Source organism: Flavobacterium fontis (genome assembly GCF_900129405.1).
In the GTDB taxonomy this organism is placed as follows: Bacteria; Bacteroidota; Bacteroidia; order Flavobacteriales; family Flavobacteriaceae; genus Flavobacterium; species Flavobacterium fontis.
Map to the genome: position 1 here is coordinate 1 of NZ_FQVQ01000018.1, position 53,732 is coordinate 53,732.

Annotated in this window: 47 protein-coding genes and 1 tRNA gene; 19 read left to right on the plus strand and 29 right to left on the minus strand. The window is 39.6% G+C overall.

Annotated elements, in window-relative coordinates; all coding sequences use genetic code 11:
* A partial coding sequence (locus BUC17_RS12550) for a T9SS type B sorting domain-containing protein (RefSeq protein WP_143161723.1) occupies positions 1–363 on the plus strand: 363 nt, incomplete at its 5' end.
* A 596-nt stretch (positions 364–959) separates the two neighbouring features.
* On the opposite strand, the gene BUC17_RS12555 is transcribed toward BUC17_RS12550, so the two are convergent.
* The 8 genes from BUC17_RS12555 to BUC17_RS12590 form a co-directional block, all read right to left on the minus strand.
* Complete coding sequence (locus BUC17_RS12555; protein ID WP_073365056.1) at positions 960–1,166, minus strand: hypothetical protein; 207 nt, start codon at positions 1,164–1,166, stop codon at positions 960–962.
* A gap of 137 nt (positions 1,167–1,303) precedes the next feature.
* Positions 1,304–1,609: a thioredoxin gene (trxA, locus tag BUC17_RS12560; RefSeq protein WP_073365058.1), complete on the minus strand. Its 306-nt coding sequence runs from the start codon at positions 1,607–1,609 to the stop codon at positions 1,304–1,306.
* Positions 1,602–1,808, minus strand: coding sequence for a hypothetical protein (locus BUC17_RS12565; RefSeq protein ID WP_073365060.1), 207 nt, complete (start codon positions 1,806–1,808; stop codon positions 1,602–1,604). The genes trxA and BUC17_RS12565 overlap by 8 nt, the downstream gene beginning before the upstream one ends.
* The gene (locus BUC17_RS12570; protein WP_073365062.1) at positions 1,808–3,214 is read right to left on the minus strand and encodes an MBL fold metallo-hydrolase; all 1,407 of its coding nucleotides are present in this window, start codon (positions 3,212–3,214) and stop codon (positions 1,808–1,810) included. Before BUC17_RS12570 ends, BUC17_RS12565 begins: the two co-directional genes overlap by 1 nt.
* 134 nt (positions 3,215–3,348) lie before the next feature.
* Positions 3,349–4,767, minus strand: coding sequence for an MBL fold metallo-hydrolase (locus BUC17_RS12575; protein WP_073365064.1), 1,419 nt, complete (start codon positions 4,765–4,767; stop codon positions 3,349–3,351).
* 65 nt (positions 4,768–4,832) lie between these two features.
* Entirely contained in the window at positions 4,833–5,630 is a 798-nt protein-coding gene (locus BUC17_RS12580) for a sulfite exporter TauE/SafE family protein (protein WP_073365066.1), read from the minus strand.
* Positions 5,631–5,678: 48 nt separating this feature from the next.
* Positions 5,679–6,305: a Crp/Fnr family transcriptional regulator gene (locus tag BUC17_RS12585; protein ID WP_073365068.1), complete on the minus strand. Its 627-nt coding sequence runs from the start codon at positions 6,303–6,305 to the stop codon at positions 5,679–5,681.
* The gene (locus tag BUC17_RS12590; RefSeq protein ID WP_073365134.1) at positions 6,302–6,757 is read right to left on the minus strand and encodes a DUF1801 domain-containing protein; all 456 of its coding nucleotides are present in this window, start codon (positions 6,755–6,757) and stop codon (positions 6,302–6,304) included. Before BUC17_RS12590 ends, BUC17_RS12585 begins: the two co-directional genes overlap by 4 nt.
* A 74-nt stretch (positions 6,758–6,831) precedes the next feature.
* On the opposite strand from BUC17_RS12590, the gene BUC17_RS12595 reads away from it, so the two are divergent.
* Positions 6,832–7,890 (plus strand): DUF3667 domain-containing protein, encoded by a 1,059-nt coding sequence (locus tag BUC17_RS12595; RefSeq protein WP_073365070.1) that lies wholly within the window; start codon positions 6,832–6,834, stop codon positions 7,888–7,890.
* A 1-nt stretch (position 7,891) separates the two neighbouring features.
* Positions 7,892–8,941, plus strand: a complete 1,050-nt coding sequence (locus BUC17_RS12600) for a M28 family metallopeptidase (RefSeq protein ID WP_073365072.1) — start codon at positions 7,892–7,894, stop codon at positions 8,939–8,941.
* Positions 8,942–8,972: 31 nt separating this feature from the next.
* Here the strand turns inward: BUC17_RS12600 and BUC17_RS12605 are convergent, their stop codons facing one another.
* The 5 genes from BUC17_RS12605 to BUC17_RS12625 all read right to left on the minus strand — a co-directional run bounded on the left by BUC17_RS12605 (position 8,973) and on the right by BUC17_RS12625 (position 12,105).
* Positions 8,973–9,527: a hypothetical protein gene (locus BUC17_RS12605; protein ID WP_073365074.1), complete on the minus strand. Its 555-nt coding sequence runs from the start codon at positions 9,525–9,527 to the stop codon at positions 8,973–8,975.
* Positions 9,528–9,595: 68 nt separating this feature from the next.
* Positions 9,596–9,671, minus strand: a tRNA-His gene (locus BUC17_RS12610).
* A 215-nt stretch (positions 9,672–9,886) separates the two neighbouring features.
* Complete coding sequence (bshB1, locus tag BUC17_RS12615; protein WP_073365076.1) at positions 9,887–10,603, minus strand: bacillithiol biosynthesis deacetylase BshB1; 717 nt, start codon at positions 10,601–10,603, stop codon at positions 9,887–9,889.
* A 30-nt stretch (positions 10,604–10,633) separates the two neighbouring features.
* Complete coding sequence (locus BUC17_RS12620; RefSeq protein ID WP_073365078.1) at positions 10,634–11,683, minus strand: isochorismate synthase; 1,050 nt, start codon at positions 11,681–11,683, stop codon at positions 10,634–10,636.
* Positions 11,683–12,105 carry a PaaI family thioesterase gene (locus BUC17_RS12625; protein ID WP_073365080.1) on the minus strand — a complete coding sequence of 141 codons (423 nt, stop codon included), beginning with the start codon at positions 12,103–12,105 and terminating at the stop codon, positions 11,683–11,685. Before BUC17_RS12625 ends, BUC17_RS12620 begins: the two co-directional genes overlap by 1 nt.
* 153 nt (positions 12,106–12,258) lie before the next feature.
* On the opposite strand from BUC17_RS12625, the gene BUC17_RS12630 reads away from it, so the two are divergent.
* The 3 genes from BUC17_RS12630 to BUC17_RS12640 all read left to right on the plus strand — a co-directional run bounded on the left by BUC17_RS12630 (position 12,259) and on the right by BUC17_RS12640 (position 18,174).
* On the plus strand, positions 12,259–13,881 hold the full coding sequence (locus tag BUC17_RS12630; RefSeq protein ID WP_073365082.1) for a hypothetical protein: 1,623 nt from the start codon (positions 12,259–12,261) through the stop codon (positions 13,879–13,881).
* 119 nt (positions 13,882–14,000) lie between these two features.
* Positions 14,001–17,654 (plus strand): phosphoribosylformylglycinamidine synthase, encoded by a 3,654-nt coding sequence (gene purL, locus BUC17_RS12635; RefSeq protein ID WP_073365084.1) that lies wholly within the window; start codon positions 14,001–14,003, stop codon positions 17,652–17,654.
* 70 nt (positions 17,655–17,724) lie between these two features.
* The gene (locus BUC17_RS12640; protein WP_143161812.1) at positions 17,725–18,174 is read left to right on the plus strand and encodes a hypothetical protein; all 450 of its coding nucleotides are present in this window, start codon (positions 17,725–17,727) and stop codon (positions 18,172–18,174) included.
* 368 nt (positions 18,175–18,542) lie between these two features.
* Here the strand turns inward: BUC17_RS12640 and BUC17_RS12645 are convergent, their stop codons facing one another.
* Both BUC17_RS12645 and BUC17_RS12650 read right to left on the minus strand, forming a co-directional pair.
* Positions 18,543–19,124 carry a dual specificity protein phosphatase family protein gene (locus tag BUC17_RS12645; protein ID WP_073365088.1) on the minus strand — a complete coding sequence of 194 codons (582 nt, stop codon included), beginning with the start codon at positions 19,122–19,124 and terminating at the stop codon, positions 18,543–18,545.
* A gap of 3 nt (positions 19,125–19,127) precedes the next feature.
* On the minus strand, positions 19,128–21,056 hold the full coding sequence (locus BUC17_RS12650) for an LTA synthase family protein (protein ID WP_073365091.1): 1,929 nt from the start codon (positions 21,054–21,056) through the stop codon (positions 19,128–19,130).
* 115 nt (positions 21,057–21,171) lie between these two features.
* On the opposite strand from BUC17_RS12650, the gene BUC17_RS12655 reads away from it, so the two are divergent.
* Positions 21,172–22,950, plus strand: coding sequence for an AMP-dependent synthetase/ligase (locus BUC17_RS12655; protein ID WP_073365093.1), 1,779 nt, complete (start codon positions 21,172–21,174; stop codon positions 22,948–22,950).
* A gap of 126 nt (positions 22,951–23,076) precedes the next feature.
* Here the strand turns inward: BUC17_RS12655 and BUC17_RS12660 are convergent, their stop codons facing one another.
* Positions 23,077–23,904 (minus strand): phytanoyl-CoA dioxygenase family protein, encoded by an 828-nt coding sequence (locus BUC17_RS12660; protein ID WP_073365095.1) that lies wholly within the window; start codon positions 23,902–23,904, stop codon positions 23,077–23,079.
* Between the two features lie 157 nt (positions 23,905–24,061).
* Between BUC17_RS12660 and BUC17_RS12665 the strand changes: the two genes are divergently transcribed.
* Positions 24,062–24,904 (plus strand): AraC family transcriptional regulator, encoded by an 843-nt coding sequence (locus tag BUC17_RS12665; protein ID WP_073365096.1) that lies wholly within the window; start codon positions 24,062–24,064, stop codon positions 24,902–24,904.
* 9 nt (positions 24,905–24,913) lie between these two features.
* Here the strand turns inward: BUC17_RS12665 and BUC17_RS12670 are convergent, their stop codons facing one another.
* The 8 genes from BUC17_RS12670 to BUC17_RS12705 all read right to left on the minus strand — a co-directional run bounded on the left by BUC17_RS12670 (position 24,914) and on the right by BUC17_RS12705 (position 30,397).
* Complete coding sequence (locus BUC17_RS12670; protein ID WP_073365098.1) at positions 24,914–25,291, minus strand: hypothetical protein; 378 nt, start codon at positions 25,289–25,291, stop codon at positions 24,914–24,916.
* Positions 25,292–25,305: 14 nt separating this feature from the next.
* A complete protein-coding gene (locus BUC17_RS12675; protein ID WP_073365099.1) occupies positions 25,306–25,731 on the minus strand; it encodes a hypothetical protein in 426 nt (141 codons plus the stop codon).
* A gap of 137 nt (positions 25,732–25,868) precedes the next feature.
* A complete protein-coding gene (locus tag BUC17_RS12680) occupies positions 25,869–26,708 on the minus strand; it encodes a site-2 protease family protein (protein ID WP_073365100.1) in 840 nt (279 codons plus the stop codon).
* 114 nt (positions 26,709–26,822) lie between these two features.
* Complete coding sequence (locus BUC17_RS12685) at positions 26,823–27,884, minus strand: WD40/YVTN/BNR-like repeat-containing protein (RefSeq protein WP_073365101.1); 1,062 nt, start codon at positions 27,882–27,884, stop codon at positions 26,823–26,825.
* Between the two features lie 19 nt (positions 27,885–27,903).
* Complete coding sequence (locus tag BUC17_RS12690) at positions 27,904–29,238, minus strand: alpha/beta fold hydrolase (protein WP_073365102.1); 1,335 nt, start codon at positions 29,236–29,238, stop codon at positions 27,904–27,906.
* A gap of 14 nt (positions 29,239–29,252) precedes the next feature.
* Complete coding sequence (locus BUC17_RS12695) at positions 29,253–29,495, minus strand: hypothetical protein (protein ID WP_073365103.1); 243 nt, start codon at positions 29,493–29,495, stop codon at positions 29,253–29,255.
* 57 nt (positions 29,496–29,552) lie between these two features.
* Positions 29,553–29,702, minus strand: coding sequence for a helix-turn-helix domain-containing protein (locus BUC17_RS12700; RefSeq protein ID WP_073365104.1), 150 nt, complete (start codon positions 29,700–29,702; stop codon positions 29,553–29,555).
* Positions 29,669–30,397 (minus strand): AraC family transcriptional regulator, encoded by a 729-nt coding sequence (locus tag BUC17_RS12705; RefSeq protein ID WP_073365105.1) that lies wholly within the window; start codon positions 30,395–30,397, stop codon positions 29,669–29,671. Before BUC17_RS12705 ends, BUC17_RS12700 begins: the two co-directional genes overlap by 34 nt.
* Positions 30,398–30,633: 236 nt before the next feature.
* On the opposite strand from BUC17_RS12705, the gene BUC17_RS12710 reads away from it, so the two are divergent.
* Positions 30,634–31,731: a glycosyltransferase family 9 protein gene (locus BUC17_RS12710; RefSeq protein WP_073365136.1), complete on the plus strand. Its 1,098-nt coding sequence runs from the start codon at positions 30,634–30,636 to the stop codon at positions 31,729–31,731.
* A 3-nt stretch (positions 31,732–31,734) separates the two neighbouring features.
* On the opposite strand, the gene BUC17_RS12715 is transcribed toward BUC17_RS12710, so the two are convergent.
* Positions 31,735–32,244, minus strand: coding sequence for an NUDIX hydrolase (locus BUC17_RS12715; protein ID WP_073365107.1), 510 nt, complete (start codon positions 32,242–32,244; stop codon positions 31,735–31,737).
* A 67-nt stretch (positions 32,245–32,311) separates the two neighbouring features.
* Here BUC17_RS12715 and BUC17_RS12720 point away from each other — a divergent pair, with 67 nt between their 5' ends.
* On the plus strand, positions 32,312–32,887 hold the full coding sequence (locus tag BUC17_RS12720) for a pentapeptide repeat-containing protein (RefSeq protein ID WP_073365109.1): 576 nt from the start codon (positions 32,312–32,314) through the stop codon (positions 32,885–32,887).
* Between the two features lie 9 nt (positions 32,888–32,896).
* Here BUC17_RS12720 and BUC17_RS12725 read toward each other — a convergent pair whose 3' ends face one another.
* Together BUC17_RS12725 and BUC17_RS12730 are read right to left on the minus strand one after the other, a co-directional pair.
* Positions 32,897–33,472, minus strand: a complete 576-nt coding sequence (locus tag BUC17_RS12725) for a hypothetical protein (RefSeq protein ID WP_073365111.1) — start codon at positions 33,470–33,472, stop codon at positions 32,897–32,899.
* A 105-nt stretch (positions 33,473–33,577) separates the two neighbouring features.
* Positions 33,578–34,303: a bacteriorhodopsin-like gene (locus tag BUC17_RS12730; RefSeq protein ID WP_073365113.1), complete on the minus strand. Its 726-nt coding sequence runs from the start codon at positions 34,301–34,303 to the stop codon at positions 33,578–33,580.
* A gap of 124 nt (positions 34,304–34,427) precedes the next feature.
* On the opposite strand from BUC17_RS12730, the gene BUC17_RS12735 reads away from it, so the two are divergent.
* Entirely contained in the window at positions 34,428–35,330 is a 903-nt protein-coding gene (locus BUC17_RS12735) for a Brp/Blh family beta-carotene 15,15'-dioxygenase (RefSeq protein WP_159433956.1), read from the plus strand.
* A gap of 34 nt (positions 35,331–35,364) precedes the next feature.
* On the opposite strand, the gene dnaK is transcribed toward BUC17_RS12735, so the two are convergent.
* Positions 35,365–37,251: a molecular chaperone DnaK gene (dnaK, locus tag BUC17_RS12740; protein ID WP_073365117.1), complete on the minus strand. Its 1,887-nt coding sequence runs from the start codon at positions 37,249–37,251 to the stop codon at positions 35,365–35,367.
* Positions 37,252–38,402: 1,151 nt separating this feature from the next.
* Here dnaK and BUC17_RS12745 point away from each other — a divergent pair.
* The 8 genes from BUC17_RS12745 (at position 38,403) to BUC17_RS14275 (ending at position 50,936) form a co-directional block, all read left to right on the plus strand.
* Positions 38,403–41,570 (plus strand): helicase-related protein, encoded by a 3,168-nt coding sequence (locus BUC17_RS12745; protein ID WP_073365119.1) that lies wholly within the window; start codon positions 38,403–38,405, stop codon positions 41,568–41,570.
* A 2-nt stretch (positions 41,571–41,572) separates the two neighbouring features.
* Entirely contained in the window at positions 41,573–42,349 is a 777-nt protein-coding gene (locus BUC17_RS12750) for a DUF4391 domain-containing protein (RefSeq protein ID WP_073365121.1), read from the plus strand.
* Between the two features lie 3 nt (positions 42,350–42,352).
* Positions 42,353–44,092 carry a DUF262 domain-containing protein gene (locus BUC17_RS12755; protein ID WP_073365123.1) on the plus strand — a complete coding sequence of 580 codons (1,740 nt, stop codon included), beginning with the start codon at positions 42,353–42,355 and terminating at the stop codon, positions 44,090–44,092.
* A 107-nt stretch (positions 44,093–44,199) separates the two neighbouring features.
* Positions 44,200–45,900 (plus strand): site-specific DNA-methyltransferase, encoded by a 1,701-nt coding sequence (locus BUC17_RS12760; protein WP_234977716.1) that lies wholly within the window; start codon positions 44,200–44,202, stop codon positions 45,898–45,900.
* Between the two features lie 37 nt (positions 45,901–45,937).
* Positions 45,938–47,218, plus strand: coding sequence for an AAA family ATPase (locus tag BUC17_RS12765; RefSeq protein WP_073365127.1), 1,281 nt, complete (start codon positions 45,938–45,940; stop codon positions 47,216–47,218).
* On the plus strand, positions 47,219–47,875 hold the full coding sequence (locus tag BUC17_RS12770) for an HNH endonuclease (RefSeq protein WP_073365128.1): 657 nt from the start codon (positions 47,219–47,221) through the stop codon (positions 47,873–47,875).
* Positions 47,876–47,885: 10 nt separating this feature from the next.
* Positions 47,886–50,402 carry a DEAD/DEAH box helicase family protein gene (locus BUC17_RS12775; RefSeq protein WP_234977717.1) on the plus strand — a complete coding sequence of 839 codons (2,517 nt, stop codon included), beginning with the start codon at positions 47,886–47,888 and terminating at the stop codon, positions 50,400–50,402.
* Positions 50,403–50,441: 39 nt separating this feature from the next.
* Positions 50,442–50,936, plus strand: coding sequence for a restriction endonuclease (locus tag BUC17_RS14275; RefSeq protein ID WP_234977718.1), 495 nt, complete (start codon positions 50,442–50,444; stop codon positions 50,934–50,936).
* A 143-nt stretch (positions 50,937–51,079) separates the two neighbouring features.
* Here the strand turns inward: BUC17_RS14275 and BUC17_RS12780 are convergent, their stop codons facing one another.
* Positions 51,080–51,979 (minus strand): toll/interleukin-1 receptor domain-containing protein, encoded by a 900-nt coding sequence (locus BUC17_RS12780; RefSeq protein WP_073365130.1) that lies wholly within the window; start codon positions 51,977–51,979, stop codon positions 51,080–51,082.
* Positions 51,980–53,732 lie beyond the last annotated feature (1,753 nt).

Consider the following 53,732-nt stretch of genomic DNA (forward strand, 5'->3'; position numbering starts at 1 on the left):
GATGTTCCGATGGGTGAGCATACCATCACCGTATGGGATACCGAGGGGGGGCTGGCCAACAGTTGTGACCCGCTGATTTTAAGTGGGGTGTCTATTATTGACTATCCGCATTATTTCACGCCCAACGGCGATGGCATCAACGAAACGTGGAATATTGTCGGCTTGCAAAATCAACCTGCGGCGAAGATTTACATTTTTGACCGTTATGGAAAACTCTTAAAGCAGATCAGTCCCACGGCAGCAGGATGGGATGGTACCTACAACGGTGCCTTGATGCCTGCCACCGATTACTGGTTCTTGGTAGAGTACTTTGAGGGGAATGTTGCGAAGGAATTTAGAGCGCATTTTTCGTTGAAAAGGTAGTGGCTAGTGACTAGTGACTAGTGATTAGTGACTAGTGACTAGTGACTAGTGATTAGTGACTAGTGACTAGTGATTAGTGACTAGACTTTAAATATAGAAGCTGCTCGTACAACCGAGCAGCTTTTTTGTTATTTTAAATTTTAAATTATGTATTTTATATGTTTTGGAGCACAATGTAACACTAGGTTTTCACGATGTTTCACAAGGTGTAGCCATAAACTGGCACCCCCTCTTTCTTCTTGTTTCTTTCTTCTAAAAAATTCATAATTCATAACTCATAATTTCTAAACGCGCGAGGGGTGGCAGTGGAAATCCTTGACGCAGCGCAGCGGAGGCAAGATTGCAACGAACGACCCGACCCCGAGGCGGATGATTTCATTCGGAAGAGGGAGGAGAATCCGAGGGGGCGCGCCCAATTAATGTGTCAATGTGCCAATGTGTCAATGTGTCAATGAGACGATGTGGCGATGTGGCAATGGGTCAACCTGCCTAACGGCAGACAGGTGTGGTGATGTGGCGATGGGGCTAGTGGCGGGAGGATGGGGTAATAAAAAAAGCGTCTCGGTGAGGAAACGCTTTTGGATTTGAAAACAAAATTAAGCTTTTGTTTCTGCTTTTTTATCGGCTTTTTTGCTAGCGCAACACCCGCCTTTTTTCTCTGTTCCACAGGCTTTCTTTTCTTCTGTCGAACAAGATTTTTCGGTTTTCGCTTTTTTCTTTTCTTTCTTTTCTTGCTCTTGGGCTTGGCCACTTACCGCAACAAGGAAAGCTGCAGCGGCAAATAGGGTGATCATTTTCTTCATACTTTATTTATTTTAATTCGTTTCTAACTCAAAGATAGTAAATAATGCGTGGAAAGGGTTAGTCGCCCCTCTTAATTCTTACTTAATTTTTTTTTGGGGATAGACTTGTGAACAACAGCCTTTTAAACGCAATTCGCTTAGGGTAAGCGTTTGGCTTCAATCGTTTGAACGAGTTGCTCTTTGGAAACCAACCCTGACTGCCGCCATAAAAGTTGTCCCTTTTGATACAGCATCAAAGTGGGGACGCCCCGAACCTGTTGCATGGCCGCTAAATCTTGGTTTTTATCAACATCGACTTTTACAATAGAAACGGAATCCCCAAGCGCATCTTTAACTTCTTTTAAAATGGGAGCCAGCATTTGACAGGGACCGCACCAGGTAGCATAAAAGTCAATTAACACCGGTTTATCAGCGTTAATGAGTTCGCCAAAACTACTATTCATGATGTTCTTTTTTTAAATTCACCGTACAATTTCCTTGCAACCCGCATCCCCAATTGAATACGGCTTGGAGCAGGAAAAATAATCCCATGGGCACAAAAATCCATTGGCGCGTTTCATACGCATTGGCGAATAAAAATCCGGCAAAAGCCAATCGCACTACACGCATTACATGCCAGTTGGTTAACAATCTCGTTTTCATTATTTCAAGGTTGACGGACATACGTAGGCGGTAGTTTTAATTCCTGTTTGACGAATCGCTGCAAATCCACCTTTGATATCAATTACGTTGTGATAACCGCGTGCCTTCAAGATAGAAGCGGCGATAACGGAACGGTATCCTCCGGCACAATGCACGTAGAACGAGTCGTGTTTTGGAAATTCAGCCCAATGTTCGTTGATAAAATCCAAGGGCGTTGAGGGTACATTTTCAATATGCTCGGAAGCATATTCACCCGGTTTACGCACATCAAAAACGTGAATCCCTTCGGGCAGTAAAGTCTCTAGTTGGGCAGCCGTAACAGAATTCAAGGTATCATACGCTTTGCCTGCATTTTTCCAAGCCTCAAAACCGCCGTTTAAATAGCCTATTGTTTGATCATACCCCACGCGCGCCAATCGGGTAATGGTTTCTTTTTCACGTCCTTCGGGGGTTACCAGCAGAATGGGTTGTTTATAATCTAGAATCAACGCACCCACCCATGGAGCGAATTGTCCATCAATTCCAATAAAAATGGAACCTGGAATATGGCCGTTGGAAAAATCGTCTTGGTGACGTACGTCTAGAATCAGCGCCTCGGTTTCATTGGCGGCTGCTTCAAAAGCGTTGGCATCCAAGGCTTGGGCTTCAGCGATGATGTTTTCAACATTTTCATACCCTTCTTTATTCAAACGCACATTCATTGGGAAATAAGCCGGTGGTGGCAACAAACCGTCGGTGACTTCGTTGATAAATTCTTCTTTCGTCATGTCGGCACGAAGCGCATAATTGGTTGCTTTTTGCTCCCCAATAGTGCCAACGGTCTCTTTACTCAAATTTTTTCCACAAGCACTCCCTGCACCATGAGCTGGGTATACGATGACGTCGTCGGCCAGCGGCATAATTTTGGTGCGGAGGCTATCGTATAAAATTCCGGCCAAATCCTCTTGGGTCATATCGGCAGCTTTTTGCGCCAAATCAGGGCGCCCCACATCGCCTAAAAACAAAGTATCACCACTGAAAAGTGCATGATCTTTCCCGTTTTCGTCTTTTAAAAGATAACAGGTACTTTCCATCGTATGCCCGGGCGTGTGCAAAACCGTTAGCGTAATATTTCCCAACTGGAAAACTTCACCATCTTGAGCAATATGCGCTTTAAATGTGGGGTTGGCATTGGGTCCGAATACAATAGGAGCGCCTGTTTTTTCGGCCAACGTAACGTGACCACTTACGAAATCGGCATGGAAATGGGTTTCAAAAATATACTTAATGCTTGCTCCATCATGGAACGCGCGATCGATATACGATTGTACTTCACGCAACGGATCAATAATGGCTACTTCGCCGTTACTTTCGATATAATAGGCGCCTTGGGCGAGGCATCCGGTGTAAATTTGTTCTATTTTCATAGGGTAAACTAATTTGCTGTAAAACTACAAGGTTGTGCGGAGTTATGATGTAACCCTTGTTACAAATTTAACAAAATAAGAAGCACCGCTGTCGACACGGTGCTTCCAAAAACTAAAAACAAAAAAAACACTCCCTACAACAAGGTAGTAGGACATGTATATTCGGACTTGGGAAGGTGTGTTTGTTTGATACCTCCAAATCCTTCTATGACATCGACAAAATTTTCAAATCCTTTACTTTTCAAGATGGATGCAGCCATCATACTGCGATAGCCTCCTGCGCAATAAAGTACGAAAGGAATTTCTTTGGGAAACTCGGCCAAATGGCTGAATATCGTTTGCAAGGGGATCGAAACGGCTCCCAACACATGTTCGGAATCGTATTCGCTTTTGCGGCGAACATCAATTAGAATTGGATTGTAACTCATGATATAGGATTCTAATTGTTTAGCGGGCAAACGTTCTACATAATCCAATTCGTTTCCAGAGAGGATCCAACTACGGATACCGCCTTTTAAATACCCTATAGCGTGGTCGTAGCCAACGCGTGAGAGTCGAATGATGGTTTCTTTGACCTTATCTTCATTTTCGGCGACAATCAAAATGGGTTGCTGTATGTGGTGTAACAACTCCCCTACCCAAGTCCCAAAACTACCATCCAAACCGATATTGATGCTATTGGGAATGAATCCTTTGGCAAATTCGGAAGCGGGACGTGAATCGAGAATTACGGCTTTCGTTTCATGGGCAACGATTTCAAAGGTTTTGGCATCGTACGCTTTTTGCCCTCGGTGTAAGACCTGATCTAGCGAAGAATATCCTTGAATATTCATCAATACATTTTCGGGAAAGTACCGCGGGGGTGTTGTCAAACCCGTGAGCAATTGAATCACAAATTCGTCTTCGGTAAGGTTGGTATTTAACGCATAATTGGTTGCTTTTTGATTTCCCAAGGTGTCCGTAGTTTCCTTACTCATTTTTTTCCCGCAAGCGCTACCCGCACCGTGGTTGGGGTAAACGATTAAATCGTCGGGTAAAGGCATAATTTTATGATGGAGCGAATGGTATAGCATTCGGGCCAACTTTTCTGCGGTCAAATCAGCGACAACATGTTGTGCCAAATCGGGTCGCCCGACATCACCGATAAACAATGTATCCCCTGTGATAATTCCGTGAATCTTCCCGTTTTCATCGTTAATGAGGTAACACGTACTTTCAAGGGTATGTCCAGGGGTGTGTAGTGCCTTTACAGTCACCCCTCCTACCATAAACGTTTGTTCATCATTGGCGACTAGTGCCTCAAATCCAGGTTTGGCTGTGGGACCGTAAACAATCGTTGCACCCGTTTTGGCGGCTAAATCCAAATGACCCGAAACAAAATCGGCATGAAAATGCGTTTCAAATACATACTTTATTTTCGCACCCGCTTTTTCTGCACGCTCCATATACGGAAATACTTCACGTAGGGGGTCGAAAATGGCTGCCTCTCCCTCACTCTCAAGGTAATATGCCGCATGGGCCAAACAACCGGTGTAGATTTGCTCTAACTTCATTTGTAAATTATTTAGGTCAAAGTTAGCCTTCTATACCCCTTGAAAAAATGATAAATATCAGTTGGTTAGGCAGAAAACCAAATTTCTTTGATTAAAATATATATTCCCATGCATAAAACGAAGTAGCCGAAAATAGTTTTCATTTTTTCGCCCGAAATCACTTTGGACAAACGATTTCCAATGGCTACCCCTAGCATGGAACAGCCTGTAAAGGTGAGCATCAGCGGGTAATCAATAGGTTGTTGGGTTATATCGCCGAGGAAACCAATCAACGATTGTAAAGCCACGATAAATAAGGAAGTTCCAATCGCTTTTTTAATGGGCGTATTGGCTAGAAACAATAAGGCGGGAACGATTAGAAAACCACCGCCTGCCCCCACAAATCCGGCAACAAGACCAATACCCAATCCCACCAAACTTATCGTTAGCGAATTGACCGACTTGAGGGTTTGCCCTTCTTTCATGGGACGAATCATTTTCCAAGAGGCCATGATCATGACAAGGGCAAAAACGGCCATAATCAATTCACGTTTTGACAGTGAAAAACGATCGGTGATTTTGATGATTTCAGGGAGCGAAGGCACAATAACTTTTCGGGTAAAAAAGACCGCAATTAGTGTTGGAATTCCAAAGGCGAACACTTTTTTAAAATCGACTAGTCCGTCTTTAGCCTTTTGAAAGCCACTGACTAAGGCTGAAACACCGACTACAAATAAGGAATAAGCAGCGGCCAATACGGGTTGGATGCCCATCACATACACCAATATGGGTACCGATAAAATAGAACCGCCACTGCCGATAAGTCCGAGAGAAATGCCTACTAAAACGGCCAAACCGTATCCGATAAGTTGATGTATTTCCATATGCAAATTTGACCCTTTTTACGCAAGCGTTGGGTAACCTTTGTTACCTTAAAGCAATTCTATTGTGGCCCGATGTAAACGAATACTCCCTTTATTTTCTAGGGCTTTCAGAATGCGAGACACGACTACTCGCGAGGTGTGCAAATCATAAGCAATCTCTTGGTGGGTGGATTGAATCTCTTTGGAGTGGGCAATTTTGGCCTTGTCCCGCAAGTAATTAACAATCCGTTCCTCCATATTCAAAAAGGCCAAACTGTCGATGGTGGAAAGCATTTCTTTTAGACGGCTGTTGTAACTATTGAACACAAAATTGCGCCAAGATTTGTATTTCCCCAACCATTCTTCCATGTAGGCTACGGGTATCATGACCAAGGTCCCCTTTGTTTCGGCCACTGCACGAATTTCACTTTTGGAGGTACCCAAACAACAGGCCATTGTCATAGCACAGGTATCCCCTTTTTCGATAAAATACAGCAACAATTCACCTTCATCAAAATCCTCGCGTAATATTTTTACAGCTCCTTCCAATAAAAGTGGCATTTTTTGAATAGAATCGCCGAAATCAATCAAAATATCACCCTCTTGGAAATTACGCATTACCGCTACATGCGCAATGTCGTGCAACAGTTTTTCTTCAAAAATAGCTCCGTAGTGTTGGGTTAGTAAATCGATCATTTTTTGAGGTTATTTTCATACAACGATACCCATTGTGCTGGGGTCATTTTTTGGCAAAGTTCAGCGATCAAAGTCCAAGGGATATCGTCCATTTTTTTGAATCTAATGCAGCTTTTGCCCATATCGAGCTTGGTTTTGCAATGATTTGGATATTCGGAGACAAACCATTGGAGTAGACTTTCTTCTGCGTAAATTCCCATGTGATATAAACTAATAGCATTTTTTTGAGAGGCGACAGCAAGAAAAGGCAACGGTTGGTCTTTGGCACAATGATACCCTGAGGGATAAATGTCAAAAGGAACGACATACGATAGCATTCCATATTGCATGGTTTCTTGAAATCCTTCGGGTAGATTTTCAATGATACATTGGCGCAAGCGTTGCATCACTTCGAGACGATCGGTGGGAAGTTGTTGAAGATAGACTTCTGGGGTAGCAGCAGTTGAGGTCATGTTTTCCTTTTGGTTGATGACAACAAATATAACCGTTATTTTTCTTAGTTTTACCTCACCAAAAAAAACCAACCATGGCGCATAAAAATCCGCTCCGCAAGGATAAAACTTGTTTGAATTGTAATTATGTGGTGGAGCAACGGTTTTGTCCCAACTGTGGCCAAGAAAATACCGATACGCGAAAAACTTTTTACCATCTTTTTGTCCATTTTTTTGAGGATTTGACTCACTATGAAAATGCGTTTTGGAAAACTATTCGCAATTTAATCCTCAAGCCTGCAGCGCTTACGAAAGAATATTTATCGGGAAAAAGGCTGTCGTATTTAGCCCCTGTTCGGTTGTATATTTTTATCAGTTTTGTCACGTTTTTCATGTTCAACATCCTCGCCAATGAGGAAGAACAATTGATAAAAAATGAAGCAAAGGCAGGCATCTTAAAAGATACGGTGAAACTACCTGAAGAAGTTTGGTTGGAAGAAATTGCCAAAGATAAAAGAGCCCCAAAGGCCGTGGTTGATAGTTTAAAACACTATATTCGTCAGAAGAAAGAGGGCGAAATCATGGAACAAGATTTTATGAATTTTGGATACCATTCGCAAGCTGAAATGGATTCCATTCGCCAAAAGGATCCCGACGCTATCAATGATTTAGAGTATTGGATCAATAAGAAATCATTTGAAGTCAAGAAACGTTATCCCGCTTCGATGCTGCCTGAAAAATTCAAACAATCGGTAATCCAAAACATCCCGAAAGCCTTGTTTTTATACATGCCGATTTTTGCCTTGGTTTTGTGGCTTTTTCACAACAAAAAACGCTGGTATTATTTTGACCATGGCATTTTTACCTTGCATTACTTTTCCTTTTTATTATTAATCAATCTCATAGTGCTGCTGGTCGACAGCCTCTTGTCGTCAATTTCCTCGCACTTTTTAGTCGATGCCGTTAGTGGTATTTTTGCCTTAATTGCCTACTTGTGGATGTTTTATTACTTTTTTCCAGCGCACCATCGTTTTTTTGGGGAAAGTCGTTTGATCTCGTTTTTGAAAAGTATGGCTTTGCTGTTCATCAATATGATTTTGATTAGTTTCTTATTGGTATTTTTATTTGTCTATTCATTTGTCAACATTCATTAGTATGAAAAAATTATTCTTTAGTGCCTGGATTTTCGGTCTTCTCGTTGCGTGCGGTGGGTCGTCGAGTGCTCCAGGGAAAACAACAGCGGCTACCCCGGTCAACCGAAGTCAATACATGAAGACCATCACCGAGGCCGAATTAAAAACCCATTTAACCATTGTCGCTTCCGACGCCATGGAAGGTAGAGAAACAGGAAGTGAGGGTCAGAAAAAAGCGGGCTTGTATCTTATTGAGCAATACCGTAAAAATGGCATTCCAGCTCCCAAAAACAGCAACGGCTACTACCAACCCGTGCCAGCCGCTTATTTGAATGCCAAATACAATGAGAATTTAGGCGATTCTGAAAATATTCTTGCTTTTATTGAAGGGAGTGAAAAACCAGAGGAAATTGTAGTTATCTCGGCCCATTACGATCATGTGGGCGTCAAAAACGGAGAAGTTTACAATGGTGCCGATGATGACGGATCGGGTACCGTAGCCTTGTTGGAAATTGCGCAAGCTTTTCAAAAAGCCAAAAAAGAAGGGCACGGTCCAAAACGCTCGATTTTGTTTTTGCATGTCACCGGAGAAGAACACGGGTTGCATGGCTCGCGGTACTATACCGAAAATCCATTATTCCCCTTAAAAAATACCGTGGCCGATGTTAATATCGATATGATTGGTCGTCGCGATGCGGCTCATGCGAATAACGGGCAATACATCTATGTGATTGGTTCGGACTATCTGTCGAGTGATTTGCATGCCGTGTGTGAGGAAGTCAATACACAATACACCAAATTGCAATTGGATTATAAATACAACGATCGCAAAGACCCCAACCGATTCTATTACCGATCAGACCATTATAATTTTGCCAAAAACAACATTCCTTCCGTGTTTTTGTTCAGCGGTGTCCATGAAGATTATCACAAACCCACTGATGATGTCGAAAAAATTGAATTTGATTTGTTGGCCAAACGCGCGCAATATGCTTTTGTTATCGTGTGGGAAATTGCCAACCGAACCGAGCGATTGAAGGTAGATAAAACTGAACCCGATCCCAAAAAATAAAGTAAAGCCCGAAGAAGGGCTTTTTTTGTGACTATCGAAATCCGTTTTGGTACGCTTGCAATAACGAGTCAGAAAAAAATAAACCCGTATACGAGTCGTAGGTTTGTCGATTGGACGTTTCCATGGTTTGAAACGCGTTGCGGTATAAGGTGAGTTGTTCTGGTGTTAAAAGGGCTCGGTATTCCAATTCATGCCGCACCAATAGTTGCATAAATGTAGTGGTAGCCGCCACATCGCCTTGTGAAATCATAAGAATATATTCTTTATACATTTCATGGTATTGCTTGATAAACAACTCCTTAAACACCGGATTCTGTGCTTCTGTATAATTCACTATGCCAAAGGTTAGCTTCCCTTTGGTTTGCCAAAAAAGAGTCTCCCCTTTATCATCGGGTTGTGCTACAAAATATTGAATTACGGCCAATTTCAATTTGAGCGTACGATCGATTTCATCGGGAAGTTTGGATTTCTCGGAATGGGCGGCCGTAGTCGTGGTATTGGGTGTCTTTTTTTTCTTGGGTTGCGCCTGTCCCCATCCCCACAAAGGCCATAAAAAAAGGAATATAAAAAGGGAATACTTCATCATTTCGTTTTCTCAAAAATATAAAAAGAAAGGAATAAAAACTAAAAAAGCCCTGAAAATTCAGGGCTTTAGGGTGAATGAGGGGTCTCGAACCCCCGACCTTCGGAACCACAATCCGACGCTCTAACCAACTGAGCTACAATCACCGTGTATGCTGCAATCAAGGCCTAGCCTGTTTTGCGGTTGCAAATATAACGTAAAGATTTTCTCTTACAAAGATTTTTTGAAGAAAATTAATTGCATCAAACGTGTTTTTCTCCGTTCGCTTCGGGCATTTAAAAAAGATCACTGACGGCAAGGAAGTTAGAAATCACCTACTCACATTCGTCATCCGTTTTCCCCCAGTAAACGAAGTTAAATCGTCAAATCAAATCCCGCAAGGAATGCACAGCCACGTAGCGTTCAACCGTAAATCCTTCGGCATGATCAACACCTACAATTCGCCCCAAATCTTGCGCGCGGTACCGCACACTGTCTAAAAAGTTTTTTGTGGCAATAGGGGTTTCGGGTTCTTGGGAGTTGGGATCGTAAAATTGGGACCCATACGCCAATATCGACGCCATTTTTTGGTCCATATAACCCGTGATATCCACTACGAGATCGGGGTCAATAGGTTTCCATTGTATGTAATGGTAAACTGCTTTGGGACGCCAGACCTGTTGCGCACTTCCCTCCCATTCGGTAGCTATCTTTCGTAATCCCGATAAAAAACATGCATCGGAGACCAATTTACTCCCTTTGCCATGATCAATATGCCGGTCGTCAATGGCATTGCAAATCACTATTTCGGGCTGGTACTTGCGAAGCACCTGAATAATTTTCAACTGATGGGCCTCATCATTGGTAAAAAAACCATCGCGAAAGTCCATGTTCTCGCGCACATGAATGCCTAAAATTTCAGACGCTTTAGCGGACTCTTGGTTGCGAATTTCCACGGAACCTCGGGTACCCAATTCTCCACGCGTTAGGTCTACAATACCGACTTTCCGACCCAGTGCTACTTCTTTGGCTAGAGTTCCACTACATCCCAATTCAACATCATCGGGATGGGCGCCAAAAGCAAGAATATCTAATTTCATGTGTTGTTTTTTTGCAAAAATAACGAATAATTATAAGGCGCGTTTTACGGTCATCGATTTGTTTACAGTTTCCATAAATTCCTTTGCTGGAGTACTCCCTTCATTGATACCGCAACCTACATAAATTGATACAACATCCTTTTCCCATTGCATACAACGTAAATTGACATATAGATCGGAATCGCCCTCTTGATAGCTATTGAAGTTTTTATTCCATTCGCCCAAATATCCTGCATACATAGTGCGATCGTAACCCTCGTGATCTTGAATAAAACGAAGCGCTTCTTGTTTCGGAAAACCACAAACCGCCGGTGTTGGATGTAAGGCGTCCACTACCGCATTCCAATCGCCTTTCAACACCCCTTGAACATCTGTTTTCAAATGCACTAAGGTTCCAGCTTCAACGGTGTAAGGGGCAGAAACGGTAAGTGATTCCGTAAGCGGCTGCAATTGTGCGGCGATGTAATCGGTAACTAACTGTTGTTCCTGCACTTCTTTTTCACCCCAAACTAAGTCGGCGTGATTCGGTCCAAGTTGTGTGCCCGCCAACGCAACAGTGCTCAAGGTTTGGCCTTCTTTTTTTACCAATTGCTCGGGGGTTGCGCCAATCCAAATTCCCGTTTCGGGATGATACCAAAGGTACCGAAAAGCAGTTGGGTAAAACTGTAACAGCCGTTGAAAAACAGTAAAAACATCTAAATGAGGAGCCGCCACACACTCTTTACGGGAAAGGACAACTTTTTGAAAACGGTTTTGTTGAATGGCTTGTAGGGCTTTGGCGACTAATTGTTCAAAATGAACTTTTTCATCGGAGGAAAAGGAGGGCGAAGTTACAGGCCAAGCATAGGCAGCAATGGAAAACGCGGCAACATATAGATCGCACTGGGAATCGCGAAGCATGTATTTACTTTTTCCATCAAATGAAACCATGCAAAACCCTGACGCATAAGCATCAAAACCCGTATGTTCTGTCGTTCGCTGAAAGAGTCCCACTACTTTTTGTGCATTGGGCTTTGCATAGCACACAAAAGGTTTTTGGTGCAAGAGATGTTCCGAAACTTTAGCCGCAATCCAATCCATTAGCGTTTGGGGAGTATCATATTGGTCAACTTACACAAGGAAACGAGTTTATCATTTTCATCGACGATACGAATCTCCCACAAATGAATACTAGCCCCTTTATGAACTATTTTCGCCGTAGCCGTAACAACTCCTTCACGTTTGGATTTCAAATGATTGGCCGAAATTTCAATACCGCGTACTTCTTGTTTCTCTGGATTTACAAACATAATCGAGGCGGCACTACCCACACTCTCGGCCAAGGCCACTGAGGCACCGCCGTGCAACAAACCCATCGGTTGGTGCACCCTTGAATTCACAGGCATGGTCGCTACTAAAAAGTCTTCCCCCGCATCAATATACTCAATTTCAAGCGTTTCCATCAAGGTATTTTTGCTCCATTCGTTGCACAATTGAAGCATTTTTTCTTTATCGAATTGCATTTTTTAAAATTTGCGTTAAAAGTAGCCCATTTCCTCAAAAACAACAATGCAATTAACATAGAATAAACGCAGAAAAAAAACGTTATCCTCCTAATGAAATTGAAAACAAATCAATCTAAAATCTTATTTTTACCAAAATTCTCATTCCATACCATGCGCAAACTACTTTTGTTTCTAGCTGTTTTTACTAGTCTTATGTTGACCTCTTGTCGGGATGACTTCGAATTTGAACCCAGTACGGTTCAGCTTCGATTCAATCGGGATACGGTCTATTTGGATACGGTTTTTACCAACATTGGCTCGAGCACCTATCGCTTAAAAGTCTATAACGACTCCGACAAAGACATTTCGATTCCTACCATACAATTGGGAAAAGGGGCTAACTCCAACTACCGCATTATGGTTGATGGAATGACGGGTGAAGATGCAGACAATAGCGGAATTGGGGATGGAAAAATCTTCCGAAATGTGGAACTCTTAGCCAAAGACAGCATGTTTGTTTTTATCGAAGTTACCTCCGATATCGCCGATGCCAATCCCAGTGATTTTCTATACACCGATGCCATCGAGTTTCGCCACGCCAATAGTGTGGTGCAAAAGGTAGAACTGGTTACGCTCATTCAAGATGCTATTTTTATTTACCCGGAACGCGACAACCAAAATGTGTACGAAACAATTTCGTTGGGACTGGATGAAAACGGACAACCAATTGAGTTTATTGGAAGTAATTTAAGTGAAAACGACCCTGTCAATGGTGATGAATTGCATTGGACAAATCAAAAACCCTATGTGGTGTATGGATATGCTATGGTTCCGAATGGAAAAAATTTGGTGGTCGATGCGGGTGCTCGAGTGCATTTTCATGCCAATTCGGGATTGATTGTCAGTCAAAATGCCTCGCTTCAAATTAACGGTACAGCCCCTCCTAGCAATGACCCCAGTAATTTGAGCAATGAAGTTATTTTTGAAGGCGATCGCTTAGAGAATTTATACAGTGATGTTCCGGGACAATGGGGCGCAGTTATGGTGTTGTCGAAGTTAAACACTAACAGCATCAATCATTTAACACTTAAAAATGCGACGGTAGGTTTGTTAATTCAAAAACGACTCCCAGTGGGCGAAGACGACAGCCAACAACCGCGGGTTACAATTTCGAATACACAGATTTACAACTGTGCCAATGTAGGGATTTTGGCGCGGGATGCCGTGGTGAATGGCCATAACGTGGTCATCAACAATTGTGGTCAAGCGTCACTAGCAGCCACTTTGGGAGGTTCATACACTTTTGATCATTCGACTTTCAACAACAATTGGAACAGTTCACGACAAGTAGCTGTATTGGTGAGCAATTACCTTGAAACTTCCGACACCGTGTATTTGAGCGATTTGAATGCCGCCAATTTCACCAATTGTATCATCTATGGTAGCAATCAAAATATGTTGCGTTTGGATAAATATAACGCTGGGACTTCAGGCGGCCCCGATGCGACGTTTGCTTACCAATTTACCCACACTTTAATTCGTTTGAATAACACCAATAACAATCCGTTGTATCTTCCTACCAATACGACCAATTTCACCAATTGCTATCAGGCGACAAATTCGCAAACCTTTAATCCGCGTTTAAAAAGTGTCACCCAAAACAAACTTTGGCCTACCGAAGATTTATCGTCCACGATGCCTGCGATTACATCTTCATTTACGCAAGATATTTTGGGGAAATCACGAACAACACAAACCTGTATTGGGGCATATCAATTTATTCCCAATCCTTAATAACAAGCCTCCTTCGGGAGGTTTTTTTTGTCAAAAACCTGTGAAAAACTATTTGACACGCATTTGCTTCCCTTTGGTGTTTGCCGTACCTTTGCGAGACAACTTACAACAACACAACAATGATTCATTTTTTCGGTAACGAAACAGGAACTATTTACGCAGTTCAGTCCACTACTCCCTTTTCTGATGAGACTTTACAAAAATTAAACTGGCTATTTGGCGGTACCCACAAAATTGACCTACTCGAAATCGAAGGTCCTTACATCGGCCCACGGGCCACGATGGTTACCCCTTGGAGTACAAATGCGGTTGAAATCACCCAAAACATGGGAATTCACGGCATCGTCCGTATCGAAGAATTTCAGAAAGTAACACAGGAAAACCCGCACTTTGACCCCATGCTGTTGCAACCGTATGCACATTTGGACCAGTCGATTTTTACCATTGCGGTGCAACCCGAACCCATCTTGGAAATTGAAGATATTGCGGCATACAATCAGCAAGAAGGATTGGCGCTTAGCGATGAAGAAGTGGCCTATTTGAATCAACTCGCTGAAAAATTAGGGCGAAAATTGACCGATTCTGAAGTTTTTGGCTTTTCTCAAGTCAATTCGGAACACTGTCGCCATAAAATTTTCAACGGTACTTTTGTCATTGATGGCGTTGAAAAAGAGACCTCTCTTTTTAAACTTATTAAAAAAACTTCGGCGGCCCATCCGAATACGATTGTTTCGGCCTACAAAGACAATGTCGCCTTCATTCAAGGCCCTGTGGTAAAACAGTTTGCGCCACAACGCGCGGATGTCGCTGATTTTTACACCAAAAAACCGTTTACCTCAGTACTTTCCCTCAAAGCCGAAACGCATAATTTCCCAACGACTGTCGAACCTTTTAACGGAGCGGCTACAGGGTCGGGAGGTGAAATTCGGGACCGATTAGCCGGAGGTCAGGGATCGCTTCCCCTTGCCGGAACAGCGGTTTACATGACGGCTTATTCCCGACTCACAGCCAATCGACCATGGGAAAAAGGGATGGAAGAACGAAAATGGTTGTACCAAACTCCGATGGATATTTTGATTAAAGCGTCTAATGGTGCTTCAGATTTTGGAAATAAATTTGGCCAACCCTTGATTACAGGGTCGGTACTGACTTTCGAACATGAAGAAAAGAATCGAAAATTAGGCTACGACAAAGTCATCATGCAAGCGGGAGGAATTGGGTATGGCAAAGCCGAGCAGGCGCAAAAACACGAACCCCAATTGGGCGACCAAATTGTGATTTTGGGCGGAGATAATTACCGTATTGGAATGGGCGGTGCTGCGGTTTCGTCAGCAGATACGGGCGCTTTTGGATCGGGTATCGAATTGAATGCCATCCAACGTTCGAATCCAGAAATGCAAAAACGAGCCGCCAATGCCATTCGCGGTTTAGTTGAGAGCGACCACAATCCCATTGTATCCATACACGATCACGGTGCGGGAGGACATTTAAACTGTTTGTCCGAATTGGTGGAAGCTACTGGAGGTCATATTGATTTGGACCAACTTCCTGTAGGCGACCCTACCCTTTCGGCTAAAGAGATTATCGGCAATGAATCGCAGGAACGCATGGGCTTGGTAATTGGCGCCAATGATCTCGACACCTTGCAACGAATTGCGGCACGGGAACGCGCACCACTTTTTCCTGTGGGTACCGTTACCAACGATCATACCTTTACCATTGCCAGTGCCACTACAGGTGAAAAACCGATGGATTTGGCGTTGAGCGATATGTTTGGCAGTTCCCCCAAAACCATTTTATCCGATACTACTATAACTCGTCAGTACGACGATATTACCTATTCAGTTGACCGTATTCACGACTATCTACAGCAAGTGTTGCGATTGGAAGCAGTGGCTTGTAAAGACTGGCTAACCAACAAAGTCGATCGTTGTGTAGGTGGACGTGTAGCCAAGCAACAATGTACGGGTCCGTTACAATTGCCGCTCAATAATGTAGGCGTGATGGCTTTAGATTTTGAAGGAAAAGAAGGGATTGCCACCAGTATAGGACATGCTCCCGTAGCTGCCTTAATCGATCCCAAAGCAGGAAGTCGTAATGCCATTGGCGAGGCCTTGTCGAATATCGTTTTTGCGCCTTTGGAAAACGGTTTAAAAAGCGTTTCCTTGTCGGCCAACTGGATGTGGCCATGCAAAAACGAAGGGGAAGATGCACGTTTGTATGAGGCCGTGGAAGCTTGTTCGGACTTTGCCATTGCCTTGGGCATCAACATTCCAACCGGGAAAGACTCTTTGTCGATGAAACAAAAGTATCCCAATGGAGATGTCTTGGCACCGGGTACTGTAATTATTTCGGCGGTAGGCCACTGTTCAGATATTACGCGCGTCATCGAACCCGTTGCAAAACGGGAGGCAGGCTCATTGTACTACATTCCACTTTCGCAAGACAACTTCTATTTGGGCGGTAGTTCATTTGCCCAAATTCACAATAAAATTGGAGCCAAAACACCAAGTATTCAAGACGCGACGTATTTCAAAACCGCCTTTGATACCATTCAACAGTTGATTAAAGACGGAGCCATTGCGGCGGGCCATGATGTGGGAAGTGGCGGACTCATAACGACTTTACTCGAAATGTGTTTTGCAGACCTTCAGGTGGGAGCTACTCTGAGTTTAAAAGCGTTTGCAGAACCCGATGTGGTGAAAATATTATTCGCTGAAAATATTGGACTCGTACTTCAAGCGCAACACGATGCTGTTTTTGAAGCGGCTTTCGCCAAAGAAGGCTTGACGATTTATCCGTTGGGGCAAGTAGTCGCAAGCGATATGTTAACGATTGATGGCTTAACTTTTGCGATCCCCGACTTGCGAAAAGTTTGGTTTGAAACCTCGTATTTATTAGACCAAAAACAAACACAAAACCACAAAGCAGAGGAGCGTTTTGCCCATATTTTTGAACAACCGTTACACTACCAATTTCCCAGCCATTTTACTGGAAAATTACCGGCTGCTCCCACCCAACGCCCTAAAGCGGCTATCATTCGGGAAAAGGGAAGTAATTCTGAACGCGAAATGGCGCATGCGATGTATTTGGCCGGATTTGACGTAAAAGATATTCACATGACCGATTTGATCAGTGGTCGTGAAAATCTAGAGGACGTGCAATTTATCGGTGCGGTAGGTGGATTTTCAAACTCTGATGTTTTGGGCAGTGCCAAAGGATGGGCGGGTGCCTTTTTATACAATGAAAAAGCAAACACGGCGCTTAAAAACTTTTTTGCTCGACCCGACACTTTATCGGTGGGGATTTGCAACGGGTGTCAGTTGTTTATGGAATTGGAACTGATTCATCCCGAGCACGCGGTTCATGGCAAAATGCACCACAACGACAGCCGCAAGCACGAAAGTATTTTTACCTCCGTGACGATTCAAGAAAATAATTCGGTGATGTTGTCGACTTTGGCGGGCAGTACCTTGGGCGTTTGGGTGTCGCATGGTGAAGGAAAATTCCACTTGCCCGAAGCCGAGCACCACTACCCTATTGTAGCCAAATATGCCTACGAAGGGTATCCTGCCAACCCGAACGGTTCTGATTATAATACGGCCATGTTGTGTGACAAAACGGGACGCCATTTGGTGATGATGCCCCACATTGAACGTTCAATTTTCCCTTGGAATTGGGCGTACTATGGTGCTCATGAATCCCATGAAGTAAGTCCATGGCTAGAGGCGTTCGTCAATGCGCGTTTATGGATCGAAAAAACGCAGGGATAATGCATACGAAGGAAGACCTCTGTTTGGCGTTGAACTTCATTAAATTATGTACAACAAAAAAATTCATCTTATGTATAAGCTACGCTATTGTATTGGTCTTTTTATCGTTTTTATCACATGTGGTTCGGCGCAAGCGGTGAGAGAAATTGAAACGGAGGCAGGAAAATTATTTATCACTACGACTAATGAATACCCCATTTTTGGGACGTATCACTTTAAAGAAGCCGAGCCCATTGTAGAGTTGCAACGCGGCGGCACAGGTCAATATCAACTTCACGATTCGCCCAAGCGCCCGATAGAATGGGGATTGGAATGCTCGGAAACTGGCACGTTAAAATCGGTTAAAGGGTTTGACAACCTCAAATATTACTTATACTACCGCTTCACCGATACCGAAGCCGATGGCAGTACGCCCGTTTGGACCCGCGTTGAAATGACGGTTCACCTCAATGCGGGAAAAATCTTTATCAATGGCGAACGGATGAAACTGTTTACCGCCAAAGAAGAGAAGAAGAAATAGGGGTTAGTGATTAGTGATTAGTGATTAGTGATTAGTGACTAGTGACTAGTGATTAGTCAACAGTCGTAAGTCAGCAAGTCGTAAGTCGTAAGTCAATGCATATTTCCTAGAAAGAACATTTTCAAATCTTCAAATTGACTCATTTTCAAATTGATAGTCGTAAGTCATCAGTCAACAGTCGTAAGTCAACAGTCGTAAGTCAGTAAGTCGTAAGTCAATACATATTTCTTTGAAAGAACATTTTCAAATCTTCAAATTAGCTCATTGCCACATTGCCACATTGCCACATTGCCACATTGCCACATTGCCACATTGGCACATTGGCACATTGGCTCATTGCCACATTGCCACATTGCCTCATTGACACATTATTCCCCTCTTTGCGCTCGTCTGGGTTTGTAATTTTTTAAGTATTCCCCTTTGGGCGTGCCATGGTCAAACGAACTGAATTGCACAGGGAAAGCGGCTTTTTTTCGGGCTTCATCGGGCGTCCATCCTTCATATTCAATGCGATAAAGTGCCGAATACATTTGCGCACGACCAATGCCATGGTAACAATGCAAGAGCACCGGATAGTTGGCAGAATCATCCATGATGGCAAAAAACATTTTCAAATTTTCTTCATTGGGCACTTGATCCGAACCGTTATTGAAATACTTTACGCCTTTAATTTTAGCCACCGCATCTCGCTCAGCAATCAGTTCCTGTGGCAATTCAGGGTTATTAATGGTATCGCCCGTGCCTGGAAAACGCAAATCGACGATGGATTTTATGCCATATTCTTCCACATAGTCTTTGATTTCATCCGGCGGAATTACTCCACTTTTATAAACCTTTCCTTCGGTAATGGTCATAAAATTATGGTTGATATGACGGTCATACACGTATTTTCCTGTGGCAATTAAAGCAACGGTCAGTAGGACGAGACCAATCTTAGTTCGTAAACGCATGACTTAGTTGGATTTTGAGGTTAGTTTTTTATCAATAATTCGTTCCATATAATCTTGTAAAAAAGCCTTACAGCGCATTTCCAGTTGATTCATTTCGGCATTGCGTTGCTTGATTAAGTTGGTTTTTAGCGCATAATCATCCTTATGATAAAAACCAACGGCTTTCTCCCCATCAAAAGTACAAATATAATTGCCACTCATCATTTGGTAAACATCCGAGGAATACCGCATGACAAACGGCGGCACTTTAGGATCTCCCAAAAGACTTCGGCCCCAACTGCGAAAGGGTTTGTCGTAACCAATCATGTCCATAAGCGTCGGGAAAATATCAATTTGCTGCGCCCAATCGCGACTAACTCCTTGATAGGTATGACCAGGCGTGTAAAACAAAATGGGTACCGTGTGCGCATACTGATCGTTGTAGTACAAATCGTAGTGGATCAAATTATCGTGATCGGCCACCAATACAAAAATCGTATTCGAATACCAAGGTTGCTTTTGGGCGGCTTTGAAAAACTGTTTTAACGCATAATCGGTATAGCCAATGGTTTGATGAATGGGAATATCGCCTTTGGGAAACTTGCCTTTGTATTTTTCGGGGACAACATAGGGTTCATGCGAAGAAACCGAAAACAACGTTGCCATAAACGGTTGTTTTTTGGCCGAAATTGTACGGTTAAAATACTGAAAAAAGGGTTCGTCCCAAATGCCCCATACGCCATCGAAATCGGCATCGTTACCATACTCATTTTTACCGTAATAATGGTCAAAACCTAAAATATTACTAAAACCCAAAAATCCCATAGAACCGTTGGGCGCACCATGAAAAAATGAGGTGTCATACCCTTCGCTTTTTAAAATGGAGACTAAGGATTCAATCTTTTGTTTGGGATAGGGCGACGAGGTAAAGGCATCTTTAAACGAAGGAATTCCCGACAATACCGATGACATGCCGTGGATTGATTTATACCCATTAGCATAGCCGCGCGTGAAAATCAAACTGTGTTGGGCCAACGAATCCACAAAAGGCGCATACCCCCGATACCCTGGAATTTTTTCGTGGGTATTGAACGCACTAATATATTCTCGCCCAAAACTTTCCAAAATCAATACCACAATATTGGGACGGGTTTTGGGACGATTTCGGTAGTGTTTAATGGGCACCAATAACGAATCTACAACGGCTTTATCAACCAAATTAACCTTTTTAAACGTATTGGCATTCCACGTTCGAATGACGGCAAATGGCGTGTTAAGCACAAAATCGGCTTGCGAGGCATCGGTCACAAAACGATTGGCGTCTATCATATTGATGGGACGTGTACTTTTACGGAAATCGCCCCGAATTCCCCCCACACACAACACGCAAACCAGTAGAAAGGTAGCTGTTGAAGCGAAAAAATATTTTAAAGTATACTTTTGTTGATGAGGCTTAACCTTCTGTTTTCCATAAAGATAAATCCACAAAAAAAGCAGTGCAAAGAACCACACAAAAACATGCCAATAGTTTACCAGAAAATTCCCCATCAACGCTGCTTTGTTACTTTCATGTTCCAAAATATCCAACGAGGCACGTGTACTTCGGTTAAACGAATAGCGATAGTATACCAAATCCACAAAATTTAAGGCATAAAAAAGGGCGTTGGTCGTGAAGTACAGAATTTTTAGTCCAAGTTGATACGACTTTCGCGTGTTCACCCCGAAAGGAAGGAGCGACAACACGATAAACAAGGCATTGGCATAGAGAATGGCTGTGGTGTCAAACGCCAAGCCGTGGTAGGCCAACGGAATCAATTCGGAATATGACTCGACCCGAATTAAATTGGGATTGTAGGCAAAAAATAAAAACCGAACCACCATGTAAAATAGGTAGGCCAGAAAAATCCTGTACGCCAATACTTTATATTCGTTAAACCGTGGAAATCGTTGCATAGAGGGGATTATCGAAATCGGAACAAAACTACAAATTTGTACTGTACGGTCGATGTCGATTAAAAATTTATTGTAAAAACAGTCGATTTTAATTAATTTGCAAGAAAAATTGACTATGCGAACGATAAGCCGACTATTTGACTTTCCTTACTATCAGTTGTCCAAAAACAACAAGCCCGATTGTTTGGTAACCAAGTATGGGAATGAATGGATTAAAACATCCACGCAAGAGTATATCAACCAAGCCAACACGATTTCGAGAGCGTTATTGCGTTTGGGCGTGAAAAAAAATGATAAAATAGCCCTTATCTCCTCCACCAACCGAACCGAATGGAACGTTTGTGATATTGGGATATTGCAAACTGGAGCGCAAACGGTGCCTATTTATCCGACAATTTCTGCTGAAGATTATGCCTACATTTTAAATCACTCTGAATCGCAATACTGTTTGGTTTCGGATGCTGTAGTTTTTGAAAAAATCAGTCAAATCCGCAGTCAGGTGCCCCATTTAAAAGAAGTGTATGCGTTTGACGATCTTTCGGATTGTACTTCTTGGAAAAAATTATTGGAATTAGGGGCCGATGCCTCCAATCAATCCGAAGTGGAGCAACGGATGAATGAGGTACAAACTACTGATTTGGCGACGATTATTTATACGTCTGGTACCACTGGAAAGCCTAAAGGCGTGATGTTGTCGCATCAAAACATTGTCTCCAATGTGATTGACAGTGCAGAACGCATTCCTTTTGAAGAAGGAAAAAGTCGTGCCCTCAGTTTCTTGCCAGTTTGCCATATTTTTGAGCGGATGATATTGTATATTTATCAGTATTACTCCGTTTCCATCTATTTTGCTGAAAATATTGAAAAGTTATCCGATAATATCAAAGAGGTAAAACCCAATGTATTTTCTGTAGTGCCGCGTTTGTTGGAAAAAGTTTACGACAAAATTTATCAAAAAGGAGCCGAATTAACCGGAATCAAGAAAGCTTTGTTTTTTTGGGCACTGAATCTTGGGTTGCGGTACGAACCGTATGGTGCCAATGGCGCTTGGTATGAATTTCAACTCAAAATAGCGCGAAAACTGATATTCAGTAAATGGAAAGAAGGTTTGGGTGGTCAATTAAATGTTATGGTCTCCGGAAGTGCCGCACTGCAACACCGTCTAATTCGTGTATTTGCTGCTGCGGGTATGCCTGTTATGGAAGGATACGGTTTGACTGAAACGTCGCCTGTGATCTCGGTAAATGATCAGAAAAACTTCGGATTTAAAGTGGGAAGTGTGGGGCGCGTGATTCCCAATGTAACCGTAAAAATTGCTGAAGATGGAGAGATCTTGTGTAAAGGTCCCAACGTAATGATGGGCTATTACAAAGATCCTGTTTTGACGGGAGAAGTCTTGAAAGACGGTTATTTCCATACAGGTGATATTGGAGAAATTGACAAAATGGGCTTTTTGCGCATTACCGATCGTAAAAAAGAGATGTTTAAAACGTCTGGCGGAAAATACATCGCACCACAAATGATTGAAAATGCCATGATGCAATCGTTTTTTATTGAACAAATCATGGTGATTGGCGATGGTGAAAAAATGCCCGCTGCGTTGATTCAACCGAGTTTTGACTTTATCCGAGAATGGGCCAAACGCCACAACGAATCAGTAGGCACAACGCCTGAAGAAATTGCACAAAATCCGCAAGTGAAAGCCCGTATTCAGGATGAAGTAGATAAAATCAATGAACGTTTTGGGAATTGGGAACGCATCAAAAAATTTGAACTTACCCCCACGCTTTGGAGTATTGACGGGGGTGAATTAACGCCTACCTTAAAATTAAAACGCAAGGCAATCAAAGAAAAATACCAGCACCTTTACGATGCTATCTATCGCGAAGAATAGCTATAAATCTTACCTAGTAAAACACCCCAATGGCAAGCACTAAAGGGGTGTTTTTTTTTTGGGAAAACCTATTCAAAATTCCACTGTTTGAAAAATTTTCTTCAAAGTAAATATACAAATCGTATTTCAAACAGTATAAATTACAGGATTCAACGGAGTATCAATCACGGCCCCTACTTGGGCACCCGGACACCAAGTTTCCCAATCCTTACTTTGGTTACGATTCTCGGGGTTTTTCAACACCATTTCGTGATCCATATAGATGATCGTCATCACTTTGCGCATGTCGGCTGTAGTATTGGCCCCGGCGCGGTGAAAGACCCATCCCGAATGAAAACTGACCTCCCCCAAATCGAAAGGCTCGATTATATGTTCAAAATCAGTAACTCGCAATTTTCGCTCTAGAAAAGCCTCACTCTCATCACTAATGGCCATCTCCCGGCCTTCGAGGAGTTTATGACTCCCCGCGCTAAACTCTAAGGGGCCCATTTCCAAAGGAGTAGCTTGTAAAGGAATCCAAGCCGTTATCGTTTTATCGGATGCCAAAGGCCAATAGAATTGATCGGCATGCCAAGGCGTAATGCCCCCACCCCCCTCTTTAAACAAGGCTTGGTCGTGGTACAATCGCACGCCTGTAACTTGCATCAAATCGGAAGCAATTTTGGCCAACCGTTTACTCATGACAAGCGTTTTAATGGTCTCATTTTCCCTCCACAAATTGAACAATTGAAGAAAGGCTTTGCCATAAGTAGTGCGGTCTTCAAGTGCAGGAAGTTCGGTTGTCATGGAGGCGACTTGGGCAGCGATTTCACGATTGAAAAAGGCAATGGTTTCTGCGTTTAACACCGCTTTGAGTTTGATAAACCGATGGGTTTCATAAAAATCAAGCTGTGCAGCGGTAAGCGTCATTGGTATGTCTAAAAAGGTGCTAATGCTTTCTGGAACGGGATGCATAGGTTTATTATTTTATTGACAATAAGGGAATACTATTCCACTAACGTGAACAAAAATAATTGGATGCAGTCATTTTCTTTTTTCGTAAAAAATCAAAAACCGACACTATATTGAATTAATAAGCTATTTTTATGGTAAATTTTATTCAATTTAGACGATGAAACCCATTTTTGAAAACATCCCGCACGACAAAGGCGCCTCGAGTTTTCATGCCTATCGCATTGTGGTTCCCTTTTTTGAATTCAAATGGCATTTTCATCCTGAGTATGAACTAACGTATATTGTAAAAGGATCGGGATACCGTTTGGTGGGAAATACGTATGAAGATTTCCAAGCGGGTGATTTGGTTTTATTGGGACGCAATGTGCCGCATACTTGGTCGGGAAAGTCGCTTGACGGAGTGTCCGTTGAGGCGGTAGTCATTCAATTTGGAAAAGAACCCATGCAGTCGTTATTGGCCTCACCAGAAGGAGCGGCTTTACACCAGCTGTTGAATGAAGCCGCACACGGGGTTCGGTTTCCTGTTCGAGAAGTCTGGATAGAACAGCTCAACCGTTTGTTAGCCATGGAAGGCATGCTACGTATGCTTCATGGATTGGCACTTTTGGAAGAACTTGCCCAAGCCCCTTATGAGCGAATCAGTCCAAATCCAATTCAGCACTCCTTTTCACCCCAACAAGAACTACGCATCAATACTATTTGTCGTTACATTATGAATCACTTTAACGATCCGTTGACGGTTGAAAAGGTGGCTACGGTGAGCGGAATGAGCACGAGTAACTTTTGTAAGTTTTTTAAAAAAGCGACTGGAAAAACTTTCTCTGACTATGTGAATGAAATTCGCATTCAAGAAGCCTGCATCTTGCTAAGAGAAACGGAGCGAAAAATTAGTACTATAGCCAGCGACTGTGGATTTGAAACCTTGAGTTATTTCAATCGGGTCTTTTTGACAAAGAAAAAATGCCGACCCATGGCGTATCGGAAATACTTTTTGCGATGATAAATACACTTAGTCGGAGAGCGGTTGCTGGTGGAGATAGCGAAACATCGTGATGTGATCATCGGTTACTTCCATGTATATCCAAATTTCTTTAAAAGGCTTCCCCGACAGAAACAAACGTTCCTTATCAATCACTCCTTTGCGATGAAAAATACGGTTTATCAGTTCACACGAAAAATCGGTTTGCGCAAATCGATGGGCAAGAGCGGCTACCAATGCAGTACGATTTTCAAATAAAAGATGCCCTTCCTCATCGTAACCTCGAACGAATTCGGAAAAGGCACTTTCAAAAACAGGAATATCACGCGTATTCAACCCTCTATAATGGCGGTCAATGCAAGGTACTTTTTGAGCCGCTTGGGAATGGTTGTAAATTTTTGATGGCATCCCTAAAGTGTAACTTATGACAGCGGCTTGAAATACAAGAGCATCCCCTTGTCGGTGCGCAATACCAATTGGTTGGCTGTCAGTTGTACGATGTCAAAAATTTGGTTTTTATCTTCCAAAACAACCGTCACTTTTTGGGCTTCAAAGTCAGCTTTCCAGGTTCCTTTTTTGAGTCCTTTGGAAGTCTCTGAAGTATAGCTCCCGTCGGCTTGATACACCACTTTTATCCCTTCGATTTTTTGGAGGGCAGTTTGAAGTGCCAGCAGTCGATCGCCTTCGGCCAAGTTTGCGTAATTCGTATCTTCGGTTAAACGCGTTTGCAATACAGCACGCATCGCTTCAACATCGATTTGCCAACTTTTGGACAACCATTCCTTAGATTGCGCTTGAGCCGTGAGTCCCACCAACAAAAAGCAGCCTATTAAAAATATTTTTTTCATACGTATAGCATTACAATTCAACAATTCCCCTACTCCATCATTTATAATTCATAATTCATAATTCATAATTCATATTTCCCCAAATCACTCCCATAAAGATATTGAGCCCTACCCTTTCGATTGATTTAAAATGATAATTATTCAATTTTCAAAGCGCTCCAAATACTTTCTCCTACATTCTTCCTAAAGTTTATGAGTTTAGATTTTGACTCTATTGATTCCTCTTCTAATTCATTAGCTTTAAAGTATTGGTATCGTACATATTCAGCCAAAAATTTCATCTCAATTTCATCAACTTTTTCAAGAGTATAAGTCATTGTTAGGTCAATATTTTTGAAAGAATTTTCAATTATGCTTTGAGAAGTAATATGATACAAAGATATCTCTGCATCCCTTATCACGCCTTTTTTATGCAGCCTTTGGTATCTTTTGCGATCAGTATACATTATCCCTGATTTATTGGGAATTGTAGTGGCTAAAAATAAACCCAAAGAGGTTAATGATGTAAGTCCAAAAAAAGAATTGCAAAATGTGTCATTTTTAAAATAAATAAGTAAACAAACAACGCCATAAAGCAAGGATGCAATTGGCCCTGCGATTAAAACTTTTGCAAAAACGCGATAATCGATTTCATTGACACTCTTAGGTACAACGGCAACTACTCCCCCAAAATGAGCAAGATTTCTATTTAGAAATAACTTGATTTTACCTTGAACTTCCTCAACACCTATAAATGCTACAACAAATAATTTAAATTTTTGTCCCAAAGTTATTCCTGTTATGAGATGGCCAAATTCATGAATCGCTATCGCAAAAATTGGTGCAATAATGATTGAAGGAAAGTATATAAGTCCCTCTAACTTGGTTCTAGGAAAAAACTTATCAATTTGTGATTGGTCCAGAAAAAAATAAACCAAGGCAAACATTCCAATACTAATTAAGGCGCCTAGAAGTCCTGAAATGATATTTTTTTTCATTGAATATAATTGACTATTTCGTTCAAAATGCTAACTTTTAAAGTAATTTATATTCATTCACCATTCATAATTCATAATTCATAACTTATAATTCATAATTCATAATTCCCCTAATCACTCCCACTTAAAAACATTCAGCCCTATCGCGTAACCGTATACTTTTTTATCGGCATCGGTATAAAATCGAATCTTATTACAAGCACGGCCCAAATCGATTCTTGTCCACGTTTTTCCACCATCTTTAGTTTCAAACCCTGAATTCATTGTACCCACAAAACCGTGATTCTCGTCAATAAAACCAATGCCAAACTCCCGCGCTCCGGCCTCTTCGACCAAATTGATCTCAGTCCACGTTTCACCACCATCCGTAGTTTTGGCCACGCGTTGTTGCTTTACATTGGGGTCGGGATTATACGATTGGATGGTAACATAGCCCACTTTGGAGGTTGGAAACGACACTTTCCAGGTGGTTTCAAAAGGACGATTGGATTCGTATACCTTTTTCCAGGTTTGACCTCCATCGGTGGTTTTCAATATTAAGGCATGCGACTGGGTAATGTCTTCACTGGTTGCAGCACAAGCAAATCCTGTATTCTTGTCCAACATTTTAATGTCAAACAACATTTTACAATCGGCTTGCATGCTGCGGGAGGTCCAAGTCGTTCCGCCGTCGTGTGAGATCATGATGTTGGCGGGACTCCCCACGCGACCTACCGCGAAAAGATGCGTTTTGTAATCAATTTTCCCATGGTTAATGTACTGCTCTTTCACGACATCAAAGGCACATAAACCTTTCACATAAGGGCCTTTGTAAGCGACAGGTTTCCAAGTTTTTCCACCGTCTTGTGTCCCGTATAAGGGAATCGTATCGGTGACATTGGGAAAATAATCGGTACCTACCGTTCCCACAAAACCTACTTTTTCATCCAAAAAAACGATGGTACGAAAAAAAGACCCTTTCTGCTCGAGCTGCTTCGTCCACGTTTTTCCACCATCTTGGGTGTGGTAAATGCGCCCAAAACCATTAACATACCAGCCTGTATTGCGATCAACAAAGGTGATATCATCTTGTTTACCGGCATAGGGTTCGGTGGTCAATTTTTGCCAACTGCTGGTTTGCGCTTTACCCCATAAAGCGGTTAAAATAAAAATTAACGGAATAATAATGCGTTGCATACTCAGTTGTTTTTTAAGGTTAGGATTGCACTAAAGCCAAGGCCCATGCGACAGCTTTTTGGGTCACATCGGGATTGAAGGCTTGAAATAATTCTTGAATTTTACCCTGACTAAAAGTGTCATAGGCTTGTTGCATCGTCCCAGAACGGGCAAAATAATGGTCGGTCAATGGGAAGGAAAGTAAAGCGGCATTTCCGGGATGGTAATGGTTAACCGTTTGCACAATCTGTTCGTGATCGGGTAATGAAAAAGCCTGAAAATCCGACTCCCCGTAGAGCACCAACACCTTTCCAGTAGTATTTTTCCAATTGTCCAACAGCGGGTAATCCTGAATTTGACGCCAATACTCTTGATTACGATCAAAAATGCGGTCTTTACCGTCGTATTGCCAATCGGTTTCCAAGACGGCTTTCTTCTCGGGATCGGCGGCAATCGATTCCAAACTTTTTTTACGAATGAAATAGTCAAACGCAATATCGGCCTGAATACGGCACTTGCTCTCGTATTCCATAGGGGGAAGTTTGGCTAATTTAAGTTGCAATCGATTCATTTCCAACTGGTATTCAAACCAACTTTTGGCTGTCGTACCGTAGACCATAACACCGCGAACTTTTTCACCAGCGCTGATTGCAGGCGCAATAATTCCACCCATCGAGTGCCCGAAAATAAAGAGCTTCTCAGTATCGACAAAGGGTAAGGATTTCATTTTTTGGAAGCCCGCTTTGAAACTCTCCACTTCATCATACAAGGTCGTGGTACTGCAATCGGGCGTGTTTTGGCTGTCTCCTAACCCACTTTTTTCAACGCGCACCACTACAAATCCGGCATTGTGAAACGCTTGGACAACTCGACCGTAAGGATGATCGGGAGTTAAGCCATCCACAGAACTACAGGTATAACCCGGAATGAATAGTACCGCTGGAAGTTTGCCTGTCCCCTCGGGTTTATTGATAATCACACTCAATTGACCGCCTTTGAACGGTACCCGATCATACGTAACGGTTCCTTTTGCAACCGATTCGCGATCGCGTCCCACCCACGTGGTTTTGATTTCTTGTTGCGAACCCGCCCGTCGTATTGTAAATGTAACCGCTTGTTTTTCGGTGTATTGGGCAATCGTGGGCGCCACTTCACTTAGATCCTGTAACGTTTTTCCGTTTATTTGCAACAGTACATCTTGGGCTTGCAATCCAGCCGCTTTGGCAGTACCTCCTACGACTTGATTGAGGGTAATCCCGCCTTGGGGATCGGCACTGAGTCGGGCACCCAACCACGGACGACGGGGCAACGGTTGAGCAGTTACCAAGGCAATCCCAAATACGATAAGCCCTAATTGAAATCCTAATTTTCGCATAGCTTTTCTTTTTACTAATTAAAATGAGATGTAGAGAACAACAGTACCCCTGAGACAAGGACCAGAATTAATTCAGAAAGCAAAACCGTTTTCTGCCAAAGGGGCTTGTTGTTCCAAGCTTGTGTGGGGGTGAAGGGATCGAATGCCAATCCCAACCCGAGGTAGATCAAGGCTTGCCCCCAATCTTTTTGTATGATATGGAAAACGCCTACGAACACAAAGAGCAGGTGCAATCCTCGTCCGAATGTATTTTTCATCTTCTTTTTTAGTCAAAAATACGGGGACAATTGGAAGGAGGGGGTGTCAAAAATTGCTTATTTCACCGCAGAGGGCGTTTGTCCAAATTTCTTTTTAAAGGCTTTACAGAAGGCTGATTTATCCGCAAAACCGGTTTGAAAAGCCACTTCGGCCACGGCATGACCTTCGCGCATTAATAATTGAGCGTGTTGCAAACGCAAATGCAAGACGTATTGGTAGGGTGTACGTCCAAATAATTTTTAAAAAGTCGTATAAAATGATACTCTGACAAATGGGCTTCTTGGGCTATGGAAGAGAGCGCAATGGGTTCCAAATAATGCCGTTCGATATACAAACGCGCCTCGTGAACGAAATCGAACAAACGCTTACTAGTTTCTTGCTTCACCGTTTTTAGACGCGTAAATTGCTGCCAAAGAACCGCTTGATCTTTGACCATACACTCGCCCAAGGTATAAAACAACTCTTGATGCAATACGGCTTCCTCTCGGGTTAAGGCTTCAAAATGTTGTTCGATATGGCGAATAGCATAGCCCAAGTGGGTGTGTGCCGCAGTGTAACGGTTGATCATTTGCTCTTGTTGCAAAATAAAAGCCGCCAACTCGGGTTGCGTACCGTATTCAAAATCCAAAATCTCTTGAATCACTTCGGGTTGAATGTCTAAACAAATGCCTAAAACAGGTTGGGGACTATCGATAATGATATGCGAAGAAGTTGTTGCATTCCCTACTATGTACTCGCCCGATTCCACCCGGTACGTTCGATTGTCAATGCGGTATTGCTCACAACCCCGTACCACGTATTTGGCCGAAAAAGCTGAAAATTCAACGCGACTGTCATACGCTTGTACACCCGAAACCCGAATTTCACCATTCTTTGGCGCAGAAAGTACCACTTTATTCATAGAAGCGCTTTTTTACTTTAGTCCAACACCCCTATGTTTTGTTACATCGCAACTGAAAAAAAACGCTGTGGGTTTTTGCAAAAAAACGGCTAAGGATATCCATAGCTTTTTTCACATAAATTAACATAACATCCTAAAATTATGTCAATTAACAGTTTTTATGTACCGCTCGCTCAACGGTAGCGTACTTTTGTATGATATCCTTATTAAAAAACACTTTAAACGTCTACTTCCTCATGAAATTATCTCCTACAATACAGCACTGGCGCAAAAAATTAACGCAAGCCGTAACGGGTCGTTTGGGACAATCGCGTCGTCCTATGCACAATCCTTCCAATTGTACCCCTACGCCTATTCGTCGTATTTTGATTATTCGGCCCAACCATCGTTTAGGGAATACACTTTTAATTACGTCTATTGTAGCCGAAATGGAACAACTTTTTCCCACAGCTACGGTAGATTTATTCGTCAAAGGGGGCATTGCTTCGGAGGTGTTTCGAGAATATCCTCAAGTTGATCGAATTCTGGCATTACCCAAAAAACATTTTAAAGCATTGGGTACCTATCTGTGGACGTGGGTTCGGTTGCGAATGCGGGCGTATGACCTTGTAATCAATAGTGTATCGCATTCGTCATCAGGACGATTGGCTACAGCTTGGGCGCGTGGAACATACAAATGGTATGGCGACCGAAATGAAAACGTACAAGTCCTACGCTCCCAACTAATTCCCCACATGGCGCATGGTTTGGTTATGGATTTTCGGACGTTTTGGATCCCACAAACGCTTTTTATGACCCCGCGTCCGTTGCCGCTTATGGATATAAAGCTTTCAGTAGCTGAAAAAAATATGGGGAGAGCGCTATTGGATTCAATGGTCTCAAACGAGAAAAAAACCATCGCCTTGTTCACCTATGCCACAGGGGCCAAATGTTATTCGCCGGAATGGTGGATTCCTTTTTACCAGCGCTTGCAGACCGAGTTTCCGAACTATCAATTTATCGAAATCCTTCCCGCTGAACATGTGTCACAAATTGATTTTGCCGCTCCCACATTGTATTCAAAATCCATTCGTGAAATGGCCGCTGTAATAGCCAATTGCACATTATTCATTGGCGCTGATAGTGGGGTTATGCATTTGGCAAGTGCCGCATTGACGCCTACCGTGGGACTCTTTCAGGTGACCGATCCTGCAGTATATGGCCCGTACGGAAACCATAGTTTTGCAGCCGACACGCGTGTCATGACCACAGAAATACTATTGGAACGAATTCACCAAACTTTAGATCACATTGCGCGTGAAAATGCTCAACGTATATGGCCGAAAGTGGCGTAAAAATTAGATACTGTAGCATTCCCCAATCACTTTGCGAATGGAAATAAACCCAATTGTATTCAGGTCCATGGTAGGCGGATGACACCATTGCAGGGCCGCAATTTCGTCGGGGGCAGTGATGCCCAATTCAGGATGTTCTAGTTCGTACTCGAAAAAAATATCAAGGGTTTTGTAATGAACGGTTTTGTACAAATAATCATTAGCCGCCGTGGTAACGTACTTGAGTTTTCTCGGATCGAGAATGATACCCAGTTCTTCTTTAATTTCGCGGCAAGCAGCAGCCTCAGCCCGTTCGCCTGGATCAATAAAACCGCCCGGTAAATCGAGGGTGCCCGCATCGGGGTCTTTTTGACGTACCGTAAACAACACCTGATCATGATAGCGCAATACAACGGCAACAGCCGCCGCTACATTGTGATAGTACACAAAACCACAGTGGTTACAAGCGATACGATATGCCTTGGTTTCGGTGATTTTGGCAGACGTACAATGGGGACAAAATTGAAAAAGCATGGTTGGGCATTTGTTCAAATGTAACAAAAACTAACGTAAAATGGTTACCTTGCTCCAAAATTGAATCATGAGTTACGTTTTTACACACGACCAAAACTTTACCCAACAAACCTATACCCAAGCCGATTTACAACATACCGAATTTGAGCAATGTACCTTTACCGATTGCGACTTTACGGGCTGTTTCTTCCAGAATGTGACTTTTGTGGACTGCAATTTTGTGCGTTGTAATTTTAAAGGCACCAAGCTCAACCATACCGCGTTGCGTGGCGTTTGGTTTACCGATTGCGACTTGACGTCGGTCAATTTTGCCATGACCGATCAGGTGATTTATGAATTTCACTTTAAAGACTGCTTACTCGATTACAGTCAGTTTTACAAACTGAAATTGCGGCAGATTCAGTTCATTCACTGCAGTATGATTGCCACCGATTTTATGGAAACCGATTTGTCGGGCGCTTTGTTTGACTCGTGCAATTTGCGCCGTGCGGTTTTTAGCAACACCAATTTAGAAAAAGCCGATTTTTACACCAGCTATGAATACCGTATTGATCCTGAAAAAAATAAAATGAAAAAAGCCATTTTCAGCGCACAAGGGCTGCATGGCTTGTTGGAGAAATATGCTTTGGTGATAAAACCCTAAACGAAATACTTATTTTTTCTTGGCTTGTACCATTGCTTTGCTCGTAGCATCGAAGGTCCAGGTAAGCGTTGTCGTTTTATTCTTTTGGGTTAGCGTTCCATCGGGGTTGATGACCAATTCATAACCTTCACGACGCACCCGCATTTGTGTTTCACTGGCATTTTTATTGCGATCTAAATACACTTTTTCGGTGATGTTATTGGTGACTTGTGTATTGAAAAAAACTTGTTTCTTACTGGCCCATTCATAAATTGCATGGGTGATGGTTGTAATTTCTTCTGTTTTATCGGTAGTGGTTACCGTCTTTTTTTCGGTCCAGGACACGGCATACAATTTATTTCCTGAAGCGGTAAAGGGGATAATTTTACAATCAACAGGCTTTAAAGCCGTAGCATTCGCTTGAATCACAACGGTTTCTTTTGCCTTGGTACCTTCCATTTGAACCAACTGTAAATTTCCACCTTTGAGTTCCAAGACTAGATTTTCAACTTTGGCTAATACGGGAGAGGCTGCCGGCGCTTTTTTCTTTTGGGCATTGACCAACGAGATGAAACAAAACAAACTGAAGAACACAACTTTTTTCATGGTATAAAGGATTTTAGTGTTCCGAATGTACAAATTATTTTGACGTAAAAAAAAACAGACGAACTCCGCTTGGAAATTCGTCTGCTTTTATGGAGGAAAAAAGGGTTAGTCTTTGCTTGACTTCACGGCCAAGTTGTAGATGACCAAACCGAAACCAATTTTGTTAATAGCATCGGCAATGTTGTACGCCACATCTACATTTCCTTTGCCCAACATTGATGTGTACCAACCTTCGGTACCCAACATGTAGCCCAACGGATAGATGGCCCAACCAACCAATACAAACCAGCATAAAATTTTGTGAGCTTCGAGTACCGAACCTCCAGCGGCTTTGGCCAACTTGGAAGCTTCGCCCAACCAAATTTCATACACTATAATGAAATAGGCCAAACCTGATACCAAGCCCCACATCGCAGCGTTTCCTGGATCAACGGCTTCACCAAAGTACCCCGTGATAAGCATCACCAAAGAGTAGCCAATCATTTTCCATAACAAGGACGTTTTGGCTCCTGCTACTTTGAGAATCAAATAAAATTCCAAACACATCAACGGCACAGTCAATACCCAGTCAACATAGCGGAAAAAGGTGGGCGATTCTCCAAAAGCACTCCAATAATCACGCATGTAAAAATAATGTACCGCCGCAATGAAGGTAATTAACCCAGAAACCAACACTGAGGTACGCCATTTTTTGTCAAACTGACTTAAGGATAAGAAGAAAAAGGCCGAAGCCGCCATCATGGCCATACATCCGATGAAAAATGTAAATCCAATGTAATCGGTGGGCATCATTTTGGCAACCCAACCGGTTAATAAACTGAAGTTTGTCATAATTTGTTGTTTTAGTTGTTATTACTTGTTTTTGTTTAATTAAAATTACAAAACATTAAACACAAATATGTTATTTTGTTTAATATTTTTTGTATTTTTATTAAACAATTTTAACGAACTATACATGGAAACTTCGCTTCACCTTCGGATTTTACTGACATTTTTCATGTTATGGTTGGCAAATTTTATTTCCGTTGAAAATCAGCAGCTTATTGGTTTTGTAGGAATTGCCTTACTAGGAATTGTACACGGTGCCAATGATTTAACCATTGGGCAACACTTAAAAGGGGGCGTTGCAACCTCATGGGAAGTAAAATTATTGATGAAATACATTAGTATTGTTTTAGGAGGTATGGTTGTATTTACGCTTCTTCCCTCCTATGGTTTACTCCTTTTTATCCTCCTAAGCGGCTATCACTTTGGCAATCAGCATTGGACGTTGGCAATGCCTTCGTCAGTTCAGCGCTTTTGGATGCTTTTTCAAGGCAGTTATGGTTTATTGGTATTGGGTATTCTTTTTTGTTTTCATGAAAAAGAGGTACAAGCGATTGTTGAAACCATTACGCAAAAATCGTATCCCGAGCTGTGGGTGCATGAAATCACCTTGATTCTCGGAGTCTTGGTGTTGGGCTTAGGAAGTTTTTTAGCGCAACAAAGTGAGGCCTTTCGGGCGAGTATTGGTCGAAATCTATTTTACCTTATTGTATTTACCCTGATCTTTTATCATGCGGGACTGATTTGGGGATTCAGCATGTACTTTGTGTTATGGCATAGCGTTCCTTCTATTCAGGAGCAAATTCGTTTTTTGTATGGAAAAGAAAATGTGCACTCGTGGTGGTCTTATTTTAAATCGAGTGCGTTGTACTGGAGTTTGGCAGTGGGCACTATGGCGATTGCGTATTGGGCTATTGCGAATGATACCGTGTTTAAAGCCCTGTTCTTTTCCTTGATGGCTGCCATTACGTTTCCGCATACGTTAATCATCGCGCAAATGAAAAGAGCGATGCAAAAAAAAGTCGGACCCTAAGATCCGACTTCTATTGATTTCCGTTGTTCACGGCTTATTTTACTTCTTCAAAATCCACGTCTTGCGTTTGATCGCCAGTCGCTTCTTGCTGTGGCTGTGCTTCGTGGGTTTGACCTTCCGCTTGGGCTTTGTACAACTCTTCTGAAGCATTTTTCCAAGCTTCATTGATTTTGTCTAAAGCAGGCTGAATGGTGTCTACGTCTTTGGTTTCGTAGGCCTTTTTCAACTCCTCCAAGGCAGCCGTAATCGCTGTTTTATTGCCTTCTGACAATTTATCCCCAAACTCAGTCAATTGCTTTTCGGTTTGGAAAATCATACTGTCGGCTTCGTTCAACTTGTCGGCCTTTTCTTTGGCTTTGCGGTCGGACTCGGCATTCATCTCGGCTTCTTTCTTCATGCGCTCGATTTCTTCGGGAGTTAATCCAGAAGAGGCTTCGATACGAATGTCGTGTGATTTACCGGTTCCTTTATCGGTTGCCGACACTTTGATGATTCCGTTGGCGTCAATATCGAAGGTTACTTCAATTTGAGGTACCCCGCGAGGCGCTGGTGGAATGCCGTCTAAATGGAAACGTCCAATGGTTTTGTTATCGGCCGCCATGGTGCGTTCGCCTTGCAACACGTGTATTTCTACACTGGGTTGGTTGTCGGCTGCCGTCGAGAATACTTGCGATTTTTTGGTTGGAATGGTCGTATTGGCCTCGATTAACTTAGTCATCACATTCCCCATTGTTTCAATTCCCAACGATAATGGAGTAACGTCAAGCAACAGAACGTCTTTGACATCGCCGGTCAATACTCCCCCTTGAATGGCTGCACCGATGGCAACTACTTCATCGGGATTTACCCCTTTGGAAGGTTTTTTACCGAAGAATTTTTCAACTTGTTCTTGGATCACCGGAATACGCGTAGATCCTCCTACCAAAATCACCTCATCGATATCGGAAGTCGATAAGCCTGCATCTTTCAAGGCTTTGGCTACAGGTTCCATCGAACGTTTTACCAAGCTGTCCGCGAGTTGTTCAAACTTCGCACGGGTTAAGGTTTTCACCATGTGCTTGGGTCCGCTGGCCGTTGCTGTAATATACGGTAAGTTGATTTCGGTTTGTGTCGACGATGACAACTCGATTTTGGCTTTTTCTGCAGCTTCTTTCAAACGCTGTAAGGCCATCGGGTCTTTGCGCAAATCAACGCTTTCCTCGCTCATGAATTCGTTGGCCATCCAGTCGATGATTACTTGGTCGAAGTCGTCTCCTCCCAAATGCGTATCGCCGTTGGTGGATAACACTTCAAACACGCCGTCACCCAATTCTAAAATCGAGATATCGAAGGTTCCCCCTCCTAAGTCGTACACGGCAATTTTTTGGTCTTTTCCTGCTTTATCCAAACCGTATGCGAGTGCCGCTGCGGTAGGTTCGTTGATAATACGCATTACTTTCAATCCGGCAATTTCTCCCGCTTCTTTGGTCGCTTGACGTTGCGCGTCGTTAAAGTATGCGGGTACGGTAATTACCGCTTCGGTTACCGCTTGTCCGAGGTAATCTTCGGCGGTTTTTTTCATTTTTTGTAGCGTCATGGCCGACAGTTCTTGTGGGGTATACAAACGCCCATCGATATCGACCCGTGGGGTGTCGTTGTCGCCTTTCACTACCTTGTAGGCTACGGTGGAAGCCTCTTTGGCACTTTCGGTGTATTTATTTCCCATAAAGCGTTTGATCGACGCAATGGTTTTGGTCGGGTTGGTGACCGCCTGACGTTTGGCAGGGTCGCCTACTTTGATTTCGCCGCCTTCCACAAAAGCAATGACTGAAGGTGTGGTGCGTTTCCCTTCTGCGTTAGCGATTACTACGGGTTCTCCCCCTTCCATAACGGCTACACATGAATTGGTTGTACCTAAATCGATACCAATAATTTTTCCCATGATGTTAATCTCCTTTATTTTATTTCTGTTGAATGACCTCTCTAGGAGTAGGCCGTGCGTTGGCACGACTCGATAATGACAACTTTTGTGCCAAGGCGATTTGGGGTCGTTTTTGTCAGGGATTGGGTGACAAGATGGCAGGGTGTGGTGGGCAGTGGGCAGTGTTCAGTGTACAGTGTTCAGTGTACAGTAAGCAGTCTCAGTCTCAGTCTCAGTCGCTGTCGCAGTCTCAGTAGCTCAGCTTCTCAGCGGCTTAGGAGCTTAAAAAAACAGTCGCAGTCGCAGTCGCGGTCACAGTGTACAGTGATCAGTGATCAGTGATCAGTGATCAGTAAGGGCTCAGGAGCTCAGCAGCTCAGGAGCTCAGCGGCTTAAAAACAGTGTACAGTGATCAGTAAGCAGTCTTTTAAAAAACCGATGTTTCTATTTACATTGGCTCAGTAGCTCAGCTTCTCAGGAGCTCAGAGGCTTAAAAAAACAGTGTACAGTGTTAAGTGATCAGTGATCAGTAAGCAGTCTTTTAAAAAACCGATGTTTCTATTTAAATTGGCTCAGTAGCTCAGCTTCTCAGTAGCTCAGCGGCTTATAAAAACAGTGTTCAGTGTTCCGTGATCAGTAAGGGCTCAGTAGCTAAGTAGCTTAGCTTCTCAGCGGCATACTTAAGAGTGTCATATCAGTGCTATATCCGTACTTTATCCATGCTTTATCCATGCTTTATCCATACTTTATCCATACTTTATCCATACTTTATCCATACTTTATCCATACTTTATCCATACTTTATCCATACTTTATCCATGCTTTATCCATACTTTATCCATACTTTATCCATGCTTTATCCATGCTTTATCCCACAAGGAGCCACGGGAATAATGAGCTACACAGCCACTTTACGCGGGTGGAGGGCCGCTTGGGGGAAAAAACCCCGCGCTTTGGGGGTAAAATACTTTGAAGAATTAGGAAAAACCCTAAGGGGGAATCCAATGGGTTTGTGCACCTTTGCAGTGGTTAGTTAATAGAATTACGGTTTTCCGTACCCGCGCCTATATTGGCCTTGCGTTTTGTTGAATCCTCAATTGGCTTGACCAATTGGGGATTTTTTGGTAAGTTTAAATTTTGAAACATTTAATTATTTACAATTAGCTATTAAAATGAAAATTATAAATAACCAAGATATCATTCTAATTGATGAACTAAAATCCGTAATCCATAAAAATACATCAATATATATTGCGATAAATTATATTACAATAAGTGCAATATTTGAATTATTAGAAGATTTAACCGAGATATCAAATTTGAAAATACTTATAGACAATGATAAAATAGAAGAAGATTTACGCTTTACATACGATGAAAGGGAATTAAAAAAATATCATGAACTAACTCAAAAATATAGAGCTGAAAAGGTATATGATTTTATACGAGATAAAGTTGAAATCAGAGAAGGAAGTATTGGTGGACAAAAATTTATACTTACAGAAACAAATGGATTAACCAATACATTTCTATTGGCACCCCATGATATAAATTTGACAACATTAGGAGTCCTAAAAAGTGAAATGCCAATATTTTTAAATTCATTTGAAGATTCAAGCAACTCATATACTACCATCTTTAATAATGTTTGGAACAATAGCAAAAAAGATTTAAAAAACACAATTCTGAATAGTATTACAAAGGCCTCAAATCATTATTGCCCAGATGATTTGTATAAATTTACATTGCATAATATTTTTCAAAACAAAACGATTGACGAAAAATCAGAACAGCGTTTAAACCGAACTGGTTTTAAAGAAACAGAAGTTTGGAAAATGTTGTTTAATTTCCAAAAAGATGCTGTTCTTGGTGCTATTGATAAAATAGAAACGTTTGGTGGCTGTATCATTGCTGATAGTGTAGGTTTAGGCAAAACATTTGAAGCTCTCGCAGTAATGAAATACTACAACTTAAGAAATGACAGAATCTTGGTATTATGTCCTAAAAAGCTTCGTGAAAATTGGTTAATCTATAGTTTGATATCAGATGTCAGAAACATTTTAGCTAAAGACAGACTTAATTTTGATGTATTAAATCATACTGATTTATCTCGTGAAAAAGGTATTTCCGGTTTAATCAATTTAGAAACAATTAATTGGGGGAATTATGATTTAGTAGTTATTGATGAGAGTCATAACTTTAGAAACAATGATCCAAGAAAAAACACTGTCTCTCGTTATCAACGTTTGATGCGAGATATCATAAAAACAGGTGTAAAAACTAAAGTCCTCATGCTTTCGGCAACTCCTGTCAATACACGTATGAATGACATAAAAAATCAAATTGCATTTATTACGGAACAAAACGACAAGGCTTTAGAAAATTTTGGAATTCCAAGTATTGACCAAACATTAAGAAAGGCTCAACAGAAATTTAATACTTGGTTAAAAGAAAATCACAATGATAATATTAATCGTGATAGTTTGGTTACTTCACTAAATGGTGATTATTTCAAAATCCTTGATTTACTCACTATTGCCCGTTCTAGAAAACACATTGAAAAATATTATGATGTTTCGGATATTGGTAAATTTCCTGAACGCCTTACACCCATTCCAAAGTACTCTGATTTTGATACTGCGAAAGCATTCCCTCAAATGGATAATGTTAATAACTTATTGAATGCCTTAAATTTAAAGTTCTATTCTCCATTGTACTTTGTACGTGATGACAAAAAGAAAAGTTATGAGGCAAAATATGACTACACTACTTCAACAGGTTCAGTTTTTCGTCAAATAGAACGTGAGGATAGTTTGATCCATCTGATGCGTGTGAATTTGTTGAAGCGCCTAGAAAGTTCTATTCATTCATTTCGTTTGACCTTAAAATCCTTACTCAATCAAATTGAACAATTGTCTGAGAAGATTAAAACGATTCACCAAAACGAATACTTTGATACCGATTTCGACATCAATGAAGTAGAATTTGATGATGACCGACTAGAAGACTTGATTGTTGGTGGTAAAGTAAAAGTGTTATTGCAAGATTTGGATTTAGTTAAATTCAAAGAATATATTGATGATGACAAAAAACGTTTGGAAGAATTGTTATCCATGTCAAATGTTGTTGATGCAACTAGAGATGCTAAACTTAAAGACTTAAAGGAATTAATCATTCAAAAACTTAACAACCCAATTAATAAAGGAAACAAAAAGGTTATTGTATTCTCAGCTTTTGCTGATACTGTATATTATTTATATGAAGAACTTGCCATTTGGTTAAAAGACGAACATGGATTATATTCTGCTTTAGTTACAGGTGGAGATAGTAATAAATCAAATATGCCCAATTGCCGATTGGATTTAAACTCAATTTTGATTCACTTTTCACCATTATCTAAAAAAAGAAATGCAATTTATCCTGAAGAGCAAAATCAAATAGATATATTATTTTGTACCGATTGTATCTCTGAAGGACAAAATCTTCAAGATTGTGATTTCTTAGTAAATTATGATATTCATTGGAATCCAGTACGAATAATACAACGCTTTGGAAGGATTGACCGAATTGGTTCAATCAATGAAAAGATACAACTAGTTAACTTTTTTCCAAATCTTGCTTTGGATAGCTACATAGATTTAATTGCTCGAGTTAAAGGAAGAATGCAATTACTTGATACATCTGCTACTGGTGATGACAATGTAATTGATGAAACGGCTCATTTAAATCAAGATTTAGAATACAGAAGAAAACAATTAAAACAATTACAAAATCAAGTTTTAGATTTGGAAGATATTGAAGGTGGTATTTCAATTACAGATTTAACTTTCAATGATTTTAAAATTGATGCAGATAGATTATCACCCAAAGAAAGAGAAACTTTTCAAATGACACCAAAAGGGATATTTGCTTTGACAGAAAATAATATGCCCGAAGGAAAGAAAGGTGCAATTTTCTGTTTGAAAGATACTAAAGTAACTTTAGATGGAGAGAAATTAACCAATAACATTATTTATCCCTATATCCTTTGTTATGTATCAGAGGAAGGTGAAATTCATATTGCAAATAATAATCCGAAACGCTGTTTAGACTATTATAAAAAACTGTGTTTAGGTCAAACTGAAGTGCTACCAAAATTAATTTCCTCTTTCAATCAGCAGACAAAAAGTGGCCGTTATATGGATAGTTACAAAGAGCTACTGGATATTGCTTTATTACATGCGAAAGGGGCTACAACAGAAATGGGAATAAATTCATTAGCCATGCCAGGAGTTAGCCGATTAACACAAAAAAATGTTGAAGTAACGTATGAACTAATTTCGTTTTTAATAATTAAATAGTTATGGTAAACGAATTGCTTTCAAAATCATTGAAACTTCCTTCACAATGTTGGGTGAAACAAAAATTACCTAAAACATTTTTTAAACGAAATTTTGAACTAACCATATCAGAAAAAAAGTTTTTAGATGAGGGGAATATAATACAGCAGATGGAAGTTACTGCATTGGTTAATGTAGAAACTTCCAACATATCCACGTTTAAAGATGAATATGTAACTTATGAAGAAATCATTTTTATAACGGTACAAACCACTCATGAACAGTTTGATCGTCAAAAAAATAAAATTGTAGATTTCATTCATAAATTCATACCAAACCCTACTGTAGTGATTTTGCATGATGTCAAACAGTTATTATTTAGTGTTGCTGAAAAACGAATTAATCAAAACGACAACTCTAAAAGTGTGGTTGAAAAAACATATATTTCTAAGTCAATAAGTTTTGAAAATCAAGACAATGCAACTTCAAAATTTCTTGATGAATTAAGTTTTGAAAAAGCCAATAAAATAAACCTTTTCAATTATTATCAACATTTTATACAATGCTGTATTGGATTGCAAACTGCACAAATTAACGGTACATTTGTAGCGAGGCCCTATCAAAGGAGTAAAGAAGATGCTTATGTGATGGAAGAAATTGAAACTTTGAAGTATTCCATCGCAGCATTAGAAAATCAGGCCAAAAAAGAAACACAACTCACTGAAATGGTTTTCATAAATACTGAAATTAATAAACACCGTAGTAAAATTGAAGAACTAACAAACAAACTTTCAAAATAACCAATGAATATTCAAAAAGTCCATTTATTAAATTTATTAAATACTGGAACGAATCAATACATCATTCCTTTTTTTCAAAGACCGTATGTTTGGTTAAAAGATGACTGTGAAATATTGTATGAAGATGTAATTGAAACAGCACAAGCCAACAAAACTAATCCACTTAAGGAACATTTTATTGGAACAATTATTACCAAAAACAGTAATAACAGCAGTCAAATGACCGCTAAATACGATTTGGTAGACGGTCAACAACGAATGACCACTTTTTCATTGTTAATTAAAGCATTGGCAAATTGTGTTGACTTAAATCAACCCAATGCCAACTTCTTGTATGACAATATAAATAAGTCATTATTTTTTAACGATGCTTACGGTAAAGTTCATTACAGGATTATGCACAATCGAATAGACACCGTCTATTTTGACAAAGTAATGAGTTCAGATAAAAACACAGTTTTTACAGAACCGGTTGGTAAAAGTAACATCTTGGATACCTATCGCTTCTTTCTTTCGAAGTTCAATGGTTTAACTAACGATGAGTTATTGAATTATAATAATGTAGTTTTACATAAATTTCCCGCTATCAGTATGGTACTTGACGCTCATGATGATGAACAGGAGATATTTGATACAATCAACTCATTAGGTGTTAAGTTAACTACATCTGAATTATTAAAGAACTTTGTGTTCAATGATAGTCAAACGCAAGACCTGTACAAAACGTATTGGGAAGATATTTTTGAATCTGATGAAGAAACCATTAAGTTTTGGAATACTAAAAAAACTGCGGGGCGTTTATACCGTGAGAATATTGATGTTTTATTGTATTGTTATTTATTAATACAAACGCAAAAGGATGTTTCGTTAGAACATCTCTTTAAAGATTATAAAGATTGGCTATCTGGTAAAACTACAGCAGATAAAAGAAACTTTCTGGAAGGTTTAAAAATTTATGCTGAAATCTATGCTTCTTTTCCGTCGGGCACAGAATTAAACAATTTAAAATTTGATGATACGGAAAAACGTTTTTTCCACGTTATCGAAAATTTAAATATCACAACCATCTTCCCGTTGGTCTTGTTTATTTACAAAGAAGTGGCAGACGAAAAAGAACGCGCACAGTGTTTAGCACTTTTAGAAAGTTATCTAGTCAGAAGAAACATTTGCCGTTTGACAACCAAGAACTATAACAATTTGTTTATTTCAATTATTAAAAGTGTAAAAGGCAATTTAATAACTACTGTTTTTGAAGCTTTGCAAAATACATTATTGAGTTATACCGAAGACACTAATCGTTTTCCTGATGATAGTGATGTAAAAAATGCCTTTGCCAACTCAATTTTAAGTAATCAACACGCTAAAGAAACCTTATACATCATTGCATTGTATCAAGTTAAAACGGTTTTAAATGATGTAACCGTTTTGAGTTCAAACAGTTTCTCTGTAGAACACATGATGCCAAAAAAATGGGAACAAAATTGGGGAACATTGAATTCGCAAGAAGAAATCAATCACCGTAATTATAAACTTTTAACGTTTGGAAATTTAACCATCATAACCAAAAACTTAAATAGTAAGTTACGCAATAGCGCCTGGAGTAACAAAAAAACGGTACTTCAACAATATTCTTCTTTACCTTTAACCACTCAATATACGGCTCTAGATGAATGGAATGAAAGTACTATAAACCAAAGAGCCGAAGATTTAGAAACCATTGCCTTACAGATATGGAAAAAATAACATCCCTTACCAGTGCCGACATAGTAGCCGACAACATACAACTCCTGAAACAATTGTTCCCCACGATTGTAAAGGAAAATAAAATTGAACTCAATGAACTCAAAAGTTTGTTGGGCGAAAACGTAGAAGAAAAAGACGAATACTACCGCTTTACCTGGGCGGGTAAAAACCAAGCACGCTTAGAAGCCAATAAACCCACCACTGCTACTTTAAGACCCAACAAAGCAGACAGCAAAGATTGGGACACCACCAGTAATATTTTTATTGAAGGCGACAACTTGGAAGTGTTGAAGCTGTTGCAAAAAAGCTACGCCAACAAAATCAAAATGATTTACATTGACCCGCCATACAATACAGGTAAGGACTTTGTATACAAAGACAACTATGCCGACAACTTAGGCAATTACTTAGAACTCACTGGGCAACTAGACGAAAGCGGCAAAAAAATAAGTACCAATACCGAAAGCGATGGACGTTACCACAGCAACTGGCTGAACATGATGTACCCACGCTTGCGGTTGGCAAGAAATCTTATGACCGATGATGGGGTTATTTTTATTTCTATTGATGATAACGAAGTGCACAATTTGAGAAAATTATGTGATGAAATTTTTGGAGAAGACAACTTGATTGCACAAATATGTCACAAAGCAAGAGCATCCGTTTCAAATGACAAAATAATATCATCAAATCATAATCATATTTTATTTTATGCTAAAGCTAAAAATGTAATATTCGACAACAGAAAAAATATTGGATTAAAACCAAATTTGGAAGGTTTTGATAAATCTGATGAGAATGGATTTTACAAATTAGTTCCAGTTGATGGTCCTGGAGGTGCAAAAAAAGGAAATCCACATTATGAATTTGAAGGTATAACTGGTTATTGGAGATTTTCAAAAGAGAGAATGACAGAAATGTTTAAGAATGGGCAAGTTGTAAAAACAACAAACAACCTACAACAAAAATATTATTTATCAGATGCTAAAAATTCAAGAAGGACAGCAACAACTTGGTGGGATGAAAATTTATATACTTCTACCGCAACAGCAAGATTAAAAACACTTTTAGGATCAAATGCTTTTGATACTCCAAAACCTATTGAATTATTAGAAAAAATGTTAGAATTATCTAATACTCAAAATTCATTAATCCTCGACTTCTTCGCAGGTTCCGGCACCACCGCTCACGCCGTCATGCAATTGAATGCTGAAGATGGTGGTAACCGTAAATGTATTTCGGTACAACTCCCTGAACCCACTGATGAAAAAAGTGAAGCCTTCAAAGCGGGTTATGCTACTATTGCAGAGATTACCAAAGAACGCATTCGTAGAGCCGGTGAAAAAATAAAACAAGATTTTAAGGATAAAGAAGGCATTGAAAAGTTGGATGTAGGTTTTAAAGCCTTCAAATTAGACAGTAGCAACATCGTGGCATGGGATGGCAACCCCGATAAGTTAGCCGAACAGTTGGATGCCTTTGCCAACAACATCAAAACCGATAGAACCGAAGAAGATATTTTATTTGAAATACTTTTAAAATATGGCTTGGATTTAACTGTTGCCATTGAAGAAAAAACCATAGCCGGTCAAAAAGTGTACAGTGTTGGTTTAGGTACGTTGTTTATTTGTCTGGCCAATACCATTACTCCTGAAATTTCAGAAGGCATAGGAGCTTGGAAACAAGAACTCGCCCCTACCCGTTGCCGTGTCATCTATAAAGACACAGGGTTCAACAGCGACAAAGACAAGGTTAATGCCATGCAGATATTGAAGCGGTTTGGGGTTGAGGAGGTGAATAGTATTTAATTTGGTTTGACTATATTTACCAATAAATTCATTTGTAATGAAAATAAACGATATACGTATCATAAATTTCAAAGGAATTGAAGACAAAACCTTTGAATTCAATCCGCATTTTAATGTACTGATTGGAGACAATGGTGCTGGTAAAACCTCTATACTTGACGCAGTTTCTATAGCTATGGGTACCATTCTCATGAAATCTGGTGCCAGTTTTGGATATAGTGGTACAAGAACCAGACCGTTATACAAACATGAAATTAGGAACGTTATCACAGAATTAGGTAAGAAAGAACCACAAGAAGTGACTTTGTTAGGAAGTTTTCAGTATGACAATCAACGATTAAACTGGTGTAGAAGACAACCTAGATTTTCAAAAAATTTAAGTTATAAAGAAGCTTCAATGGTTACTAGTTTAGGAGAATATTTTTCACAAAATATTGAACAACCAATTAATCTTCCTTTATTGGTCCACCATACTACCGCAAGATTATGGGGGAATATTTTTGACAAAAAAACTAAATATGAAAGACTTAGTTCCCGATTTGAAGGATATTATGCTTGCCTTGATTCACGGTCTATCAAAGATAAATTCATTGGCTGGTTTAAAACTTATGAAGATAATATTCTAAAGTTTGAAAAAGATCGAAGTCTGTATAATGCATTTACAAAAGCCATTACTTCTATGGTTAAAGATTGGAGTTACATTCATTACAGTTGGGACCAGGAAGATATTATGGGAAAAACAACTTCAGGCAATTGGACACCATTACGAAATTTAAGTGATGGTTACAGAGGTATTGTACACTTAACTGCAGATTTAGCATATAGAGCTATACAATTGAACCCTCATTTAGGTGCAAGAGCGGTTGTAGATACTGAAGGAATTGTTTTGATTGATGAAATAGATATGCACCTGCATCCAAAATGGCAGAGACATGTCATTGAAGATTTAAAAAGAACTTTCCCTAAAATACAGTTTATTGTCACTACCCATTCGCCTTTTATTGTGCAGTCGTTGAAAAAGGAAGAGGTAATTAGTTTAGATGGTGAAAACATCGATGAGGATCCATTTACTAAAAGTATAGAAGAAATAGCAGAACAGGACATGGATGTTGTTGATGTTAAAAGGAGTCAAAAGTTTCTTCATTTTCAGGAGGTAGCGACACAGTATTTTAATCTTATTGAAGAAGGTAAAAATTCAGAAAATGATGAACAGGTAAGAGAATTAAAAGAAAAACTTGATAACCTTGAACTAGAGTTTAATGATGATCCCGTTTATGTAGCTTTAATGCAGGCTGAACGTAAAACTGAACTTCCATAAATGAGACCAGTAGATAAATCAAGATTTACAACAAATCAAGCTGAGTATGACCCGTATGGTGAAGCCAAACCAGAATTATTTTTAGCTCTTGGCCCTTATTGTTCATACTGTGAAAGAGAGGGTTTTAGCGCAGCACTTGATGTAGAGCATATTGAAGACAAAGATGCTCACCCAGATAAAGAAACCCTTTGGAATAATTTTCTTTTGGGGTGTAAAAACTGTAATTCCATTAAAGGAACAAAAGAAATAGATTTTAACAATATAATTTTACCTCACTTAGATAATACTTTTACTCCTTTTGAATACTTAGAAAGTGGCTATATAAAAATTAAAGATAGTATTACTGAACCATTAAAAACTAAGGTCAACAATCTTCTAAGTTTGGTTGGTTTAGACCGAAGACCTGGTGTTGCCAGTTACAGTAAAAAAGATACCCGATGGCAAGAAAGAAAACAAGTTTGGGAAATCAGTAAAAAGTTTAAACAAAAGTATATTGAAGATAAATGTGATATTGAAACAATAGTTTTTTTATCACAGAATTCGGGCTTTTGGTCTATTTGGATGCATTCTTTTAATGGATTTCCAGAAGTACAAAGAGCATTGATTAATTCTCATGCAGGAACTCGATTAAATTACTTTACTCATATTCCTTTATAATTAACCTAGAATGAAGATAAAATTTGAAAGCGATTTAGAACATCAACAAGATGCTGTTGAAGCTATTGTAGATATATTTAAAGGTCAGGAAGTATGTACTTCTAATTTTACAGTATTCTCCCCAGATTATTTAAATAAGCAAGCAACCACTTTTCAAAACGAATTGGGATATGCCAATAAATTAGTTATCAACGAAGCTCAAATCATTGATAATGCGCAAAAGATTCAGTTACGAAATGGTTTACGCCCATCGTTAGCCAATGAAATAGATAGTAAAAATCTTGACTTCTCCATAGAAATGGAAACAGGAACTGGAAAGACATATGTGTATTTAAAAACAATAATGGAGTTGCAACGACAATATGGATTTAAAAAATTTATTATTGTAGTTCCATCCATACCAATTAAAGAAGGAGTTTACAAGTCGTTGCAAATGACTATGGAACACTTTAACGAACATTATCCAGAAGCTATTTATAATGAAAGAAGTTTCTTTGTTTATGATAGCTCCGATTTATCAAGTGTAAGAGATTTTGCTACTAATGATCGTTTGCAAATTATGGTTATCAATATCCAAGCCTTTGCAAAAGATATAGACGAATCGGCATCAAAAACTAACAGAATCTTACTAGATTATAATGATAAGTTAGGTTACAAACCTATTTCATTATTACAAAACACGCGTCCATTTGTTATAGTTGATGAACCACAATCGACAATGAGCAGTGTTTTGCAAAAGAAATCCATTAAAAACCTGAATCCTTTAGCTGTATTTAGATATTCGGCCACCCATACAGAAAAAATCAATTTGATGTATAAATTGGACGCCGTAGATGCTTACAACAAACAATTAGTAAAACAAATAGAAGTAGCTTCTATTCAGGTTGATGGTGCGGCTTCAAGTGGTGCTTATATTAAATTATTGTCTGTTCAAAATAAAAAAGGAATTACTGCTAGAGTTGAATTAGATTGTAAAACAAAAGATGGGAAATCAAAACGTGAAATCAAAGAATTAAAACAAAATACCGATTTACTACAATTAACTAAACTACCTCAATATGCAGATTATTTTGTTAAAGACATTTATGTTGAGGATGAGTATATTGAATTTACGAACGGAACAGAAATAAGCTTGGGTCATTCTGTTGGAGCTGTAGATGATTTAATGATTAAACGAAGTCAAATCAGAAAGACAATTGAGGAACATCTAGACAAAGAAATAGTACTTAATCCAAAAGGAATTAAAGTATTGAGTCTTTTTTTCATTGATTCAGTTAAACATTATCGTGTATATGATGAGGAGGGAAATGCAAAGAATGGTGAATATGCAAACATTTTTGAAGAAGAATATAAGAGACTAATCCAATCCAGAAAATACCAATCCCTGTTTAATGAAATTTCAGATTTAGAAGAGGAAGCATCATTAGTTCACAATGGATATTTTTCAATTGATAAACAGTCAAAAGCAAGTAATAAGAAAGAAAAATTCGAATTCTTTAAAGATACAACAGGTTCTGTAAAAGCTGATGAGGATACTTACAACTTAATCATGAAAGATAAGGAGACATTATTGTCTATTTATGATGGTGTAGATTATAAGAAAAAGATTCGATTCATTTTTTCGCATTCAGCTTTAAAAGAAGGTTGGGATAATCCAAATGTTTTTCAAATATGTACGCTTAAAGAAGCAGGAAGTTCTGAAGTTAGAAGAAGACAAGAAATTGGACGTGGTTTGCGATTAGCTGTAAATCAGGAAGGGCAACGTGTGTATGGATTTGAAGTAAATACATTAACCGTGATGGCCTCAGAAAGCTATGAGGAGTTTGTTGATGAATTACAAAAAGAAATTGAAAAAGAGACCGGAATTAAATTTGGAGTACTTCAAGAGCATAGTTTTAGTAACATTGTTGTTAGCATGAACGGTAATGACCCAGAATATCTTGGACACCATAAATCAGAAGAAATTTTCAATTACTTTTTATTAAAAGGGTACATTAATGCTAAAGGGAAAATCCAGGATATTCTAAAAGAAGATTTGAAAATTGGAGAAGTAGATTTAGGTCAAGAATTTGAAAAACATATCGAAGAACAGATTATCAAAGAAATTACCAGAACAGCTGGTAAACTTGAAATAAAAAACAACGCTACTAAAGAAATAGTAAAACTAAATAAACAAGTTTTCTTAAGTCCGGAATTCAAAAACCTTTGGGATAAAATAAAATTCAAAACCACCTATTCAGTGGATTTCAATAGCGACAAATTAATTAAAGAATGTATAAAAAACATAAATAATCGTTTGGTTGTTAATGGCGGTAAACTATCTTATGATAAAATTAAATTAAATATAACAGAAGGAGGAGTTACTTTTAATGAACCAAAAACAAATTATGATTTAGTCAAACAAGAAGTTTCAATTTTACCGGACATTATTAGTTACTTACAAAATGAAACCCGATTAACCAGAAAGTCAATTGTAAAAATACTACAGGGCTGTGAAAACCTAAATTTCTTTAAAATAAATCCTTAAAAATACATTGAAGGCTGTATAGACATCATCAATGAACAAATGCGTTTACATATCGTTGATGGAATAGTTTACAAGAAAATTGGAGAAAATGAATATTATAGTCAGGAGTTATTTGAAAATGAAGAACTGTCAGGTTATTTAAAATCAAATATGATTGAAAGTTCGAAATCTCCATTTGAATTCACAATTTATGATAGTTTAGTAGAAAAGGATTTATCAAGAGAATTTGAAAAAAATAATAATGTAAAAGTTTACACAAAACTACCTGATTGGTTTAAAATTGAAACTCCATTAGGAAATTATAATCCTGATTGGGCAGTTTTATTTGAAATTGAAGGTAAAGAACAATTGTATTTTGTTGTTGAAAGTAAAGGATCATTAGGTTATGATTTCTTAAGACCGTCTGAACAAGGTAAAATAGATTGTGGCAAAAAGCATTTTGAAATATTAGCCAAAGAATCTAATACTAACATAAAAATGGAACTTGTTTCAAATGGAGATGAATTTGTGAATATTGCACTAAGTAAAATATAATACTTCAACAATTTTTTATTCATATAAAAATAAATCTTTCTTGAAAGTCAAACGCCAACTTAGCGCGTTCGAGCCATATCTGCTAGCTGCTATTGGTTGGTAATTAATATTTTACAATGACTAATTTTGAATTTGTAACTCAATTAAGATGATAATTTTATTATAGTTCGTGCTAATTCCGTTAGAGGGATGCCATCCCATTGTTCTGTATCCATGTTAATATATTTTGCTGAACCCAAAAAATCTGGTAATAATTTTTCAGGATTATCTTTTATTATTGGAATTATTGTACTACGTAACCTTCCTTTAAGAACTTGATTTGAGAGTATAGAAATTTCATATTCAACGCCACCATAACTGCTTTCATCGTTAGCTTTCTTAGTGTATGCTTCAGAACATACACAAATACATATTGATGATTTGATACCTTTTTCCATAAATTTAGTTATCGGCTGGCCTAATTCTAAATCTTTTTGATCCAGGGTCGCTTTAATTTGTCTTCTGGCCAATTCTTGGGCTAATTTACTGACCCACTTCACGTGTTCATCAGAAAACCAAGAATAAGATATAAATACTGTTGCGATCAGATCTTCTTTTTTTATGATATCAATTCCATTTCCCCAATTCGAACGATAAAATAAGGCTATTGTGTCAATTGAACTTCTTGACCAAGTCCTGCGTGCTGGAGACCATAATTCAATTCGCATATCTAATGTTTGCCTTTCTATATCCTCGGGCAACTTAATTTGTACACAAAAATCTTTTCCCCCTAATGGAGGGATATCAACAATTCTCAAAGATTCTTTTTCGCCTTCATTAAAATCACGATCAGAATCAAAAGTAATTATTTCATGCTGGTTATCAGCATTAGCAAATTTGATTATTATATATGTAGTTGCATATTCTTGAACATTGTTTTTAATTTTCCCAGAAATTTGAAAAGTGCCGCCCGATTCAATTATATAGTTCGATTTCTCTATACTTTCAATATGAAAGTGTGTAAAATGATGTAACGGCCATTGAGACCCAAATTGATTTTCCATATAGTATTGTAAATATAAAATTTAGATTTATTCTTTGTACAATTGCCTGTAACTCTATTATAAATACTAAATCATGAGTTAATGAAACTGTAATCTCTCCTAACTTGATATTTCCCTAAAAAACAAAAGCCAAACAGTTGTTTGGCTTCTACTCGACCGGGGACACCCCAATTCTTTTATCGTTGATACTGTATATCAATTTTATACTGCAAATATAGTAAAGAATTGAATAGAAAAGAATAGAACGAGGTACCAAAAAATTGTTGCTATTCAGTATTCCCTTGAAATTCGAGATTTGAAATTTGAAATTTGAGCTTTGGAATTTGAGATTTGAGATTTGAGATTTGAGATTTGAGATTTGAAATTTGAGATTTGAGATTTGAGATTTGAGCTTAGTCATTAGACTTTAGACGTTGGAATTTGGAATTTGGGATTTAAGATTTGAGATTTGAGATTTGAGATTTGGAATTTGGAATTTGGAATTTGGAATTTGAGATTTGGAATTTGGAATTTGGGATTTGAGATTTGAGATTTGGAATTTGGGATTTGGAATTTGAGATTTGAGATTTGAGATTTGAGCTTAGTCATTAGACTTTAGACGTTGGAATTTGGAATTTGGAATTTAAAATAAAATACTATCTTTGTGAGCAATAATACCCACCATGCCTCTCATCGATGCACACTTTGGTGGGTTTTCGATTTTTTTATACCTTTCTATTCATCTATTCGCCATGCAGTACCAAAAAAATCCTATCACCGTTATTGAACAAATTGAAAAACTTCAATCCCGCGGACTCCGTATTGATAATCTAGGAAAAGCAGCGCATTTTTTGTCTAATATAAGTTATTCAAGACAATTAATTTGAAAATGAGGCAATGTGTCGATGTGTCAATGAGGCAATGTGTCGATGTGTCAATGTGTCGATTTGGTTGTTGGTTGTCGGTTGTCGGTTGTCGGTTGTCGGTTTTTTTAGCTTACTGCACACTAATTGCTAATTGCTGACTGCTATGACTGCTAAAACCACTTACGACTTTTCCACTTACGACTTACGACTATTAATTTGAAAATGAGGTGATTTGAAAATTTGAAAATGTTCCTTCTAATAAAAATCTGTTTACTGACGACTGACGACTGATGACTTACGACTGTTAATTTGAAAATGTGTCGATGTGTCGATGTGCCGATGTGTTGAATTGAAAATTTGTCGATTTGAAGATTTGAAGATTTGAAAATGTTCCTTCTAATAAAAATCTGTTTACTGACGACTTATGACTTATGACTTATGACTTACGACTAATAATTTGAAAATGAGGTGATTTGAAAATTTGAAAATGCTCCTTCTAATAAAAATCTGTTGACTGATTACTGTTGACTTACGACTGGTTGACTTACGACTTACGACTAATAATTTGAAAATGTGTCGATGTGTCGATGTGTCGATGGGGCAATGGGGCAATGTGTCGATGGGGCAATGTGTCGATGTGTCAATGTGTCGATGTGCCGATGTGTCTATGTGTCTATGTGTCTATGTGTCTATGTGTCAATTTGCCGATTTGAAAATGAGCTGATTTGAAGATTTGAAAATGTTCCTTCTAAGAAATACTTGTTGACTTAAGACTCACTACTGATTACTGTTGACTGATTACTGTTGACTGTTCACTGTACTTCCCTAATTAGAGTTGACCGTTTTTAAACATTAATTTCATTGTTAAAAATAGTAATAGATTTTTGCTCAAAAGTACTTTTGAGCAA

What these genes read in the sequence shown, in the direction of transcription:
- BUC17_RS12555 (WP_073365056.1), bottom strand. Translation starts at nt 1,166, where the DNA reads ATGAAGAAAATGATCACCCTATTTGCCGCTGCAGCTTTCCTTGTTGCG.
- trxA (WP_073365058.1), bottom strand. Translation starts at nt 1,609, where the DNA reads ATGAATAGTAGTTTTGGCGAACTCATTAACGCTGATAAACCGGTGTTA.
- BUC17_RS12565 (WP_073365060.1), bottom strand. Translation starts at nt 1,808, where the DNA reads ATGAAAACGAGATTGTTAACCAACTGGCATGTAATGCGTGTAGTGCGA.
- BUC17_RS12570 (WP_073365062.1), bottom strand. Translation starts at nt 3,214, where the DNA reads ATGAAAATAGAACAAATTTACACCGGATGCCTCGCCCAAGGCGCCTAT.
- BUC17_RS12575 (WP_073365064.1), bottom strand. Translation starts at nt 4,767, where the DNA reads ATGAAGTTAGAGCAAATCTACACCGGTTGTTTGGCCCATGCGGCATAT.
- BUC17_RS12580 (WP_073365066.1), bottom strand. Translation starts at nt 5,630, where the DNA reads ATGGAAATACATCAACTTATCGGATACGGTTTGGCCGTTTTAGTAGGC.
- BUC17_RS12585 (WP_073365068.1), bottom strand. Translation starts at nt 6,305, where the DNA reads ATGATCGATTTACTAACCCAACACTACGGAGCTATTTTTGAAGAAAAA.
- BUC17_RS12590 (WP_073365134.1), bottom strand. Translation starts at nt 6,757, where the DNA reads ATGACCTCAACTGCTGCTACCCCAGAAGTCTATCTTCAACAACTTCCC.
- BUC17_RS12595 (WP_073365070.1), top strand. Translation starts at nt 6,832, where the DNA reads ATGGCGCATAAAAATCCGCTCCGCAAGGATAAAACTTGTTTGAATTGT.
- BUC17_RS12600 (WP_073365072.1), top strand. Translation starts at nt 7,892, where the DNA reads ATGAAAAAATTATTCTTTAGTGCCTGGATTTTCGGTCTTCTCGTTGCG.
- BUC17_RS12605 (WP_073365074.1), bottom strand. Translation starts at nt 9,527, where the DNA reads ATGATGAAGTATTCCCTTTTTATATTCCTTTTTTTATGGCCTTTGTGG.
- bshB1 (WP_073365076.1), bottom strand. Translation starts at nt 10,603, where the DNA reads ATGAAATTAGATATTCTTGCTTTTGGCGCCCATCCCGATGATGTTGAA.
- BUC17_RS12620 (WP_073365078.1), bottom strand. Translation starts at nt 11,683, where the DNA reads ATGGATTGGATTGCGGCTAAAGTTTCGGAACATCTCTTGCACCAAAAA.
- BUC17_RS12625 (WP_073365080.1), bottom strand. Translation starts at nt 12,105, where the DNA reads ATGCAATTCGATAAAGAAAAAATGCTTCAATTGTGCAACGAATGGAGC.
- BUC17_RS12630 (WP_073365082.1), top strand. Translation starts at nt 12,259, where the DNA reads ATGCGCAAACTACTTTTGTTTCTAGCTGTTTTTACTAGTCTTATGTTG.
- purL (WP_073365084.1), top strand. Translation starts at nt 14,001, where the DNA reads ATGATTCATTTTTTCGGTAACGAAACAGGAACTATTTACGCAGTTCAG.
- BUC17_RS12640 (WP_143161812.1), top strand. Translation starts at nt 17,725, where the DNA reads ATGTATAAGCTACGCTATTGTATTGGTCTTTTTATCGTTTTTATCACA.
- BUC17_RS12645 (WP_073365088.1), bottom strand. Translation starts at nt 19,124, where the DNA reads ATGCGTTTACGAACTAAGATTGGTCTCGTCCTACTGACCGTTGCTTTA.
- BUC17_RS12650 (WP_073365091.1), bottom strand. Translation starts at nt 21,056, where the DNA reads ATGCAACGATTTCCACGGTTTAACGAATATAAAGTATTGGCGTACAGG.
- BUC17_RS12655 (WP_073365093.1), top strand. Translation starts at nt 21,172, where the DNA reads ATGCGAACGATAAGCCGACTATTTGACTTTCCTTACTATCAGTTGTCC.
- BUC17_RS12660 (WP_073365095.1), bottom strand. Translation starts at nt 23,904, where the DNA reads ATGCATCCCGTTCCAGAAAGCATTAGCACCTTTTTAGACATACCAATG.
- BUC17_RS12665 (WP_073365096.1), top strand. Translation starts at nt 24,062, where the DNA reads ATGAAACCCATTTTTGAAAACATCCCGCACGACAAAGGCGCCTCGAGT.
- BUC17_RS12670 (WP_073365098.1), bottom strand. Translation starts at nt 25,291, where the DNA reads ATGCCATCAAAAATTTACAACCATTCCCAAGCGGCTCAAAAAGTACCT.
- BUC17_RS12675 (WP_073365099.1), bottom strand. Translation starts at nt 25,731, where the DNA reads ATGAAAAAAATATTTTTAATAGGCTGCTTTTTGTTGGTGGGACTCACG.
- BUC17_RS12680 (WP_073365100.1), bottom strand. Translation starts at nt 26,708, where the DNA reads ATGAAAAAAAATATCATTTCAGGACTTCTAGGCGCCTTAATTAGTATT.
- BUC17_RS12685 (WP_073365101.1), bottom strand. Translation starts at nt 27,884, where the DNA reads ATGCAACGCATTATTATTCCGTTAATTTTTATTTTAACCGCTTTATGG.
- BUC17_RS12690 (WP_073365102.1), bottom strand. Translation starts at nt 29,238, where the DNA reads ATGCGAAAATTAGGATTTCAATTAGGGCTTATCGTATTTGGGATTGCC.
- BUC17_RS12695 (WP_073365103.1), bottom strand. Translation starts at nt 29,495, where the DNA reads ATGAAAAATACATTCGGACGAGGATTGCACCTGCTCTTTGTGTTCGTA.
- BUC17_RS12705 (WP_073365105.1), bottom strand. Translation starts at nt 30,397, where the DNA reads ATGAATAAAGTGGTACTTTCTGCGCCAAAGAATGGTGAAATTCGGGTT.
- BUC17_RS12710 (WP_073365136.1), top strand. Translation starts at nt 30,634, where the DNA reads ATGAAATTATCTCCTACAATACAGCACTGGCGCAAAAAATTAACGCAA.
- BUC17_RS12715 (WP_073365107.1), bottom strand. Translation starts at nt 32,244, where the DNA reads ATGCTTTTTCAATTTTGTCCCCATTGTACGTCTGCCAAAATCACCGAA.
- BUC17_RS12720 (WP_073365109.1), top strand. Translation starts at nt 32,312, where the DNA reads ATGAGTTACGTTTTTACACACGACCAAAACTTTACCCAACAAACCTAT.
- BUC17_RS12725 (WP_073365111.1), bottom strand. Translation starts at nt 33,472, where the DNA reads ATGAAAAAAGTTGTGTTCTTCAGTTTGTTTTGTTTCATCTCGTTGGTC.
- BUC17_RS12730 (WP_073365113.1), bottom strand. Translation starts at nt 34,303, where the DNA reads ATGACAAACTTCAGTTTATTAACCGGTTGGGTTGCCAAAATGATGCCC.
- BUC17_RS12735 (WP_159433956.1), top strand. Translation starts at nt 34,428, where the DNA reads ATGGAAACTTCGCTTCACCTTCGGATTTTACTGACATTTTTCATGTTA.
- dnaK (WP_073365117.1), bottom strand. Translation starts at nt 37,251, where the DNA reads ATGGGAAAAATTATTGGTATCGATTTAGGTACAACCAATTCATGTGTA.
- BUC17_RS12745 (WP_073365119.1), top strand. Translation starts at nt 38,403, where the DNA reads ATGAAAATTATAAATAACCAAGATATCATTCTAATTGATGAACTAAAA.
- BUC17_RS12750 (WP_073365121.1), top strand. Translation starts at nt 41,573, where the DNA reads ATGGTAAACGAATTGCTTTCAAAATCATTGAAACTTCCTTCACAATGT.
- BUC17_RS12755 (WP_073365123.1), top strand. Translation starts at nt 42,353, where the DNA reads ATGAATATTCAAAAAGTCCATTTATTAAATTTATTAAATACTGGAACG.
- BUC17_RS12765 (WP_073365127.1), top strand. Translation starts at nt 45,938, where the DNA reads ATGAAAATAAACGATATACGTATCATAAATTTCAAAGGAATTGAAGAC.
- BUC17_RS12770 (WP_073365128.1), top strand. Translation starts at nt 47,219, where the DNA reads ATGAGACCAGTAGATAAATCAAGATTTACAACAAATCAAGCTGAGTAT.
- BUC17_RS12775 (WP_234977717.1), top strand. Translation starts at nt 47,886, where the DNA reads ATGAAGATAAAATTTGAAAGCGATTTAGAACATCAACAAGATGCTGTT.
- BUC17_RS14275 (WP_234977718.1), top strand. Translation starts at nt 50,442, where the DNA reads ATGCGTTTACATATCGTTGATGGAATAGTTTACAAGAAAATTGGAGAA.
- BUC17_RS12780 (WP_073365130.1), bottom strand. Translation starts at nt 51,979, where the DNA reads ATGGAAAATCAATTTGGGTCTCAATGGCCGTTACATCATTTTACACAC.